General features: G+C 63.5%; 55 protein-coding genes, 1 tRNA gene and 1 pseudogene (1 of these 57 only partly in view). 32 read left to right on the top strand and 25 right to left on the bottom strand.

The genetic code is table 11. From position 1 onward, the window contains the following. The 5 genes from AC19YX_RS18565 to AC19YX_RS18585 form a co-directional block, all read left to right on the top strand. Window positions 1-350: the final stretch of an ABC transporter permease gene (locus tag AC19YX_RS18565; protein ID WP_078472454.1), read on the top strand. Its footprint begins 571 nt before the window's first position; 350 of the gene's 921 nt are visible here — the last part of the coding sequence; its start codon lies beyond the left edge, outside the window; the stop codon is at window positions 348-350. Beyond that, window positions 347-1,156: an ABC transporter permease gene (locus AC19YX_RS18570; RefSeq protein ID WP_078472455.1), complete on the top strand. Its 810-nt coding sequence runs from the start codon at window positions 347-349 to the stop codon at window positions 1,154-1,156. The genes AC19YX_RS18565 and AC19YX_RS18570 overlap by 4 nt, the downstream gene beginning before the upstream one ends. 27 nt (window positions 1,157-1,183) lie before the next feature. Beyond that, the gene (locus AC19YX_RS18575; RefSeq protein WP_500606736.1) at window positions 1,184-2,230 is read left to right on the top strand and encodes an ABC transporter substrate-binding protein; all 1,047 of its coding nucleotides are present in this window, start codon (window positions 1,184-1,186) and stop codon (window positions 2,228-2,230) included. A 61-nt stretch (window positions 2,231-2,291) separates the two neighbouring features. Further along, window positions 2,292-3,749, top strand: coding sequence for an amidase (locus tag AC19YX_RS18580; protein ID WP_500606737.1), 1,458 nt, complete (start codon window positions 2,292-2,294; stop codon window positions 3,747-3,749). An 85-nt stretch (window positions 3,750-3,834) separates the two neighbouring features. Further along, window positions 3,835-3,911: transfer RNA gene (locus AC19YX_RS18585), tRNA-Met, on the top strand. 154 nt (window positions 3,912-4,065) lie between these two features. Here the strand turns inward: AC19YX_RS18585 and AC19YX_RS18590 are convergent. Beyond that, complete coding sequence (locus AC19YX_RS18590) at window positions 4,066-4,857, bottom strand: response regulator transcription factor (protein WP_201127928.1); 792 nt, start codon at window positions 4,855-4,857, stop codon at window positions 4,066-4,068. A 138-nt stretch (window positions 4,858-4,995) separates the two neighbouring features. Here AC19YX_RS18590 and AC19YX_RS18595 point away from each other — a divergent pair, with 138 nt between their 5' ends. Together AC19YX_RS18595 and AC19YX_RS18600 are read left to right on the top strand one after the other, a co-directional pair. After that, window positions 4,996-6,099: a polyamine ABC transporter substrate-binding protein gene (locus tag AC19YX_RS18595; protein ID WP_078472459.1), complete on the top strand. Its 1,104-nt coding sequence runs from the start codon at window positions 4,996-4,998 to the stop codon at window positions 6,097-6,099. A gap of 251 nt (window positions 6,100-6,350) precedes the next feature. Next, window positions 6,351-6,701: a hypothetical protein gene (locus AC19YX_RS18600; protein ID WP_238596188.1), complete on the top strand. Its 351-nt coding sequence runs from the start codon at window positions 6,351-6,353 to the stop codon at window positions 6,699-6,701. 150 nt (window positions 6,702-6,851) lie between these two features. On the opposite strand, the gene AC19YX_RS18605 is transcribed toward AC19YX_RS18600, so the two are convergent. The 3 genes from AC19YX_RS18605 to AC19YX_RS18615 all read right to left on the bottom strand — a co-directional run bounded on the left by AC19YX_RS18605 (window position 6,852) and on the right by AC19YX_RS18615 (window position 10,863). Next, window positions 6,852-9,257: a TonB-dependent siderophore receptor gene (locus tag AC19YX_RS18605; protein ID WP_500606738.1), complete on the bottom strand. Its 2,406-nt coding sequence runs from the start codon at window positions 9,255-9,257 to the stop codon at window positions 6,852-6,854. A 95-nt stretch (window positions 9,258-9,352) separates the two neighbouring features. Beyond that, entirely contained in the window at window positions 9,353-10,336 is a 984-nt protein-coding gene (locus AC19YX_RS18610; protein ID WP_500606739.1) for a FecR family protein, read from the bottom strand. Next, on the bottom strand, window positions 10,333-10,863 hold the full coding sequence (locus AC19YX_RS18615; protein WP_020297670.1) for a sigma-70 family RNA polymerase sigma factor: 531 nt from the start codon (window positions 10,861-10,863) through the stop codon (window positions 10,333-10,335). Before AC19YX_RS18615 ends, AC19YX_RS18610 begins: the two co-directional genes overlap by 4 nt. A gap of 199 nt (window positions 10,864-11,062) precedes the next feature. Here AC19YX_RS18615 and AC19YX_RS18620 point away from each other — a divergent pair, with 199 nt between their 5' ends. Further along, a complete protein-coding gene (locus tag AC19YX_RS18620) occupies window positions 11,063-11,710 on the top strand; it encodes a glutathione S-transferase family protein (protein ID WP_500606740.1) in 648 nt (215 codons plus the stop codon). Here AC19YX_RS18620 and AC19YX_RS18625 read toward each other — a convergent pair. Beyond that, window positions 11,707-13,131 carry an MFS transporter gene (locus AC19YX_RS18625; protein WP_500606741.1) on the bottom strand — a complete coding sequence of 475 codons (1,425 nt, stop codon included), beginning with the start codon at window positions 13,129-13,131 and terminating at the stop codon, window positions 11,707-11,709. The two genes, AC19YX_RS18620 and AC19YX_RS18625, sit on opposite strands and share 4 nt — an antisense overlap. A gap of 141 nt (window positions 13,132-13,272) precedes the next feature. Between AC19YX_RS18625 and AC19YX_RS18630 the strand changes: the two genes are divergently transcribed. Both AC19YX_RS18630 and ggt read left to right on the top strand, forming a co-directional pair. Continuing rightward, the gene (locus AC19YX_RS18630; RefSeq protein ID WP_421548777.1) at window positions 13,273-14,193 is read left to right on the top strand and encodes a LysR family transcriptional regulator; all 921 of its coding nucleotides are present in this window, start codon (window positions 13,273-13,275) and stop codon (window positions 14,191-14,193) included. Window positions 14,194-14,267: 74 nt separating this feature from the next. Then, complete coding sequence (gene ggt, locus AC19YX_RS18635; protein WP_500606742.1) at window positions 14,268-16,103, top strand: gamma-glutamyltransferase; 1,836 nt, start codon at window positions 14,268-14,270, stop codon at window positions 16,101-16,103. An 18-nt stretch (window positions 16,104-16,121) separates the two neighbouring features. Here ggt and AC19YX_RS18640 read toward each other — a convergent pair whose 3' ends face one another. Further along, window positions 16,122-16,541, bottom strand: coding sequence for a hypothetical protein (locus AC19YX_RS18640; RefSeq protein WP_078472466.1), 420 nt, complete (start codon window positions 16,539-16,541; stop codon window positions 16,122-16,124). A 303-nt stretch (window positions 16,542-16,844) separates the two neighbouring features. Next, on the bottom strand, window positions 16,845-17,771 hold the full coding sequence (locus tag AC19YX_RS18645; RefSeq protein ID WP_500606743.1) for a hypothetical protein: 927 nt from the start codon (window positions 17,769-17,771) through the stop codon (window positions 16,845-16,847). A 654-nt stretch (window positions 17,772-18,425) separates the two neighbouring features. On the opposite strand from AC19YX_RS18645, the gene AC19YX_RS18650 reads away from it, so the two are divergent. The 3 genes from AC19YX_RS18650 to AC19YX_RS18660 all read left to right on the top strand — a co-directional run bounded on the left by AC19YX_RS18650 (window position 18,426) and on the right by AC19YX_RS18660 (window position 19,483). Next, window positions 18,426-18,719 carry a DUF3077 domain-containing protein gene (locus AC19YX_RS18650; RefSeq protein ID WP_500606744.1) on the top strand — a complete coding sequence of 98 codons (294 nt, stop codon included), beginning with the start codon at window positions 18,426-18,428 and terminating at the stop codon, window positions 18,717-18,719. Between the two features lie 87 nt (window positions 18,720-18,806). Then, complete coding sequence (locus tag AC19YX_RS18655; RefSeq protein ID WP_500606745.1) at window positions 18,807-19,115, top strand: type II toxin-antitoxin system HigB family toxin; 309 nt, start codon at window positions 18,807-18,809, stop codon at window positions 19,113-19,115. Continuing rightward, window positions 19,112-19,483: a helix-turn-helix domain-containing protein gene (locus AC19YX_RS18660; RefSeq protein WP_078472470.1), complete on the top strand. Its 372-nt coding sequence runs from the start codon at window positions 19,112-19,114 to the stop codon at window positions 19,481-19,483. Before AC19YX_RS18655 ends, AC19YX_RS18660 begins: the two co-directional genes overlap by 4 nt. A gap of 11 nt (window positions 19,484-19,494) precedes the next feature. Here the strand turns inward: AC19YX_RS18660 and AC19YX_RS18665 are convergent, their stop codons facing one another. Next, complete coding sequence (locus AC19YX_RS18665) at window positions 19,495-19,893, bottom strand: winged helix-turn-helix transcriptional regulator (protein ID WP_020297680.1); 399 nt, start codon at window positions 19,891-19,893, stop codon at window positions 19,495-19,497. 121 nt (window positions 19,894-20,014) lie between these two features. On the opposite strand from AC19YX_RS18665, the gene AC19YX_RS18670 reads away from it, so the two are divergent. The 3 genes from AC19YX_RS18670 to AC19YX_RS18680 all read left to right on the top strand — a co-directional run bounded on the left by AC19YX_RS18670 (window position 20,015) and on the right by AC19YX_RS18680 (window position 22,495). Continuing rightward, window positions 20,015-21,016: a zinc-dependent alcohol dehydrogenase family protein gene (locus AC19YX_RS18670; RefSeq protein ID WP_500606746.1), complete on the top strand. Its 1,002-nt coding sequence runs from the start codon at window positions 20,015-20,017 to the stop codon at window positions 21,014-21,016. Between the two features lie 71 nt (window positions 21,017-21,087). Next, the gene (locus AC19YX_RS18675; RefSeq protein WP_078472471.1) at window positions 21,088-21,804 is read left to right on the top strand and encodes a purine nucleoside phosphorylase YfiH/LACC1 family protein; all 717 of its coding nucleotides are present in this window, start codon (window positions 21,088-21,090) and stop codon (window positions 21,802-21,804) included. 118 nt (window positions 21,805-21,922) lie between these two features. Continuing rightward, window positions 21,923-22,495, top strand: a complete 573-nt coding sequence (locus AC19YX_RS18680; RefSeq protein ID WP_201127944.1) for a hypothetical protein — start codon at window positions 21,923-21,925, stop codon at window positions 22,493-22,495. Between the two features lie 18 nt (window positions 22,496-22,513). On the opposite strand, the gene AC19YX_RS18685 is transcribed toward AC19YX_RS18680, so the two are convergent. The 3 genes from AC19YX_RS18685 to AC19YX_RS18695 all read right to left on the bottom strand — a co-directional run bounded on the left by AC19YX_RS18685 (window position 22,514) and on the right by AC19YX_RS18695 (window position 24,126). Continuing rightward, window positions 22,514-22,867 (bottom strand): gamma-glutamylcyclotransferase family protein, encoded by a 354-nt coding sequence (locus AC19YX_RS18685; RefSeq protein WP_421548782.1) that lies wholly within the window; start codon window positions 22,865-22,867, stop codon window positions 22,514-22,516. A gap of 89 nt (window positions 22,868-22,956) precedes the next feature. Beyond that, a complete protein-coding gene (locus tag AC19YX_RS18690) occupies window positions 22,957-23,436 on the bottom strand; it encodes a GNAT family N-acetyltransferase (protein WP_500606747.1) in 480 nt (159 codons plus the stop codon). A gap of 48 nt (window positions 23,437-23,484) precedes the next feature. Continuing rightward, on the bottom strand, window positions 23,485-24,126 hold the full coding sequence (locus AC19YX_RS18695) for a LysE family transporter (RefSeq protein WP_500606748.1): 642 nt from the start codon (window positions 24,124-24,126) through the stop codon (window positions 23,485-23,487). 138 nt (window positions 24,127-24,264) lie between these two features. Between AC19YX_RS18695 and AC19YX_RS18700 the strand changes: the two genes are divergently transcribed. Together AC19YX_RS18700 and AC19YX_RS18705 are read left to right on the top strand one after the other, a co-directional pair. Further along, a complete protein-coding gene (locus AC19YX_RS18700; protein WP_078472476.1) occupies window positions 24,265-25,074 on the top strand; it encodes an AraC family transcriptional regulator in 810 nt (269 codons plus the stop codon). An 80-nt stretch (window positions 25,075-25,154) separates the two neighbouring features. Then, window positions 25,155-25,550, top strand: a complete 396-nt coding sequence (locus AC19YX_RS18705) for a cupin domain-containing protein (RefSeq protein ID WP_201127950.1) — start codon at window positions 25,155-25,157, stop codon at window positions 25,548-25,550. A gap of 9 nt (window positions 25,551-25,559) precedes the next feature. On the opposite strand, the gene AC19YX_RS18710 is transcribed toward AC19YX_RS18705, so the two are convergent. After that, window positions 25,560-26,960, bottom strand: coding sequence for an MFS transporter (locus AC19YX_RS18710; RefSeq protein WP_078472478.1), 1,401 nt, complete (start codon window positions 26,958-26,960; stop codon window positions 25,560-25,562). Window positions 26,961-27,056: 96 nt separating this feature from the next. On the opposite strand from AC19YX_RS18710, the gene AC19YX_RS18715 reads away from it, so the two are divergent. Genes AC19YX_RS18715 through AC19YX_RS18725 form a run of 3 tightly spaced genes read left to right on the top strand, consistent with a single transcriptional unit; the run spans window position 27,057 to window position 28,943 of the window. Further along, a complete protein-coding gene (locus AC19YX_RS18715) occupies window positions 27,057-27,941 on the top strand; it encodes a LysR family transcriptional regulator (RefSeq protein ID WP_078472479.1) in 885 nt (294 codons plus the stop codon). Between the two features lie 37 nt (window positions 27,942-27,978). Then, window positions 27,979-28,371 (top strand): hypothetical protein, encoded by a 393-nt coding sequence (locus AC19YX_RS18720; RefSeq protein WP_201127952.1) that lies wholly within the window; start codon window positions 27,979-27,981, stop codon window positions 28,369-28,371. 23 nt (window positions 28,372-28,394) lie between these two features. Continuing rightward, a complete protein-coding gene (locus AC19YX_RS18725) occupies window positions 28,395-28,943 on the top strand; it encodes a GNAT family N-acetyltransferase (RefSeq protein WP_500606749.1) in 549 nt (182 codons plus the stop codon). Between the two features lie 18 nt (window positions 28,944-28,961). Here AC19YX_RS18725 and AC19YX_RS18730 read toward each other — a convergent pair whose 3' ends face one another. The 3 genes and pseudogenes from AC19YX_RS18730 to AC19YX_RS18740 form a co-directional block, all read right to left on the bottom strand. Beyond that, the gene (locus tag AC19YX_RS18730; RefSeq protein ID WP_078472482.1) at window positions 28,962-29,558 is read right to left on the bottom strand and encodes a flavin reductase family protein; all 597 of its coding nucleotides are present in this window, start codon (window positions 29,556-29,558) and stop codon (window positions 28,962-28,964) included. 132 nt (window positions 29,559-29,690) lie between these two features. Next, on the bottom strand, window positions 29,691-30,122 hold the full coding sequence (locus AC19YX_RS18735) for a methyl-accepting chemotaxis protein (protein ID WP_371106533.1): 432 nt from the start codon (window positions 30,120-30,122) through the stop codon (window positions 29,691-29,693). Between the two features lie 114 nt (window positions 30,123-30,236). Continuing rightward, window positions 30,237-31,055 (bottom strand): annotated as a pseudogene (locus tag AC19YX_RS18740) (PAS domain-containing protein); the annotation flags it as partial. 166 nt (window positions 31,056-31,221) lie between these two features. Here AC19YX_RS18740 and AC19YX_RS18745 point away from each other — a divergent pair. Continuing rightward, a complete protein-coding gene (locus tag AC19YX_RS18745) occupies window positions 31,222-31,731 on the top strand; it encodes a RidA family protein (RefSeq protein WP_500606750.1) in 510 nt (169 codons plus the stop codon). 15 nt (window positions 31,732-31,746) lie between these two features. Here AC19YX_RS18745 and AC19YX_RS18750 read toward each other — a convergent pair whose 3' ends face one another. Next, window positions 31,747-32,079: a DUF2790 domain-containing protein gene (locus AC19YX_RS18750; protein WP_500606751.1), complete on the bottom strand. Its 333-nt coding sequence runs from the start codon at window positions 32,077-32,079 to the stop codon at window positions 31,747-31,749. A gap of 321 nt (window positions 32,080-32,400) precedes the next feature. On the opposite strand from AC19YX_RS18750, the gene AC19YX_RS18755 reads away from it, so the two are divergent. The 3 genes from AC19YX_RS18755 (at window position 32,401) to AC19YX_RS18765 (ending at window position 34,823) form a co-directional block, all read left to right on the top strand. Then, window positions 32,401-33,729, top strand: coding sequence for an OprD family porin (locus AC19YX_RS18755; protein ID WP_201127962.1), 1,329 nt, complete (start codon window positions 32,401-32,403; stop codon window positions 33,727-33,729). 178 nt (window positions 33,730-33,907) lie between these two features. Next, window positions 33,908-34,129, top strand: coding sequence for a hypothetical protein (locus AC19YX_RS18760; protein WP_078472487.1), 222 nt, complete (start codon window positions 33,908-33,910; stop codon window positions 34,127-34,129). A 235-nt stretch (window positions 34,130-34,364) separates the two neighbouring features. Then, window positions 34,365-34,823, top strand: coding sequence for an REP-associated tyrosine transposase (locus AC19YX_RS18765; RefSeq protein ID WP_500606752.1), 459 nt, complete (start codon window positions 34,365-34,367; stop codon window positions 34,821-34,823). A 122-nt stretch (window positions 34,824-34,945) separates the two neighbouring features. Here AC19YX_RS18765 and AC19YX_RS18770 read toward each other — a convergent pair whose 3' ends face one another. The 3 genes from AC19YX_RS18770 to AC19YX_RS18780 form a co-directional block, all read right to left on the bottom strand. Continuing rightward, window positions 34,946-38,092 carry a CusA/CzcA family heavy metal efflux RND transporter gene (locus AC19YX_RS18770; RefSeq protein WP_500606753.1) on the bottom strand — a complete coding sequence of 1,049 codons (3,147 nt, stop codon included), beginning with the start codon at window positions 38,090-38,092 and terminating at the stop codon, window positions 34,946-34,948. A gap of 25 nt (window positions 38,093-38,117) precedes the next feature. After that, window positions 38,118-39,287, bottom strand: a complete 1,170-nt coding sequence (locus AC19YX_RS18775) for an efflux RND transporter periplasmic adaptor subunit (RefSeq protein ID WP_078472490.1) — start codon at window positions 39,285-39,287, stop codon at window positions 38,118-38,120. 135 nt (window positions 39,288-39,422) lie between these two features. Then, window positions 39,423-40,682, bottom strand: a complete 1,260-nt coding sequence (locus tag AC19YX_RS18780; RefSeq protein WP_500606754.1) for a TolC family protein — start codon at window positions 40,680-40,682, stop codon at window positions 39,423-39,425. A 406-nt stretch (window positions 40,683-41,088) separates the two neighbouring features. Here AC19YX_RS18780 and AC19YX_RS18785 point away from each other — a divergent pair, with 406 nt between their 5' ends. Next, window positions 41,089-41,763: a heavy metal response regulator transcription factor gene (locus AC19YX_RS18785; protein WP_078472515.1), complete on the top strand. Its 675-nt coding sequence runs from the start codon at window positions 41,089-41,091 to the stop codon at window positions 41,761-41,763. 15 nt (window positions 41,764-41,778) lie between these two features. Here AC19YX_RS18785 and AC19YX_RS18790 read toward each other — a convergent pair whose 3' ends face one another. Continuing rightward, window positions 41,779-42,678, bottom strand: coding sequence for a cation diffusion facilitator family transporter (locus AC19YX_RS18790; RefSeq protein ID WP_500606755.1), 900 nt, complete (start codon window positions 42,676-42,678; stop codon window positions 41,779-41,781). 261 nt (window positions 42,679-42,939) lie between these two features. On the opposite strand from AC19YX_RS18790, the gene AC19YX_RS18795 reads away from it, so the two are divergent. Continuing rightward, window positions 42,940-44,310, top strand: coding sequence for a GntT/GntP/DsdX family permease (locus tag AC19YX_RS18795; protein WP_078472493.1), 1,371 nt, complete (start codon window positions 42,940-42,942; stop codon window positions 44,308-44,310). 98 nt (window positions 44,311-44,408) lie between these two features. Beyond that, on the top strand, window positions 44,409-44,837 hold the full coding sequence (locus tag AC19YX_RS18800) for a lysozyme inhibitor LprI family protein (protein ID WP_500606756.1): 429 nt from the start codon (window positions 44,409-44,411) through the stop codon (window positions 44,835-44,837). A gap of 18 nt (window positions 44,838-44,855) precedes the next feature. Here the strand turns inward: AC19YX_RS18800 and AC19YX_RS18805 are convergent, their stop codons facing one another. After that, a complete protein-coding gene (locus tag AC19YX_RS18805; RefSeq protein ID WP_500606757.1) occupies window positions 44,856-45,380 on the bottom strand; it encodes a hypothetical protein in 525 nt (174 codons plus the stop codon). Between the two features lie 180 nt (window positions 45,381-45,560). Then, window positions 45,561-46,874, bottom strand: coding sequence for an MFS transporter (locus AC19YX_RS18810; RefSeq protein WP_078472495.1), 1,314 nt, complete (start codon window positions 46,872-46,874; stop codon window positions 45,561-45,563). A 178-nt stretch (window positions 46,875-47,052) separates the two neighbouring features. Between AC19YX_RS18810 and panB the strand changes: the two genes are divergently transcribed. After that, window positions 47,053-47,880 (top strand): 3-methyl-2-oxobutanoate hydroxymethyltransferase, encoded by an 828-nt coding sequence (panB, locus tag AC19YX_RS18815; protein ID WP_020297707.1) that lies wholly within the window; start codon window positions 47,053-47,055, stop codon window positions 47,878-47,880. On the opposite strand, the gene AC19YX_RS18820 is transcribed toward panB, so the two are convergent. Then, window positions 47,856-49,253: an aminotransferase-like domain-containing protein gene (locus AC19YX_RS18820; RefSeq protein ID WP_500606758.1), complete on the bottom strand. Its 1,398-nt coding sequence runs from the start codon at window positions 49,251-49,253 to the stop codon at window positions 47,856-47,858. The genes panB and AC19YX_RS18820 overlap by 25 nt on opposite strands. Before the next feature lie 4 nt (window positions 49,254-49,257). Next, window positions 49,258-49,491, bottom strand: a complete 234-nt coding sequence (locus AC19YX_RS18825) for a Pathogenicity locus (RefSeq protein WP_078472498.1) — start codon at window positions 49,489-49,491, stop codon at window positions 49,258-49,260. Between the two features lie 115 nt (window positions 49,492-49,606). Here AC19YX_RS18825 and AC19YX_RS18830 point away from each other — a divergent pair, with 115 nt between their 5' ends. The 3 genes from AC19YX_RS18830 to AC19YX_RS18840 all read left to right on the top strand — a co-directional run bounded on the left by AC19YX_RS18830 (window position 49,607) and on the right by AC19YX_RS18840 (window position 54,287). Then, window positions 49,607-51,025 carry a TIGR00366 family protein gene (locus tag AC19YX_RS18830; protein WP_201127984.1) on the top strand — a complete coding sequence of 473 codons (1,419 nt, stop codon included), beginning with the start codon at window positions 49,607-49,609 and terminating at the stop codon, window positions 51,023-51,025. A gap of 259 nt (window positions 51,026-51,284) precedes the next feature. Beyond that, on the top strand, window positions 51,285-52,982 hold the full coding sequence (locus AC19YX_RS18835; RefSeq protein WP_500606759.1) for an acid phosphatase: 1,698 nt from the start codon (window positions 51,285-51,287) through the stop codon (window positions 52,980-52,982). 129 nt (window positions 52,983-53,111) lie between these two features. After that, complete coding sequence (locus AC19YX_RS18840; protein WP_500606760.1) at window positions 53,112-54,287, top strand: hypothetical protein; 1,176 nt, start codon at window positions 53,112-53,114, stop codon at window positions 54,285-54,287. A gap of 123 nt (window positions 54,288-54,410) precedes the next feature. Here AC19YX_RS18840 and can read toward each other — a convergent pair whose 3' ends face one another. Next, window positions 54,411-55,055 (bottom strand): carbonate dehydratase, encoded by a 645-nt coding sequence (gene can, locus AC19YX_RS18845; RefSeq protein ID WP_020297713.1) that lies wholly within the window; start codon window positions 55,053-55,055, stop codon window positions 54,411-54,413. Window positions 55,056-55,202: the final 147 nt, after the last annotated feature.

A 55,202-nucleotide genomic window follows, 5' to 3' on the forward strand; every position in this document is an offset into this window, starting at 1 on the left:
ACGCCACCCTGGAAAAAATGGACACGCGCCTGCTGGAGGCTGCCCAGGACCTGTATGCCGGGCGCCTGCGCACCTTGCGCAAGGTGGTGCTGCCGATTGCCAGGCCGGGAATTATCGCCGGTGCAATCCTGACCTTCGTGCCCTGCCTGGGGGCGATGATTGCTCCGGAGCTGTTGGGCGGCGGTACGCGGATGATGCTTGGCAACCTGATCTTCCGTCAGTTCAGCGACGCCCGTAACTGGCCGTTCGGTGCCGCGTTGTCGCTGGTGCTGATGGCGGCGGTGATGCTGGTCCTGACCCTGTATGCCCTGCGCGCTCAGCGCCAGCGCGTTGCCCGGGAGGGTGCATGATGCTGCGTCTATTCAAGCGAAACGGCCTGGGCGTGCAGGACTTCCCCGGCTTTGGCGGCTTCAGTTTCCTGTTCTACCTGTACCTCTACGCGCCGATCGTGGTGCTGGTGGTGTTCTCCTTCAACGCCAACCAGTCGGCCACGGTATGGAGCGGTTTCAGCCTCGACTGGTACCGCGCCGCCTTCGCCAACCAGGCCTTGCGCCAGGCAGCGGGCAACAGCCTGTTGATCGCCGTCTGCGCCAGCAGCATCGCAACCGCGATTGCCACCCTCGCGGCGCTGGGTACCTCGCGCGGCGCCAGGTTCAAGGGCCTGCAACTGTCCATGGGCGCCATCATGCTGCCGTTGGTGCTGCCGGAAATCGTGGTCGGCGTCGCCACCCTGGCGCTGTTTTCCACCATCGGCCTGTCCCTGGGCTACGGCAACCTGATCATCGCCCATACGGTGTTCTGCATCCCGTTCGCCTACCTGCCGATCCGCGCCCGGCTCAATGACATGGACCTGTCTCTGGAACAGGCCGCTGCCGACCTCTATGCCGGCCCCTGGCGCACCTTTCGCAAGGTCACCCTGCCGCTGCTGATGCCGGGGATTTTCTCCGGGCTGATGCTGGCCTTCATCGTCTCGCTGGATAACTTCGTGATCTCGATGATGGTCTCCCAGGCCGGCACCACCACCCTGCCGATCTTTATCTTCGGCCTGTTGCGCATGGGGGTGACCCCCGACGTCAACGCCGTTTCGACCCTGATCCTCGGCGTCTCGGTGCTGTTCGTCAGCCTCTCTTATCTGCTGGGCAAAAAGAAAACCTGAACCTTCCAAGCACTGTGGGGAAATAGCATGAGCAAGTTGATTACAGGCCTCGGCGCCTCGTTGTTACTGACACTGCCACTGACCATGGTCGGCAGCGTTCAGGCTGCGGAGAAACTCAACGTGGTGAGTTGGAGCGGCTACTTTTCGCCGGAGATCCTCGCCAAGTTTCAGAAACAGAGCGGCATTGAAGTCACGGTGGATTCCTACGATTCCAACGAGACGCTGCTGGCCAAGCTCAAGCAAGGCGGCACCGGCTACGACGTGGCGATTCCCTCGCACCAGTTCGTGCCGATCCTGATCAAGGAGCAGTTGCTGGAGCGCTTCGACCCGATCAAGCAGCCCTACTACGCCAGCGTGGTCGACAACCTGCAACGGCCGACCTGGGACCCGGACGGCGCCTACTCGATGCCGTTTATCTGGGGCACCACCAGCGTGGTGCTCGACAGCCAGCGCTACGCGGGCCCGGCCGACAGCTACAAGGTGCTGTATGAGCCGCCGGCCGAGTTGCAGGGGCGGATCAACATGTTCGATTCGGTCAGCGATGTGATCGACATGGCCAGCCTGTACCTGAACATTCCGTTGTGCAGCGAAGACCCCAAGCAGTTGCAACAGGTGCTGGCCCTGCTCAAGGCGCAGAAGCCCTTCGTCAAGACTTACAGCTCCAAGGCCGGCTCCATCCGCGAAAACCTGGCCGCCGGCGAAATCGACATGTCGATGTTCTGGGGCGGCTCGTCGATGCGCGCCCGGGAGATGAAACCGAGCCTGAAGTACCTGTACCCGAAAGAAGGCGTGCTGGCCTGGGTCGACAACATGGTCATCCCCAAGGGCAGCAAGAACCCGGCGAACGCCAGGGCCTTTATCGCCTTCCTCAGCCAGCCTGAGAACGCGGCCATGACTCAGAACTTCCTCAAGCACCAGAGCCCGATCAAGGGCGTCGAACCCTTCCTCGACGCGGGCCTGAAGGATGCCCCCGAACTGCATATTCCCGAGGGCACCAAGGTGGTGTTCAGCCAGACCTGCGGCGAAGGCGCCATTCGCCTGGCCGACCGCCTGTGGACCAACCTGATGCGTTGACCCCCGACCGCCCCGCTGCGGCGGGGCGCTTTCTTCAAGTCGTCTACAAGGCAGCATCACCATGACTTCAAACCCCATCAGCGAACTGGTCCTGCTGCAGGCCCACGAACTCGCCGAACGCATCCGCCTGCGCCAGGTTTCCTGTCGCGAAGTGATGCAGACCTACCTGGCCCATATCGAGCGCTTCAACCCGGCGGTGAATGCGCTGATCAGCCTGCAACCGCCCCAGGCGCTGCTGGCCCAGGCTGACCTGCGTGACGCAGAGCTGGCACGCGGCGAATACCACGGCTGGATGCACGGCCTGCCCCACGCGATCAAGGACCTGTCGCTGACCCACGGTATTCGCACCACCCTGGGCTCACCGCTGTATGAAGATTTTGTGCCGCAGCGCGACGGCATCATGGTCGAGCGGATCAAGGCAGCCGGGGCGATCATCATCGGCAAGAGCAACACCCCGGAATTCGGCCTCGGCTCACAAAGCTACAACGCGCTGTTCGGCGCCACCGGTTGCGCCTACGACCCGAGCAAGACGGCCGGCGGCAGCAGCGGTGGTGCCGCCGCCGCACTGGCAATGCACCTGGTGCCGGTGGCCGACGGCAGCGACATGATGGGCTCGCTGCGCAACCCGGCGGCGTTCAACAATGTTTTCGGCTTTCGCCCGTCCCAGGGCCGGGTGCCGTTCGATGACAGCAGCGATCTGTTCTTCGACCAGCTCGGCTATGAAGGCCCCATGGCCCGCAGCGTGCGTGACGCCGCCCTGCTGTTGTCGGTACAGGCCGGCTTTGATGCCCGGGCGCCGCTGTCCATCGCCGAATCCGGAGCCGCGTTTGCCGAGCCCCTGGAGCGCGACCTGCGGGGCACGCGCCTGGGCTGGCTCGGTGACTTCAACGGCTACCTGCCGATGGAACCAGGCATCCTCGAACTGTGCCAAGCCACCTTCGCCGACTTCGAGGCCGTGGGCTGCAGCGTCGAGGCGGCCCAGGTCGACTTCGCCCCGGAGCAGCTGTGGGACAGCTGGCGCACCCTGCGCCACTGGCTGGTGGCCGGCTCCCTGGGCGCGGCCTACGCCGATCCGCTGAAACGCGCCCAGCTCAAACCCGAAGCCTGCTGGGAGGTGGAAAACGGCCTCAGCCTCAGCGCCAGTCAGGTGTACGCCGCTTCGGTCAGCCGCAGCCACTGGTACCGCGCCATCAGCCAACTGTTCGAGCGCTTCGACTTTCTGCTGCTGCCCAGCGCCCAGGTGTTCCCGTTCGACAAAACCATCCCCTGGCCACGCAGCATCCAGGGCGTGGCCATGGACACCTATCATCGCTGGATGGAAGTGGTCATCCCCGGCACCCTGAGCGGCTGCCCGGTAGCCAATGTGCAGGCCGGCTTCAATGCCGACGGGCTGCCCATGGGCCTGCAAATCATCGGCCGGCACCAGGCCGACTTCGCCGTGCTGCAACTGGCACACGCCTACGAACAGGCCAGCCGCTGGTTCCAGCGCTGCCCTTCGCCACTGCTGAGTCGGGGGTAATTGGATAAACGGTTGATAGCGTAGATAAATTTCTTACAAAAAGGCTTGACGCAATGTCGTTCTCCGCGAATAATGCGCGCCACTTGGCTACATAGCTCAGTTGGTTAGAGCATAGCATTCATAATGCTGGGGTCCGGGGTTCAAGTCCCTGTGTAGCCACCAAGTACTAAAAACGGCTTACCGCAAGGTAGGCCGTTTTTTTATGCCTGGAGAAAAGCCCTCGGCTGCTGAAGACGGTCCTGTAGTTTCCGGCCGCCTCTCTCTGCGCCACCGCATGCCGCAGTGCGAACGACGCCTGCCCTTGGAGGCGCCAGTCTCAACTGAGGGTGTGCCCCTCTTGCTTCGGCATGAAAAAACGCGCGAAGAGTTCGGACTGCGACTTGATATTGAACTTGGCGTAAATATTACGCCGATGAACCTTTATGGTTTCCGTGGACAGGGAAAGCTTGCCGGCTATCTCCTTGCTGGAGAAGCCACTCAGCAACAACTTGAGTACATCCTTTTCCCGCGCCGTTATTTGCGCACCCAACTGAGCAATGGTGTCCGACCACAGAGGGGGCTCGGTGATGTTTTTTTCCAGGCTGTTTTCAAACGACATGCGCTGATACATCAATGCAATTACCCAGGGCTTGATGATTTCAAGTGTCGCGATTTGCTCCTGGGTGAATCGAACGGTACTGCCAAATGAAACACACAATGTTCTATCCGCATCGAGTTGAACATTGTACTGCGCTTCATCGACGGAAATGTATTGCGCAAAGTACTGATGATAATACTCGGTCTCCAGAAAATGCTCCGGCGCAATATCGAGCATATGAAAGAAGCCACTCTGCGGATCTTCACGATTGGCAATATAAAAGGGGTCCAGCAAATAAAGACCTTTTACATAGCGATGGGTAAAGGCGTCCACCTCTTCGGCATCGGCCACTTCAGGCAGGCTAATGACCTGAACTTGCTGATCGCTGAAAATCAATACCACCCAATTATCTATCTTCACATACTCATTCAATACGCGAATAAGCGAGCTCCAGAACTCCGGACGGTCCAGTTGCATGATCAACTTTCCAATCGACCGGTGCCAAACCAGGTCATGAAGGTCGAGTGACATTGTCTACCCCTTTAGGGTTAGGAATTCATGGGTCAGAGGTAAGTATTTGTAGGTATTTACTATTCGACGATGCCGAGTATATTCAGCCCCTAGCTTACGATGGCCATGAGGGCCTATCGAGTTGACAGGGATAGTCATATGAGTAAGTCGCATTTGCGAGCTATTTTTTTAGCCTCGCTTTTCAGTGCCGGAATAAGCACATCCGTCAGTGCGGTAGAGCCCGCCGTACATCTGTACAACTGGTTCGGGTTACTGGCGCCGGAGACCCCCAAGGAGTTCGAGCGGGAGACCGGCACAAGAATCAATATGGATGCCTTTGACAGCGCCGAGATGATGCAGAGCAAGGTTATGGCGGGGCGCACCGGCTATGACGTGGTCGTGGCCACTTCCAATGTCTTGCCGGGCCTGATCGAGGCGGGCGTGCTTCAACCACTGGATCGCAGCCAACTGAGCAATTTGTCCCATATCGATCCAGATATCCTGGCCCTGCTCGCGGCCAATGATCCCGGTAATCGCTACGCGGTGCCCTACTTGTGGGGCACCACCGGTATTGGTTATGACGAACATAAGGTCAAGGCTGCACTGGGCGACAATGCCCCAGTAAATAGCTGGGACTTGATCTTCAAAGAAGAAAACATCAGCAAACTCAAGTCCTGTGGCGTGGCCATGCTCGACTCTCCCAGCGAGATCATTTCGATTGCCTTGAATTACCTTGGGCTCCCGAGCAACAGCAGAAATCCCGAGGATTATCAGAAAGCCCAGGCGCTGCTATTAAAAATCCGTCCTTACATTCTCTATTTCGACTCTTCCAGAATCGATGCCGACTTGGCGGATGGCAATATCTGCGCAGTCGTGGGCTGGGCCAATGGTGCCCTTGCGGCGCAGGCCATCAATGAGAAGTCCAACACGGGGCGCAAGATTGCCTACAGCCTTCCTCGCGAAGGCGCACTGGTCTGGTCGGAAAACCTGGTGCTGCTCAAAGACGCTCCGCACCCCAAGGAAGGCATGGCGTTTATCAATTACATGCTGCGCCCCAATGTTATTGCCAAGACTTCAAATCACACGCTGTACCCTAATGCCAATAAAGACGCCTCTGAGTTTGTTGAGCAGAAGTTGCGAGACAACCCCTGGATCTATCCAGACAAGAATACTATCGCCACACTTATTCCACTTGAGCCGCTGCCATTGAAATTGGAGCGAATTCGCACTCGCGTATGGACCAAGGTCAAGAGCGGCACTTGATCTGGCCTGGTTATTACTGATTGCGCCTCTGCTCCCTCACACGGCGTGAGGGACCAGGGGCTATATAAAAAATCAAAAGACTGCGCGGTGCAGTTAGTCATTGGCAGGCCGAGTACCACACTCGGCACAACTAAGTGACTATCCGCCGCTGTCGCGCGGTGGCCGGCGTTTATAGGCAGCACACGTAATCAGGCAGGGAGCAGCCGAATGACAACGGCGTTGTCACCGAGGTCCCAGGGAAGGAGAAAATCATGTGCCGAGGCGATTGCCAGCGCAACGTGGAGTCGGACGATTACAAAGCGTACAAGGAGATCGAAGAGCAAATCGGTCACTGCTCGCCCGAACAAGCCTGGGCCATGTATTACGTCTCGGCCGGGCTGGTGCGTGAGCACATCGCGCTGGCGGTGATGGAACACATCACCCGGGGCAACAAGGCGCTGCTGCTTGAATTCCCTGAACTGGCCCAGGCTGAAAAAGAGCGAACACGGGTCGAGCTCACCCGAATCAAAAACGTCTTCAGCGCCAAAGAGTCACCCATGGCTGATGAGAAACGCTTTCTGCAAACGGTCCAATCGCTGCACCGACGCCGTTATCAAGGCTGAGCAAGAGCACGTCGATCACCACTTGGCAGCCTCCCGGCAACCAGCCGGACGGGCAACGCCCGTTGTCGACGGGTGCCCGGGATCAACGCTGCGCGAGTCGGAGCGGGCCCGCCCATTATCGTGAACCCGCTGCATCGACGCTGGGTTTGGCTACATCGACCACTTCACAGTCAACATCAGGTTGCGCGGGTCACCGAACAGGTTGGCCCCGGCCGAGTTGCTGATGCTCTGGTAATAGCGCTTATCGAACACGTTGTTCATGTTCGCTTGTACTTTGAGGTTGTCGGTCAGGCGGTAGCTGGTCATCAGGTCGGTGATGCTGTAACCACCCTGCTTGACGTTGAAGCTGGTGTAGGTCCGGCTTTGCGACCTGAAGGCGCCCCCGACGGTCCACCTGTCCAATGCACCAGACAGTTGGTAACTGGTGGCCAGCTTGAACAGGTTGTAGGGGCTGTCGCTGTCGTAGCGATCGCCTTTCTGCGCCTGATCGACGCCCTTCACATACTCGGCCGCCGCGTAGGTGTAGCCGGCGGAGGCCTGCCAGCCCGGCGCCACCGCACCAGACAGCTCGAACTCGATACCCCGGGTGCGGACTTCGCCACTGGCCTCATAACAGGCGTCCTGGCCCTGCAGGCACTGGCTGAAGGCGAGGGATTTGGCCAGGTTTTCCTGATTGAGCTGGAAGATCGCCGCGCTGGCATTGAGTGCGCCGTCGAAGTACTCGGCCTTCAGGCCCGTTTCAAGATTGGTTCCGGTGACCGGCTCGAGAATCCCGCCCGATGAGTCTTCGTACTCTTGCGGATGAAAGATCCGGGTCCAGCTGGCGTACACCGAATAGGTGTCGTTGAGGTCATAAATCAACCCGGCATAGGGCGTCAGCTCACGGGTCGCCTTGTAGGGTTCGCCAAAGGCATAGGTGCCGGACACGGTTTTTATATCGTGCTCGTACCAGTCCAGCCGCGAACCGAGAATCAGCTTCAGGTCATCGCGCAGATTGAAGCGCAGCGCCGCATAGGTGCTGGTCTGATCCACCAGCCCCTTGCGCGACCAGTTGTAGACGATCTGCGGCTTGGGCACCGCCTTGTAGTCAAAATTCAGCGGGTCGACGAGGTAGTTGAAGTTCTCGTCCGGGCCGCCGCCAGGCCCGTCATGGGTGTCTTCGCGGCGATAGCTGGCACCCACCACCAGTTCATGGGTTGCGCCGAACAGGCTGAAGGGCCCGCGGGCATATCCATCGATGCTTTTCTGAGCGTGCTCATAGCTGTAGCGACCGGCGTTGAGATGCAGGGTGTCGGTGGCGTCACGGTAGAAACTGCCTCCGAGCATTTCCAGGTTGCTCTTGAGCCACGTGGTGTTGACCCGCAGCTTCCAGTCGTTATCGAAGCGATGCTCGACTTCGGCGAACAGGCTCTGGTTCTTTTTATCCCAGTAGGTCCAGGTCGGCGTCAGTCGGGAGGAACGGCTCAGGGGCAGGAAACCGCCGTCGACCTGGGTCGGCAAACCATTCCAGTCTGCACCGGGATTGTCCTCGCGGTTGTAGTAGCCGCCCAGGGTCAGGGTGGTGGCTTCGGACAGGTCGAACTCGCTGATGCCGTACAGCAACTGGCGCTTGCTGCTGTAGGAGTCCGTGAAGCTGTTTTTGTCCTGGAAGGCCGCGACCACCCGACCGCGGACAGTCCCGGCCTGGTTGAGCTTGCTGCTGGCGTCGATCTCGGTCCGATAGTTGTCCCAGGAACCGGCCCCGGCGGTGATCGATACCTGCGGCTCGACAGTCGGGCGCTTGCGCACCAGGTTCAAGGTCCCGGAAGGGTTGCCCGAGCCCACCATCAACCCCGAGGCGCCGCGTACCACTTCCACGCGGTCGAACATGGCCAGGGTCGAGGTGCCCAGGGTGTCGCTGTCGTAAGCGATGGGCAGGCCGTCGATCATGATGTTTTCGACGGCGCTGCCGCGGGAGTAGAACTCCGGGCGCTCGCCACCGGTTCGGCGCAGGGTCAGGCCGGGGGTGTTGGTGGAGATGTCCTCCAGGCTCTGCATATTCTGGTCGTCCATGCGCTGGCGAGTGACGACGGTCACTGACTGCGGCGTTTCCCGTGCCGAGGCCTGAAACTTGGTGGCGCTGCTCATGCTGCCCGTGGTGTAGGAACCGGTGTTCTCGGTCACCTCGCCCAAGGCCTGGCCAACCACGCTGGTGGCCCCCAGTTGCAGCGTATCGCCGCTGACTGCGGGCTCCAGAGTCAGGGTGCCATTGGCGGTGACTCGCAGTTGCAGGCTGCTGCCCCGCAGCGCCTGCTGCACCGCGGCTTCGGGGCTGAAATCACCACGCACCGCGGCACCGCTCTTGCCGCGCACCAGGGCCGGGTCGGCGACGATACTGCGAGCACTTTGCCGGGCGACCTGGCGCAGGGTCTGTTCCATCGGGCCGGGCGCGATGTCGTAGTGGGCAATGGCCTCGGCAGCAGTGGCCGCCTGGCTGGCCAGGGCCGTGGCAGCGCCGGTGCACGCCAGGGCGATGGCCGTGGCCAGGGTGGCGGGACGCAAGAATGTCGGACACATGTTCAAGGGGTTCCTCGCTGAAATGAGTGGGCACTTGCTGATATGTCCAGCCAGTTGGAAAAAGCCCTCATCCCATCGAGATTTTTTTGCAGGGGTCACGCAAGGTCGATCAGGGTCAGCGGACCGTATTGGCTGACCGTGATTGGCAGCACCTGCGCCAGCGATTGCAGGGCACGGTCACTGTCGTCCAGGCTGAACACGCCGAAGACCCGCAGACGCGACGCCGCCTCGGATATCCGCAGCAGGCCATAGCGATAGGGCCGCAGCGCCTCGATCACCGAGCCTAGCGATTCATTTTCAACCTCGAGCCGGCCGGTGACCCAGGCATCGGTCTGGTGCTGATTACCCGGCAGGGCCAGCAGCCGGTCGTGGGAAAAACGCAACGCCCCACCCTCGTTTACCAGCGCCTGCTGGCCGACGAGATTGGTCACCCGAACGCTGTGTTGCTGCACGCCGACCAGGCTTTCCTGTTGCAGTTGGCGCACGCTGAAACACGTACCCAGCGCCTGCACCGAGCCCTGGGCCGTCACGACCTGCAATGGCCGCAGCGGGTCGGCCGCCACCTGGATCCGCAACTCGCCCTGATGCAGGCGCAGACGGCGCGCCGTGGCGCTGAAGTCCAGATCCACCGTAGTCCGTGCGTTCAACAGCAACACGCTGCCATCGGGCAGGGTCAGTTGCTTGCGTTCGGCGGTGCCGCTGTAGATATCGCTCACCAGCCCCTGTAACGGCATGCGCCGCTGGAGCGTGATCGAAGTGCCCAGGCCAAGGAGCAGCGCCAACGCAGAGCCATTGCGCAACAGGCGCCGGCGTTCGAGGGAGACACCCGAAGAACGCAACGCCTGGGTCGCGGCGCGCGCACTGCCGGGCAGCGAGCGGTCAGCCTGCACCACCGGCGTGAACGCCGGAGCCAGCGCGCCGTTGAGGGATTCCCAGGCCAGACGATGGCCGGCATCGGCCGCCAGCCAGCCTTCGAACGCTGCTCGGTCACGGGCTTTGGCGCTGCCGGAATCCAGAAGCACCATCCAGTCGATGGCGGCTTTCAGGACTGGCGTCAGTTCAGCATGGGAGCGGCTCATGCCGGGCTCGATCCCATCTGGACCAGGTAGCACTGAGTCACCGCGCGTTTTATCCAGCGCTCGATGCTGGCCACCGATGCCCCCAGCTCAGAGGCAATCTGCTGATGGGTCATGCCTTCCAGACGGTTGAGCAAAAACGCGTGGCGCACCCGGGCCGGCAAACCGTCGAGCATGGCGTCGATGGACTCGAGGGCTTCACGCAACAGCGCCAACTCCTCCTCGGACGGTGAGCAATCTCCCGGCAGGCTGGCCAAGGCCTGCAAGTAGCTGCGCTCCAGCTCGCCGCGCCGCCAGAACGTGCACAGCACCCGCTTGGCGATCACGCACAAAAATGCCCGGGGCTCCTCTATCTGTTCAAGCCTGGAGGACTTCCAACTGCGCACAAACGTGTCGTGCGTCAGGTCTTGCGCATCGGCATGGCAATCCAGGCGCCGGCGCAGCCAGCGTTCAAGCCACTGATGATTCTGCGCATACAGAAGCTGGAAAGGATCTTGGGGAGGAGCGCGAAAGTCGGCCATGCGAATCATGCACTAATGGTAATTGTTCTCATTCTTGTTGTTTGGATGTCAATTTGCAAGGCGCGAGTATCAGCACCCCGCCGATCCACCTCAGTCTGTGCTCAAGCCTTGCGCTGTCACCGCCCCCTGTTCAAGATCGCTGGCGTTCCTGGGCAGGCACTGCTGCCAGGACGGTTCGACATCAATGGGCGCTCAAGGAGAGTTGGCAATGCTTCAAGTATGGGGACGCCGCAGCGCGTTCAATGTGCAGAAAGTCATGTGGCTGATCGGTGAACTGGGCCTGGCCCATGAACACATTCCCGCCGGCGGCAGCTTCGGGATCAAGGAAACACCGGAATTCCTGGCCATGAACCCCCACGGCCGGGTCCCGCTGATCAAGGACGGCGAGACCGTGGTCTGGGAGTCGCACGCGATCCTCAGGTACCTGGCGGCCACTTACGGCGCAACGGCACTCTGGAGCGACAACCCGGAGCAGCGCTCAGTGGCCGATCGCTGGATGGACTGGGCCCAGTGCAGCCTGCAAACCACCTTTATCAACGGGGTGTTCTGGGGCGGGTTTCGGACCCCGCAGGAGCAGCAGGACAGCGTGGCGCTCAAGGCCAGTGTCCAGCGCTGCGCCGAGCATTTTCAGTTGCTCGACCAGGTGTTGAGTCAGCAACCGTTCCTGGGCGGCAACGAGTTCTCCCTGGCGGACATCCCGGCAGGCACAAACCTGTATCGCTACTTCGAGCTGGAGATCGAACGCCCTGTCATCCCCAACGTCGAGGCCTGGTACGCCCGCCTCCAGGAGCGCCCTGCCTACCGCGAACACGTGATGATTCCCTTCGCCGAGATGCGCGGAAAGCTCGACTTCTAACCCCCATAATCGGCACGACTGGCCCCTGGGGAGCGCTGCGACCAGCGCGCAATAACCAGGGCCATGAGCAGTAACCCCGTGGCCACGGCAAAGCTGACCCGCAGGCCGTGGCTCATGGCATCGGGCGCACTCGTACTCAGCTCGGAGGCAGATGACGCCAACGCAAACACCGCACCGATGACGGACGCACCGCTGATCAGCCCGAGGTTGCGCGACAGGCTGAGCAAGCCGGACATCGCGCCGCGCTGATCGGCCTGGACGTCCTGCATCACCGCGGTGTTGTTGGCCGCCTGGAACAGTTGATAACCCGGGGTCAGGATCACCAGCCCGGCCACATACCCGACGACGCCGAACAGCGGTGCCAGCACGCTCAGCGCAACCGCCCCGGCGAGCATGCCGAACAACCCGAGCACCACACCCCGGGGCGCCCCCAGTTGGTCGACGACGCGCCCCGCCGGCACCCCGCTCAGTGCTGAAACCACCGGCCCCATTGCCATCACCGCACCGACCACGGCCAGGTCGAGCCCCAGCCCACGGCTGAGATAAAACGGCCCGACCACCAGCGTCGCCATCATCACCGTCGACACCAGGCCATTCATGAGCAGGCTGGCGCCGAGCAATGGCTCGCGAAACAACGCCAGGCGAATCAACGGTGACGCCACCCGGCCCTGCCCCCAGAGAAACAGCCCGCCGGCGAGTGCCGCCGTAAGCAGCAGCGCGGCATTGCGCCAATCGAAACGGCCGTGCCCGAGGGTTGTCGCCAGGGCATAAGCCGCGAGTGCCAGGGCCAGCAGCAAGGTACCGCTGTAGTCAAAACCGACCGGCCCAGCCTCGGCGCGTGGGCGATCGGCCGGCAGGTAACGGTAGGCCAGGGCCAAGGCCAACAGGCCCAGGGGCAGATTGAGCACAAAGATCGCGCGCCATCCCAGCCAGGCAATCAGCACGCCGCCCAGGGCCGGGCCCAGAGCTGTGCCGATCGCCGACATGCTCCCCAGCAGGCCCATGGCGCTGCCGGTTTGCGCCTTGGGCACGCTGTCGCCCACAAAGGCCATGGCCAGCGCCATCATGATCGCCGCCCCCAGGCCCTGGATCGCCCGCGCACCGAGCAACCACCCCAGGTTCGGCGCCAGGGCGCACCCGAGGGAGGCCAGCGTGAACAGGGCAATGCCCGCCAGCAACAGGCGCCGGCGTCCCATCAGGTCACCAAGGCGGCCGACGCTGACGATCAAGGTGGTGATGGCCAGCAGGTACGCCAGGACAACCCACTGCACCTGCTGGAAAGACGCCTCGAACGCCTGGGCCAGGGCCGGCAGGCCGACATTGGCAATGCTGGTGCCGAGGGAGGACAACAGCATCGACAGTGACAGGCTGGCGAGCACCCCGCGCAGCGCAGGCTCCGGTTGGGCAATGATCGGCTTCACGCTGTGCTCCCTTTTTGAGCGCCGCACAATGCAGCTGGCAACAGGGTATGGCCCGCACTGACAAGGCGGAAGACGCAGCATTTGCACTTCAGGTGTGCACCAGACGCCATACCTCGATCCCGCCTGTGCTAACGTCGCTGCATGTCAAAACCCGACCTCAACCTGCTGTTTACCCTTGATGCCCTGCTCGCCGAAGGCAATGTCACGCGCGCTGCCCAACGCCTGCACCTGAGCCCGTCGGCCATGAGCCGGGCCCTGGCGCGCCTGCGTGAAACCACCGGCGATCCGCTGCTGGTCCGGGCTGGGCGCGGGCTGGTGGCCACACCGAGGGCCCTGGAATTGCGCGAGCAGGTCAGCCGCCTGCTGCAAGAAGCACAAGCCGTGTTGCGCCCCGTCGAACAGCTGGACCTCAAGCGCCTGGTGCGCAGCTTCACCCTGCGCACCAGTGACGGCTTTGTCGAAACCTTCGGCCCAACCTTGATCGCCCGCATCAGCCAGGAGGCACCCGGGGTGCAACTGCGCTTTGTGCACAAGCCCGACAAGGACAGCACGCCCCTGCGCGACGGCACGGTCGACCTGGAGACCGGCGTGGTGGGTCAAACCACTGCGCCCGAACTGCTGACCCAGGCCTTGTTCCGCGACCGTTTTATTGGCGTTGTGCGCCAGGACCATCCCTTGACCCGGGGGGCGATCACCCCGGCGCTGTATGCGGCTGGGCGGCATATCGGCGTCTCGCGGCGTGGTCAGGACAAAGGGCCGCAACAGATCGAGCACGCCCTGCACACCCTTGGCTTGCAGCGCCAGCAGGTGGCCATCGTCGGCGGCTTTGCCAGTGCCCTGGCGCTGACCCGTGGCGACGACCTGATCGCCACCGTGCCTGAACGGCATACCGCCACCCTGCGCACGGGCCTGCACAGTTTTGCCCTGCCGCTGGTTTTGGCGCCGATCACCGTGTCCATGCTCTGGCACCCACGGCTGGACGCCGACCCGGCCCATCGCTGGCTGCGCGCCTGCCTCCGGGAGATCTGCGCAGAGCCCACCGCAACCGACATCCCCGCCTGAACAGCCGGCCGCCCACTGCTGTACATTGCCGCCACGGACGACACATCATTTTCCCAGTGAACGGAGTTCAACGCGTGTTTTCGATCTTCCATCCGCGTCATAGCCGGCTTACCACCCTCTCGCTGATAGCCGCCGCCCTCACCCTCAGTGCCTGCAACAACCCGCCTCCCAGCACCGCCCTGCCCGCGGCCCCGGAAATCGCCTCGGGCTACCGCAGCGACCTGCACACCCGGTATGCCGACCAGCACATGGCCGCCGCCGCCAACCCGCTGGCAGCACACGCCGGGCGCGAGATCTTGCGCCAGGGCGGCTCGGCCATCGACGCGGCAATTGCCATGCAAGCCGTGCTGACCCTGGTGGAACCGCAGTCTTCGGGCATCGGCGGCGGCGCGATGATCGTGCTCTGGGACGGCAAGGCGGTGCGCACCTACGACGGCCGGGAAACCGCACCGGCCGGCGCCAGCGAAAAACTGTTCCTGCAAGCCGACGGTCGCCCCATGCCCTTTCCCAAGGCGCAGATTGGCGGACGTTCGGTGGGCACCCCGGGCGTCTTGCGAGCCCTGGAACTGGCCCATCAACAACACGGCCGTCTGCCCTGGGCCCAATTGTTTGAGCCGGCTATCCGCCTTTCTGAACAGGGCTTCCCGATCTCCCCGCGTCTGCACGGCATGATCGTGGCCGACCCTTATCTGGCGCAGTCGCCGGACATGGCCGGGTACTTCCTCAACAGCGACGGCAGCCCTAAGGCCGTGGGCACTCTGTTGCACAATCCAAGGCTGGCGGCGGTGCTGAAACGCATCGCCAAGGAAGGTCCGAATGCCCTGTACCAGGGCCCGATCGCCGAGGAAATCGTGGCCAAGGTCCAGGGCCACGCCAACCCCGGCAGCCTGTCGCTCGACGATCTGCAAGGCTACCGCGCCAAGGAGCGCGCGCCGCTGTGCAGCGACTACAAACGCTGGCAGGTGTGTGGCATGCCGCCGCCGTCGTCCGGTGGCATCGCCGTGGCGCAGATCCTCGGCACCTTGCAGGCGCTGGAGGCACGTGACCCGCGCTACGCCCTGGCGCCGCTCAAACCGGTGAAAACCAACCTGCCGGCCGGCCTCGAACCGGCGCCGCAAGCGGTGCATCTGATTGCCGAAGCCGAACGCCTGGCCTACGCCGACCGTGGCCTGTACGTGGCGGACAGCGACTTCGTGCCGGTGCCGGTGGCCGGCCTGGTCGCCCCCGGTTATCAGGCCCAACGCGCGGCGCTGATCGGCGAGCGCAGCATGGGCCTGGCCCAGCCAGGCAAGCCGCAGGGGATTGAAGTGGCGTACGCCCCGGACCGTTCTCCGATGCGTATTTCCACCTCGCAAGTGGTGGCGGTGGATGACCAGGGCGGCGCGGTGTCGATGACCACCACCGTGGAAGCCGCCTTCGGTTCGCACCTGATGGTCCAGGGCTTCATGCTCAACAACCAGATGACCGACTTTTCCTTTATCCCCGAAGAAAACGGCCAGCCGGTGGCCAACCGCGTGCAGCCGGGCAAACGTCCGCGCTCGTCCATGGCCCCGACCCTGGTCTTCGATCGCGCCAGCGGTGAACTGCTGGCCACCGTCGGCTCCCCCGGTGGCTCGCAGATCATCGAGTACGTGGCCAAGTCGGTGATTGGCATGCTCGACTGGAACCTCGACCCGCAAGCCGCCATCAACCTGCCCAACTTCGGCAGCCGCAACGGCCCCACCGAACTGGAGCAAGGCCAATTCACACCGGCCCTGAAACAGGCGTTGCAGGCCAAGGGGCACGCAGTGAACGAGATCGACATGACCAGCGGCACCCAGGCCATCGTCCGCGTGCGCGACGCCCAGGGCAAAGCTTCATGGGCCGGCGGAGCCGACCCACGGCGTGAGGGTGAAGCGTTGGGGGATTGAGCCGAAACTGAAAGGGGCCTACTGCGCAGTAGGCCCTTTCATCGCCGAAGCATCACGCACGGCCAGATCGAACACCGCAAGCACCACGGCAATCGATACCCAGGCCGTCGCCCAGCACTTGATGAAGATCCAGGCAAAAGTCAGCGCCGACAGGCCATAGGGCGAGCCCATGACACCGGCGAACATCAGGGTCAGGTACAGTTTTGCGCAGTACAGCAAGGCGAACAGCGTGGCGCCCCAGGAAGCGCAAAACACCAGCGACCCCATTCGCCCCCGCGATTCATTCGACGTCTTGTGCCGACGGACAATAAAAGCCGCCGCCAGGGCTCCAAGCCCGGTGTACACCGCCAGTTCGAACAGGCTGCTTATACCCACCATCAGAATGGCCAAGGCCTCAAGTGCACCAAAGGTGCCCACCAGTTTCATATCCAGACGCATCGTGCGGGCTACTCCATTGCCGTGCGGGAGCGCCGCGCCACCGCGCAAACGCCCCCAAAATACCGGGACCTGTGGGTGTACAGATCACAGCACTCCCATGAATGAGCGGCCAGGGTGAACCTGTGCTCGCGGGTTATCAACCGTTCCTAGGCATTTAAAATCAGCGCAGTTTGAAGGGGTTGGGACGTGCTGCGAACAGCGAGTCGGCCACGAGCTGTTGGGGCGTGCATTGATCTCAACGCCGGGCGCACGGGAGGAACGCAAAGCGTTTCATCATCAATAGCGCCGAAACACACCTGGCCCTCAGCGCGCCCCCAAAACCCTGACGCGCAACACCCGCGCATCCAGCAAACCCAACAGGGTCGCCACGGTGAAAAAAACCACGCCCATGGCCTCGGCCAATTCCGGCAGCAGCGAGCGCTGTATCACCTCGACAAAAGTCCAGGGGAAGTCGGAGAAAGCCAGCACCAGGGTCCGGCACGCAATCACCAGTGCGGCAAACAGGCAGGCCGCCGCCAGGGCGCAGAACAACACCGAGGGCCACAGGGGCTGATCGGCGCAGCGCGGTGCAGAAACCCGCCGAGTGAGGCACACCGCGCCCAGGGTGGCGATACAGGTGGTGAGTACAAGGCCCGTGCGCTCCAGGCCCCACAGCACATTGCCCAGCACCATCAGCGCGGCCAGCACAAAGAACAGCGCGACAAAGTGTTTATCGCGCCTGGACACCCGTCCCAAGCCGGGGAACCAGGCGCTGCGGCGACCGCCGATGGACGCCAGTGAACTGCCGTCGCCGGCGAAATGCAGCGGCACCCGGGGTTTGCTTTCAGGCTCGGCCACCGGGGCGCCCATGACCTGCGGATCGAACCAGGCCAGCGCGCCGCCCACCGTCAGCAGGCTGATGCTCCAGCCCTTGATGAAGGTCCAGCCCAGGTCCAACTGCGGTGCCGGGAAGCGCGCGCCACTGCGGGCGTTGACCACCAGGTCCAGGTAGAGCTTGGCGCTGTACAGAGCCGCAAACAGCGTGGCTGCAACCAGGGCGCACCCCACCACACTCGGCCAGCCAGGCGCCCGCAGGCGGCGGCTTTTGTGGCGAGCAGTGATCAGCGCCGCCAGCAAGGCCCCAAGGCCACTGAACAAGGCAATATCGAACGGGCTATAGACCGGCAACAGCAGCAACGTCAGGGTTTCAATCAGGAAAAAAACCAGCAGCAGCTGGATATCGTGACGCATCGTACAAGCAACTCCTTTTGCCTGGAGGGGCGGTTCAACACCCTTGGAATTAGCCGATATCGCGCAGCGCAAAGGCAAGATGCGCAACAGGGCGCGCATCCTAGCCTTGAGTGGGCGGCGCAGGCAAAAAAGAAATGTGTCATGAGCGATCAACACGCAACACCTGTGGCGAGGGAGCTTGCTCCCGATGGGGCCGCGCAGCGGCCCTAAAAAGCGGACTGCTTCGCACCGGCCCACCGGCGGCCCCATCGGGAGCACGCTCCCTCGCCACAGGGTACTTTTCGCTTGTTCGATCACTGAAGTGTCAGAGCCTTCTCAAACCATTTCCTGCCAAAAACAACATTTCCAACTGCACCGTCACAGAATGTCGCAGCTACGCCGCTGCAGCGCGGCCCTGGGCCATTATTCTCCGTCCGTCGCTGCCCAATCAGCGACCGGGCTTGGCGGCCCGCCCACGAAAGGCGCAACAGCGCCAATAACACGATTGCAGGCGCTTTTTTTGTGCCCGCTTTTCTGTGTCATGGCGGATTGCGCAGGGACCCCTTCGGGGGTGCCGGTTCCTTTCGTGCCGGTCCGCCAACCTTGTGCAATCCGCCACCCTAACCTGCTTGGCGGCAGGCGGTGGAGGTTCCCAACACGAAAGGAGTCGTCACCATGAACCACACCCCAGCTCCGTCCCCTACGCTCACCACCCTCGGCGATATCGCCTTTGCCGACTGGGGCGAACACCCCCACCCGCTGTTTCGGGTCAATGCCGATGTGCCCGCAGCCGATGCCCTGGCGCATGCCTCGGCGCTGCTACATCTGGCAAAACAGTTCTCTCTGGAAGCCGCCTTGGAACCCCAGGTCGACCGCTATGCTTGGGCAGCACATTACTTGGGAGAGATGGCCAGGGCAGCGATGGATGATGTGCACGCTGCGCTAGCGGCGGCGTCTGAACGGCGCTGACCCAAGACGGGCAGAACCCTCTGCCCGTCCATCGCCTACTCTCCCCATTGACTTGTTTAGGTCCCGGGATGGGACTAGGATCCCGCCATGAGAATTATCGCCATCAATCATTTGAAGGCCTTCTGGGAGAAGCACCCCGATTCGGAACAAGCCTTCCTGGCCTGGATTGACGAGGCAAAAACCGCCCACTGGTCCACCCCTGTGCAAATCAAGGAACAGTACCGCAGCGCCAGCATTCTCAAAAGCCGCAGGGTCGTGTTCAACATCAAAGGTAATGACTACCGGCTGGTGGTCGCCGTGGCCTACCGCTTCGGCGCCCTCTACATAAAGTTCGTCGGCACCCATGCGCAGTACGACGCCATCGACGCCGACCGCATTGATATGGAGCAAGCATGAATATTCGCCCTATTCACACCGACCAGGACTACCGCGCGGCGCTGAAAAATGTGTCGCCATTTTTTGATGACGAGCCCACCCCCGGTACCCCTGAAGGCGATTACTTCGACGTGATGGTGACCCTGATCGAGGCCTATGAGGCCAAGCACTTTCCAGTCGACCTGCCGAACCCGATCGAGGCCATCAAGTTCCGCATGGAACAGTCGGGATTGTCGGTGGCCGACCTGGTACCCGCCATCGGCCGTACCAACCGGGTGTACGAAGTGCTCAATGGCAAGCGCGCGCTGACCCTGCCGATGATCTGGAAACTGCACCAGCTGTTCGGTATCCCCGCGCAAAGCCTGATCAAGCCGGTCAAACCGGTGTAATCCCCCCGCGTTCACATGGCCTGTGCAGCCCCCATCCGCTCACGGTTATGCATCAACTCATCCAGCGCATCGGCATTCTCGTCAGCCCACGAATACAGGGCCCTCAAGGGCTCGACAAAGCGCCAGCCCAGGGGCGTGAGGGCGTACTCCACCCGCGGTGGCATGTCCTGCAATACGGTACGGGCCACTGCGCCATCGCGCTCCAGCTCGCGCAAGGTCTGGGTCAGCATTTTCTGGGAGATGCCCGGCATGCTGCGTTGCAACTGGCTGCTGCGCGAGGCTCCGAAGCTCAGGCAGTACAGGACCATCGAGGTCCACTTGGTCGACAGCAGCGTATGAATGCGCCGTGGTGGGCAGGTTTCTTCGACGATCAGGGGACCGGCTACAGGAACGTAAGTGAGATCGCTCATGGTGACTTCCGCAGGTCTTGGGCACTAAAAAGTGCCTGATTTACAGTCAGGCACCGGCGACCAATAATTCTACCCATCCACGGCGGCGATCACCGCCCCGTCATTGATTCGAGGTTTGACCATGTCCCTGCCCACCACCATGCGCGCCTTGGTGCTGCACGATTACGCCAGCGGCCGCTTCAGCGAAAGCCAGGTGCCGCTGCCCCAGGCCGGTCCCGGCGAAGTCCTGGTGCGGGTAGTCGCCAGCGGGGTCAACCCGATCGACTACAAGATCCGCACCGGCAACGCGCCGTACGCCATGCCGGAACTGCCGGCGATCATCGGCACCGACCTGGCGGGCGTGGTCGAAGCCGTGGGGGCCGGCGTCAGCCAATTCGTTGTCGGCGATGAAGTCTATGGCCTCACCGGCGGTGTTCGTGGCCTGCAAGGCTCGTTGGCCGAATACGCCGCGGTGGACGCCCGCTTGCTGGCCCATAAGCCAAGCACCCTCAGCCTGCGAGAAGCGGCGGCCATGCCCCTGGTGTTCCTCACGGCCTGGGAAGGGCTGGTGGACCGGGCCAAGGTCGGCGCCGGGCACAAGGTGCTGGTGCATGGCGGTGCCGGTGGCGTAGGCCATGCAGCGGTGCAGATTGCCCGCTCCCTGGGGGCCGAGGTGTTCGCCACCGTGTCGGCCGGTAAAAAGCACATTGTCGAAGGCTACGGCGCGACCACCATCGACTACCGCACCCAGGGCGTCGCCGATTACGTGACGGCCCACACCGCAGGGGCCGGGTTCGATGTGATCTACGACACCGTCGGCGGTGCCAGCCTGGATGACTCGTTTGCCGCCATCGCCCACTACGGCCATATCGCCAGTTGCGCCGCCTTTGGCCAGCATGGGCTGGCAGTGGGTTCGCTGCGCTGCATGACCCTGTCCGGGGTATTTGTCCTGCTGCCCATGCTCAGCGGCAACGGCCGCGCCCATCACGGTGACATCCTCAAGGCGGCGGCGCAGATGGTCGAGCAAGGCCATTTCAAACCGCTGCTGGATGCCCGGCGCTATACCCTAACCGAGGCCCACGCCGCCCACGATGCCGTCGAGCAAGGCACGGCCGTGGGCAAGGTGGTGATCGATATCGCCTGACAGCTCCCGCCACGACAGGCTGGATCCCGCTATGCTCTGCCTCCTCTTTGTATGGAACAGAGCAACCGGCCATGAGTTTTCCCGCAGCCATCCTGAGCCAACTGCCGGGCATCGAACATGACTTCGCCGCAGTCGATGCCCCGCGACCCGCGTCGTTGTTCTTCTGCGCCCAGGCTCACACCGCCACGGTGATTGAAATCGACGAGAGACAGCCCGCCGGAGTGATCGAGGCCGACGCGGTCTTCACTCGCAGCCGGCGCCCCATTGCGGTGATTACCGCCGACTGCCTGCCGCTCCTGGTCGCCTCCGCCGACGGCGCACTGGTGGCGGCCATTCATGGCGGCTGGCAGGGTTTGCAGCGCGGCATCATCGGCCATACGTTACAGCGCCTTGAAGCAGAGGGCGTTTCACGCCAGCAGTTGAGGATTGCCATCGGCCCCGCGATCAAGCCGTGCTGCTATGAAGTGAGCCCCGGGTTTATCGCCACTCTGGAAGCGACCCAGGGGCATCTTTGGCAAGGCACACAACCGCCCTGGTTCGACGCTCAACCCCAGCCGCAACGGGCTCCAGCCATAGCACCGCCACCACCGACGCAGGCGGGCAGCCTGTGGTTTGACCTGAACCGCTACGCCCTCCTGCAACTGCACGCCGAAGGCGTCGCGTCGGAGCAAGTCGCCGTCAGCCCATCGTGCACTTATTGCTCCACCCAAGCCCTGGCCAGCTACCGCCGTCGAAACCATCGTGGGGAAGCCAAGGCCTTTCAGTATTCATGGATCCAGCGAGCCTGATACCCAAGGTTCAACTTCGCACCACCGAACAGAGGGTGACCCGTCGCAATAGCGCCTGTGCTTCGCGCGACGGCTGCGCTAACGTTGCACATTTTCCAGATCACCACAGGGAGTGAACGTGTCCGATAACCTTTATTCACCGCCACAGGCGCCGCTGCTGCACACCCCAGTGCAGGAGCAACAAGCTTTTTACGTGGTGTCACGGGGCAAGTTCCTGACCCTGTTCGTACTGACGTTTGGCCTGTACCAGTTGTTTTGGGCCTATCAGAACTGGCGCCAGTTCAAACAGGCCACCCAGCAGCCGATGTGGCCCATGGCGCGGGCGTTTTTTGCGATTTTCTGGACCCACGCCCTGTACCGCGAGGCCGATGCCTGGATCAAGCAAAACGGGCGCAGCCACCCTTGGCGGCATGCAGAACTGGCGACCTGGTTTGTATTGCTGGCGATTGCGAGCAAGGTGCTCGATGCCATGGTCAGAAAGAACATCGGCGCGCCGCTGCTCGACATCATCAACCTGGCGCTGATTCCGCTGCAGGCCGTGGTGACCTTCGAAGGCCAGCGCGGGCTGAATGTCGCCGGCGGCGACCCGCAAGGCCAGAGCAACGCACGCTTCACGCCCATCAACTACGTTTTTATCGTGATCGGCGTGGTGCTCTGGCTATTGGTGGCGGTGGGCCTGCTGGTCACCTAGCAGACCCACTGCCGGGCCTTACGCGCTGACGTAGACCCAGGCTTGAATCCCGGACTGCAACGCCACGCTGACGCGTTTGTAGTCCGCCACTTCGTAGCTGTCCGCGGCGGCCAGCTCCTGCGGGGTGATTTGAAACACGGTGCCCGGGATCGGCGCACTGGCCGCGCTGCCCGGACGCAGGATCGGGTGATGGGTCTTGCCGCTGGCAGCCAGCACTTGCGGGTCGGTGATTTCCACCCAGGCCTGGTCATAGCCCAGCATGGCGTCGGCGCTGCCGTTCAACTCGCGGCCGAAGTTGGCGATCTGTACGGCTTTGTCTTGCAGGGTGCCATAGGAAAACAAGTGAACCGTTGCTTCTGTTGCCACGCTCATCGGTACCTCCTGAATAGATAACACTGTGCCTCAAGGGCGTTTTTCCAACCCGGGCGCGGGGCACTGCTGACCCGCGCCCGTTACCGGATTCAAGCCGAGGCGTAACGCAGGTGGATCAAGGCGACGCGCTCGTCCAGCTTGTTTTTGCGGGCTTCAATGGCGAACGGCACAAAGCCCAGTTTCGGGTACAGCAGCAGTCCGGCGACGTTGCTGTTGAAGCACGACAGAGTGACCTCGGCGGCCTGGTGTCGACTGCGGGCGATCTCAATCATGTGCAGGATCAGCGCTGCACCGACACCGGTTCCGCGGGCCTCGGGGTCGACGATGACGTTTCCTATGGTGCAGGTGCCCTGCGCTTCCCAGAGGTAGAAGTTGGCGAAACCCACGACCTGGCCATCGCGCTCGATCACTGTTGAATCACTGCGCTTGGCGATGGACTCGCGCAACTGCTCGTGGGTCAGCGGCCAATGGGCGGCCGGGAAGAAAAAGAACAGGTCCTGCTCGGTTTGGGCAAAGCTGCAAACCCGTGGAATATCCCGTTCTTCTGCCGCGCGGAAGGTGAAGCTCATGCTCTGTCTCCTGACATCAAGGTCCTGCCATTACGCCAACTCGCTGCCTCAGCGGCTGGTCACCAAATGGGCGCCGAACAGCATGTAGCAACTGCCGGCAAAACGTTCCAGCCACTTGCGTGAGCGGCCATACGCCCCGGCCACGCGGCTGCTGGCAAAAAACAGCGCCACGCTGCAATACCAGCAGAACGACAGCGACGCCATGGTCAGCACCGCCAGGGCCAGCAGCTGCGGTGGCAGTGTCGCCGGCATCGAGGTGGCAAAAATAGTGGCGACAAACAGCGCCGACTTGGGGTTGGTCATGTTGCCCAAAAAGCCCAGGCGGTAGGCCGAGAACAGGCTGCGCGTCGGCTCGTGCGGCAGGCCATTGGCGTCGACCGCGACGGCCGGTTTACGGCGAAACTGCTTGAGCCCCAGGTAGATCAGGTAGCAGCCGCCAGCGATCTTGAACGCCAGGTACAGAGCCGGCGCCGCGGTGAACAGCGACTTGATCCCCAAACCGCCCGCCAGGCCCCAGAGCACGGTGCCGCTGGCCACGCCCAGGGCGGCGAACAGGCCGTGGCGCCTGGAGCAACTGGCCGCAAGCTGCGCCGTGGTGAAGAAGTTTGGCCCCGGGGTGATGACCGCAACGGTCCAGAGCAACGCCAGCGACAGCAAGGGAGCCGCGTAGATCAGGTGTGGGAGCTGCATGAGCCAACCGCCATGACAGGAGAAGGGAGAGCACGTTCTACTCCACTCCGGGGCAGTGGATCAACCGGTATGCCGGCTGACAGCGCTGGCGCCTTGGGTTAACGTGCGTTCCTTGCCCCTGCTACCAAGACCGCTCCAATGGCCAAGCCAACGCCCCCGACCGACTGGGTTCACCGCGCTCCCCCTGCCCAGGGGCTGGAGCGCATCGAGGCGTTTTTTTCGGGCCATGGCTACGACCCTCATCGGCATGACACCTACGCCATCGGCCGGACCCTGGCCGGTGTCCAGAGTTTTCAGTATCGCGGCGGTTGGCGGCACAGCCTGCCAGGCGCCACCATGGTCCTGCACCCCGACGAGCTGCATGACGGCGAAGCCGGGACCCAGGAAGGTTTTCAGTACCGGATGCTGTATGTCGAGCCGGCGCTGATCCAGCAGATCCTCGGCGGCCAGCCGCTGCCCTTCATCAAGGACGGCCTGTCCAGCGACCCGCGGCTGGCCGCCGCCACCGACACCTTGCTGCGCAGCATGCACAGCCCCCTCGACCCGCTGGAACAGCAAGACGCGCTGTACGACCTGGCCCAGGCGCTGAATGCGGTGTCCGGCGTGCCGCTGCAACGTCAGCGCTTCGATTACCTGGCGGCGGAACGTGCCCGCGAACTGATCCACGGTGCCCTCGAGCGCAGCGTCACCCTCGACGAGCTGGCCGAGCACAGCGGCCGCGATCGCTGGAGCCTGTCGCGGGACTTTCGCCTGTTGTTCGGCACCAGCCCCTACCGCTACCTGACCATGCGCCGCCTGGATCTGGTGCGCGCCCTGTTGATGCAGGGCCAGTCGCTGGTCAGCGCGGCGCTGATGGCCGGCTTCACCGACCAGAGCCACATGACCCGCCAGTTCAGCAAGACCTACGGCCTGCCCCCGGCCCGCTGGCTGAAAATGCACGGCCGCTGAGCCACGCACAATCGTACAAGAAGCGCAAAAGACCGCTGGCTACTCTGGGCGCTCAAGAATCAATTGCCCGGAACCCCGCCATGACCACGACCACCAATCAAATCTCGACCCTGCCCTACCAAAGCCTGAACTTCGCGCAGAAGCACAGCCTGTTCAGCGAACACTGGCAAGCCAAGGTCATCGCCGAAATGAACGACTACCAGTTCAAGCTGGTAAAGCTGCTGGGGGATTTCATCTGGCACGACCACCTGGACACCGACGAGACCTTCATCGTCCTCGAAGGCCAGTTGCGGATCGACTTTCCCGATGGCCAGGTGTTCGTCAACCCGGGGGAGATGTTTGTCGTGCCCAAGGGCCTCAAGCACAAGCCGTTTGCCGAGCACGAAGTGAAACTGCTGCTGATCGAACCCAAGGGCGTGCGCAATACCGGCCATGAAGGCGGCGAACGCACCGCCGCCAATGACGTGTGGATCTAAGCCCCGCGCTCAGTTGCCTTGCGCTGCACCCACGGGCGCAGGCGCTGGCTGCGGACTCAATGCCAGCAGCGCGCCCAACAATGCCAGCAGCGCACTGACCCCCACCGCCAGTTGCAGGCCGTAGGCCAGGCCGCCGTCGACGCTGACGGTGTTGGCCAGGGACACCAGCAACGCCAGGCCCAGGGCGCCGCCGATCTGCTGGCTGGTGGAGGCCATGCCCGCCGCCACGCCCTGTTCGCCGGCGGCAATCCCCTGCCCGGCCGAGACCCACATTGCGGTCCAGGTCATGCCCTGGCCGATGCTCAGCACGATCACCCCGGGCAACAGGCTCCAGTAACCAGCCCCCGTGGGCAGCGCCAGGTACACCAGGCCGATGCCCAGGGCGCCAGCCAGCAACCCGCTGACCAACGTACTGCGCAGGCCGAACCGCAGCAGCGAGCGCTCGGCCAGCCAGATGCCAAAGGTGCAGACCAGGGTCGAGGGCAAGAACGCCAGGCCGCTGTTCAATACGCTGTAGCCATAGACCTGTTGGAAATACAGGGTCAGGAAGTAGTACTGCACGCCAAAACTGCTCATGAACAACGCGGTCTGGACCATGGCCATGCACAGCGAGCGGTGCCTGAGCAGGCGCAACGGCATCAGCGGATCGCGGCCCCGGTGCTCGATCCAGGCGAACAGCCCGAGCAAGGCCAGGGCCAGCCCGAGACAGCCCAGGGTGGCCGGCGCCGTCCAGCCCCACTCCGGCCCCTGGACGATGGCGAACACCAGCAGGGTGCCACCCAGGGTCACGCTCAGCGCGCCGGGCAAATCGAACTGCCGCCCACGGGCGCGTCGCCCATCGGCCGGGATCCAGCGCCGGGCCAGCAAGGCGCAGGCGCCCGCCAGGGGCACGTTGACCAGAAATACCGCTTCCCAGCCCCACCACTGCGTGAGTACACCGCCGAGCAGCGCCCCCAGGGCCAGCCCCGCAGCCGACGCCGCGCTCCACACGGCAAAGGCCCGGTTGCGCGCCGGGCCTTCGGCGTAGTGGCTGTTGATCAGCGCCAGGGTTGCCGGGAACAGCATCGCCCCGCCCACGCCCTGCACCGCCCGCGCCAGCACCAGCAACAGCGCGCTGCCGCCCAGGCCGCCCGCCAGGGACGCCAGGGCATACAGCGCCTGGCCGATGATGTAGAAACGGCGCTTGCCCAGCAGGTCCGATGCACGCCCACCCAGCAGCAGGAAGCCGCCAAACGCCACGCTGTAGGCACTGACCACCCACTGCAACTGCTGCGCGGAAAACCCCAGCTCCTGGCCAATCTCCGGCAAGGCGATAAATACGATGGTGGCGTCCAGGGCGATGATCAGTTGCGCCGTGGCCAGCAGCAACAGCATCCAGCCCGAAGGCTTGGCCGCAGGAGAAGCGGGCATGGGGGAAATCCTTGTGTGGAAAAAGCGGCGGCCAGTGTCATTGATGCGCGTTAAATGATAAATACGCTGCACACGCTTTCAGTAATGACTTAAATCATGGATCTCAATGCCGTTCGCCTGCTGGTGCGGGTCGCCGAAACCCGCAGTTTCACCCGTGCCGCCGGCGACCTGGGGCTGACCCAGTCCGGGCTGTCCCGGGCTATTTCGCGCCTTGAGCAGCAACTGGGGGTGCGCCTGTTGCAGCGCAATACCCGCAGCGTAAGCCTGACCCCCGATGGCCAGGTGCTGGTGGAGCGCGCCGCGCCGCTGCTGGCGGAACTGGCCCACACCGAACACCTGCTGCTGGACCGCCGCGACTCGCCCACCGGGCTGCTGAAAATCAGCACCCCATCGCTGTTCGGGCGCAAGGTGGTGATGCCGCTGATCGGCCAGCTCACCGCGCGTCACCCCGAGCTGTGCATCGAGGCGGTGATGACCGACCGCCTGGTGGACATCATCGACGAGGGGTTCGATGCGGTATTGCGCACCGGCGAGATCCAGGACCAACGCCTGATCGCCCGCCCGTTGCCGGCCCTGCACTGGGTCACCGTGGCCGCGCCGGACTACCTCGCGCGCCACGGCACCCCGCAGACCCTGGAACAATTGCAGCAGCACAACTGCCTGAGCGTGCGTAACCTGCGCAGCGGGCGGCTGGTGGATTGGCAGTTCATGCAAGGCGGCAAGCTGCGTGAGGTCAGCGTGCCCAGTCGCTTGATCTTCGACATCGGCGATGCCCTGGTGGAAGGCGTGCTGGGCGGCTTCGGCATTGCCCAGGTCATGAGCTTTGCGGTCGACGACGCCTTGGCCGACGGTCGCCTGGTGCCGATCCTCGAAGGGTTTTCCGGGTGCAGCCGCAGCCTGTCGCTGGTCTATCCACCCTCGCGCCAGTGCGCGCCCAAGCTGCAGGCCTTTGCCCGGGCCCTGGGCCTCGCGGCCTGCTGAAACCTCGCTGCACTGTTATTCAACCAAGGAGAGTTCAATGGTCCGCGCCACCCTGATTGCCACCGATGGCCCTTACCTGGAAGCGTGCCTGGAGGTGCAAGGTCAGCGCTTTATCGTCATGGATGAGTTCAGCGTCAGCGCCGAGACCATGCCCCAGGTCGGCGACCGCTTCGACTTCGAGTTCTCGGCCGAGCTGGACGAAAACCAGTCATGGGCGCAGATATTTTCCCCCGAGCACCCGCAGCGCCAGGGCCTGGAGCACCTCGATGGCTGGCGTTACCAGGCCTACGGCCGGATCGTCAGCGTCGCCCCGGTGGTGGTCGACTGTGCGGTGCTGCAGGTCGAAGATGTGGTGCGCTCCAGCGACCCGGCACTGATCGGCGAATACGTGGCGTTCACCATCACCCGGCTGGGCGGCTATCTCGCGTGAATCCCCCTCGACAAGGACCTTGCGTGAACAACTTTCCCACCCGCGAAACCCCGCGCCTGCTGCTACGCGAACTGACGCCGCAAGACGCGCCAAGGCTGCTGGAAATGTATGGCGACGCCCAGGCGATGCAATGGCTGGGCAGCGACCCGCTTAACGAGTTGGCCCAGGCCCAGGCGCTGATCGAGACCTTCGCCACCTGGCGCCAGCAAGCCACGCCCGGCACCCGCTGGGGCATCGAATGCCGGCAGGACGGTCAGTTGCTCGGCGACTGCGGTTTGTTCAAATGGAGCCGCGAGTACCGCAGCTGCTTTGTGGCCTTCGCCCTGGCCCCCGACGCCAGGGGCCGGGGGGTCATGGGCGAAACCTTGCGGACTGTCCTGGCCTGGGGCTTTGCACAGATGCAGTTGAACCGCGTGCAAGCCCTGGTGCACCCGCAGAACCAGGCGAGCCTGCAACTGCTGGAGCGCCTGGGGTTCGAGCAGGAAGGCCGATTGCGCGAGGCGGGGTACTGGGCGGGCCGGCATCATGACCTGCTGCAACTGTCGCTGCTGCGCCGCGAGTTCAGGCCCTGATCACGGCCTGGAGCGGGCTCACGGCTTCAGCAACTGGCCGTCGAGCGGCGCGCCAATGGTCAGGAAATGGCCACCGGCCACGTGGTGCAAGGTGCGCAGCGCATCATGCCCTTCGAAGTGCCAGCGGCCGTCGCTGAACACCCGCGAGTCAGCCTGGGCGGCAATCACCTCGGCCAGGAACAGGTCGTATTGCTGATGGTTGTGCGGCTCGGGCAACAGCCGGCATTCGAGCCAGGCCACGCACCCTTCCAGCAGCGGCGCCTCGACCTGTTCACCGGCAAAGGTCTGTAGCCCGTAGGCCTGGAATTTATCGCCACCGCCCTGTTGCAGCTCCAGGCCCGAGGTGGAGCCGACGGTCTGCACGATATCGGCCTGGGCCGCGCAGGGCACGTTGAGCACGAAGGTGCCTGCGGCTTCCAGCAGTTGGCGGGTCCAGGTGGACTTGTCGAGCACCACCGCGACTTTCGGCGGCTCGAAATCCAGGGGCATGGCCCAGGCGGCGGCCATGATGTTGCGCTGCCCGTCGTGGGCGGCACTGACCAGTACGGTGGGGCCATGGTTGAGCAGGCGATAGGCCTTGGACAACGGCACCGGACGACGCTGGGATGGGCTCATGCTGGCTCCTTGGGCAAAAGCGCGATTGTAGCGGGATCTGTAATCGGCCTGGGCCAGCCCCCGGGCCCAGGCGATAAAAAACCCGCGTCGGTGCAGGACCGTACGCGGGTTGGATGGGGCCTGGGCCCGGGCTTAGGTGGAGAGTTGGTTGGCGAACTGCCCGACCGCGCTCACGACTTTTTGCGCGCCGTCCTGAATCTCGACAATCACCGTACCGGCTTCGGCAGCCAGGGCCAGCCCTTGTTCGGCCTGGCTTTGACCTTCGGCCATCAAGGCTACTGCATCGCGGGCCATGTCCTGGTTCTGACGCACCACGGCAACGATTTCTTCGGTGGCCTTGCTGGTGCGCGACGCCAGTTGCCGGACCTCGTCCGCCACCACCGCAAAGCCACGCCCCTGCTCACCGGCCCGCGCCGCTTCGATGGCTGCGTTGAGCGCCAGCAGGTTGGTCTGCTCGGCAATCCCGCTGATGGTCTTGACGATGGTGCCGATCACCAGCGACTGCTCATTCAGTGCCTCGATCCCGTCGCCGGCCTGCTGCATGTGCTTGGCCAGGTCGCGCATCACGTTCACTGCCTCGGTCACCACCGTGGTGCCACGCTGGGCACTATTGTCGGTTTGCAGCGAGGTGCTGTAGGCGATGTTGGCGGCTTCGGCGACGGCTATTTCCTGATTGACCTGATCGGTGATCACGGTGGCGAACTTCACCACCTTGTACAGCTTGTTGTTGGCGTCGAGCACCGGGTTGTAGGAGGCCTCGAGCCACACCACGCGACCATGGCTGTCGATCCGCTTGAAGCGCTCGGCAACGAACTCGCCATTGTTCAAGCGCTTCCAGAACGCCTGGTACGCGGCGCTGTTGTACTCCTCCGGCTCACAGAACATGCGGTGATGCTTGCCCTGGATCTGCGCCAGGGTGTAGCCCATGCCCTTGAGGAAGCGCTCGTTGGCCGTCAGCACGTGGCCATTGAGGTCGAACTCGATCACCGCGGTGGAGCGCACCAGGGCGCCGATCAGGTTTTCGTGCTCGCGCGAGGCCTCGATGGTGCGGGTCAGGTCGCTGCAGTAAATCGCGAAATACTTGATCCGCCCGGCCGCGTCACGAATCGGCTGCGAGATGGAGCGCAGCCAGGCTTCCTGGCCATTGCCGCGCAACAGGCGCACCGCGCCAGCGAAGTGTTCGCCACGGGTCAACGACACCTTGAAGCGTTTGTGAAACTCATCGCTTCGAACATGCTCAGGCACCAGGTCTTCCAGGGCCCGGCCGAGCAGATCGCCACTCTTGTAGAGCATCTCCTGAGCGAAGTTGTGGTTGACCGAGTGAATCCGTCCATCGGCATCCAGGGTGAGAACCATCATCTCGCTTTCGAGGCTTTCCTTGACTTGCTGCAGGCTCGAGAGTTCTTCGCGAAGAGCCGACAGCTCTTGCTTCAAGCGTTTGTTGAACATGGGATGCACCGATGGACTGAAATAAGTGGCAGTTCTGAGCCTAACCATCGGCGCTGAAAGTTTTTTCTGAAGAGCTATAGAGATTTGTCTGACAAAAATACTTTCAAGCGGCGAACCGGCCACACTCTGGAGCCCGGACAGGCCTCTTGCCTGGTATCAGGCAGAGGTTATAGTCGTGCCCGGCACAATCCACGCTGATCGACGGAGTTGAGTAATGGATGATTCACGCAAGGCGCTTTTCGACCAGGCTGCAGCCCAGGTCGGCCACAGTTTCGCAGGGGAGATGCGGATTGGCGGCAACTATGTCTCCACCGTGCAACATGGCGACGAGGTGTACGTCAGTGGCCAGATTCCGCGCATCGACAACACGGTGATGGTGGTCGGCCGGGTTGGTGCCGAGGTCTCCCTGGAGCAGGGACGGCACGCGGCACGGATCTGCACCCTGCGCGCGCTGGCCATTCTCCAGCAAACCCTGGGTGACCTGCAGCGCATCAAGAAGGTATTGCGCATCAACGTCTATGTGCAGAGCGCCGCCGACTTCACCCAACAGAGCGAAGTCGCCGACGCGGCGTCCGACCTGCTGTACTCAGTGTTCGCCGAGGCTGGGGTGCACACCCGCACCTCCCTGGGGGTGTACCAGCTGCCGAAAAATGCATCGGTGGAAGTGGACATGATCGTCGCCCTCGAACCGGCCCTGGCGCCCCACGAAACCACCGAAGATTGAGGCCCGCGCGCGGGGTTAGCTGCCGTTGTTGCGGCACTGGCCCTGCACTTGATATTCGATGGTCCGCAGTTGCCCGGCGGAATCCTCGTAGGTCATGCGCGAGGGCACCAGGCCACAGGACTTGAGCGGCGGGGTCATGCTGACCACCCGGGAAATATCCAGGTTCATGCCATATCGATAGAGCTCGACCTTCGGCACCAACTTGCCCTGCTGTGTGGCGTAGCGCTCCATGGCTTGCTGGTTTGCGTCCATCGCGCGCTGGAACGTGCGCTCACCGCCGCCCTCGGCCCACGCCACGGATGACAGGCCCAATACCCACGCGGCGATCACTGACTGGATTGCTTTCACGATTGTTTCCTCGTCTGGATGACGCTGGCGAGGATATCCAGCCGACCCTGTCAGGGTGATCTCGGCCTCCTTACATTTCTGTCATCCAGCTCCGCCCTCCAGCACCGGCCCCGAAAACAGCGCGGTTCTGCCAAGCGCACGGGCCGTGCTGCCTGCCGTTCTTGCAAAATTGTAATCCACCCGTCACTCCGGGGTTATCTGCCGTTTGCAACTATCCGCGCTGGCTCCCCGTGCGGCTTTTGGCGCGGCCGCGAGCAGACCAATAAGAACGTCTCTGACGATAAAAAAGTTGATAGCTGCCACCCTTCAGGAGCGAAATTCATGCGTACTCAAACCCGCTTGTCGTTGTCCGTTTTCTGCGCGGCACTGGGGCTTGGCCCGGTGTCGGTCAATGCGGCCGACGACAAGCCCGAAGGCTTTATCGAAGGCAGCAGCCTCAACGTGCTGGCCCGTAACTTCTACTTCAATCGCGATGACCGCAAAGGCCAGTCCAGCCCCACCGGCAACGGTTACTCCGAGGCCTGGGCCCAGGGGCTGATCGGCCGTTTCGAATCCGGCTTTACCCAGGGCACGGTAGGTCTTGGCCTGGATGCATTTGCCATGTACGGCTTCAAGCTCGATTCGGGAGCCGGACGCAGCGGCGGGGGCGGCTCGTTCGGTGTGCTGCCGGTCGACAGCGACAATCGCCCGGCTGACGATTACGCCAAGGTCGGTGGCGCGGCAAAAATGCGCCTGCTGGACACGGTGGTCAGGGTGGGCGACGTGTTCCCGAAAACCCCGGTGGTGCACTACGGAGATTCGCGGCTGCTGCCCGAGAGCTTTCGCGGCGCCACCTTTGAAAACACCAGCCTCGAGGGCCTGACCCTGCAAGGCGGACGACTGCACGCCATGAGCCAGCCCGACAGCAGCGGCATGCGCGATGGCTTCGCGACCTTCTACGCGGGCAAGGTCGATTCGCCGTGGGTCGGTTATTTCGGCGGCGATTACCAGCTCAACCCCAACCTCAGTTTCAGCCTCTACAGCAGCCGCCTGAAAGACGCCTGGGACCAGCACTACTTCGGTACCGCGGCGAACTATCCCCTCACCGAGAACCTGGCGCTGTTCGCCGGTTTCAACTACTACAAGGCGGTCGACGAGGGCAAAAAACGGCTCGGCGAATTCGACAACAACATCTGGAGTGCCAAGGTCGGCGCAACCTATGGCGCCCATACCCTGGCCCTGTCCCACCAGCGCAACAATGGCGATGACGACTTCGACTACCTGCGCCAGTCGGACTCGATTTTCCTCGACAACTCGATCCAGTACAGCGACTTCAACTCGCCCAAGGAACGTTCGTGGATGGTGCGCTACGACCTCGACATGCAGACCTTCGGCATTCCCGGCCTGTCGTTCATGACCCGCTACGGCAAAGGCACCGGCGCCGACTACAGCAACGCCAATTCGGTGTACATGCGTCGCGATGCGGCGGGCGACCCGCTGACCGACCAGCGCCGCTGGGAGCGCGATATCGAAGCCAAGTACGTGGTGCAGGAAGGCAGCCTCAAGGACCTGTCGCTGCGCATCCGCCAGGCGACGATTCGCTCCAGCCGCTTTGAGTCCGACCTCGAGGAATTTCGCCTGATTGTCGAGTACCCGCTGGCGATTCTCTAAGCCTTGCGCCGGGCAGGTTCGGTGCCTGCCCGACGTTAAAACTTCTTCACAGACTCACACCTTTCAGAACTGTAATATCGGCCTCACCTTCTCGTTAGGTTGTGCTCCATATACTCCAGAACAGGTTCAAGCCCGCAGCCTTCCCGCTGCCGGCAGGGCCCTTTACAGGAGTCATAGCATGCAGCCTGCCCAACTGTTTTTGATCGGCCTTCTGGCCACGATCACCACCGCCGCACTGGCCGCTGATGGCAGCGAACGCTCCCAGCTGGCACGGGACAGTTTCCTGCTCGGACAGGAACAGATCCACGGCGACAACAACCAGCAAGTCGCCGCCAGTGGCAGCGAAGACAGACCCGAACCCAGCGCCCCGAAGCCCTCCGCGGCTGACGAAAAAATCTGACGCAGGTTCCCCAGAGCACATTCATCTCTGAAGCGTTTTTGGATGCTCCTTTGGAAAGAGATGAATTTTTAACGCCCCATCAGGGGCGTTTTTTTTTGCCCTCATCTTCCCCGGTTCCTGTAGTCGCTACCGCCAGGCTCGACGACAGGACATATCTGCTTATCGGTTACTTCTGTTAACCGGAGGTCTCGGAACTAGGGCGAAGGTTCATGCACCCGCTCTCGAGGGCAAGGGAGTGTTTTTCCGAACCAAGGGGCATCACCTGCTCAAGGGGCGCCACGCACAAATCGGCCAGCTCTATTCCGTAACGGCCATGACAGAGCAGCGAAACCCCATATTCCGCGACGTCCACCTGGGGCACCTGGTGGTCGACCAACTGCGCAGCCAGGACCAAGTCGGGCCTACACATTCCCTGGCCTGGGTGATCATGCCCGACCCCATTCATGGGTTGTTCGAGTTGCAGGCGCGCTCGCTTGGTGTGGTGATGTGCCAGCTCACATCCAGAAGCAGCTTGAGCCTTAATCCAACACCCCACAGCCACGGCCGCGTCTGGCAAAAGGGTTACCACAAACGCGCCGTACGCCAGGACGAAGACCTTAAAACCATCGTCCGCTACATCACCTTCAACCCCGTGCGTGCGGGGCTGGCACGACGGGTCGGCGAATCCCCCCTATGGGATGCCGCCTGGCTCTAACACCATCGCTGTTAACACTGCCCCGGATAAGCGCCGTGGAGTGCCAGGTGTAACCACAGCGTTTTTGAGGGCCAGCGTCCGAACGCGGCCCGAGCCTTCGGCAGCGGCTACAGCGGCTGCGGTCATGTGGTTGGCTGTTCTTCCTTGCGGTGCGCCCAGTGGTAGAGGGCGGGCAGAACCAGGAGGGTGAGGATGGTCGAGGAGAGGATGCCGCCAATGACCACGGTGGCCAGGGGGCGCTGGACTTCGGCGCCGGTGCCGGTGGCCAGGGCCATGGGGATGAAACCCAGGGACGCCACCAGCGCGGTCATCAGGACCGGGCGCAGGCGGGTCAGTGCGCCTTCGTTGATCGCCAGCGCCAGGGGCCTTCCCTGCTCACGCAGGTTGCGGATAAACGCAATCATCACCAGGCCGTTGAGCACCGCCACGCCGGACAAGGCAATAAAGCCCACCCCGGCCGAGATCGACAGCGGAATGTCCCGCAACCACAGCGCCATGATCCCGCCCGTAAGGGCAAAGGGAATGCCGGTGAACACCAGCAGGCCGTCCTTGAGGTTGTTGAACATCATGAACAGCAAGCCGAACACCAGCAGCAGCGCCACCGGCACCACCACTTGCAGGCGCTGGGTGGCTTCCTGCAGTTGTTCGAACTGCCCACCCCAACTGGTCCAGTAGCCGGCGGGGACTTTCACTTCTGCGGCAATCCGCAGCGTGGCCTCGTCGACAAAGGAGCCGATATCACGCCCACGCACGTTAGCGCTGACGATCACCAGACGCTTGCCATTTTCGCGGCTGACCTGGTTCGGGCCCAGCACCAGGTCCAGGCTGGCCACCTCCGACAGCGCGACGAAGCCGATCTGCCCGGAATCACTGCCCGCCCGGGCCGGGGTCGGGATCAGCAGCCGCGACAGCCCGTCGATGTCGGTGCGCAAGGCATCCGAGAGGCGCACCACCATGTCGAAGCGCCGATCGCCTTCGTACAGCGTGCCGGCCTGGCGCCCGCCCACGGCCACGGCAATGGTGTCCTGCACGTCGCCGACATTGAGGCCGAAACGCGCAGCCTTGTCGCGATCGATATTGATGGTCAGCACCGGCAGGCCGGTGGTCTGCTCGACCTTGACCTCCGAGGCGCCATCGAGCTTCTGCAAGGTCTCGGCGATCTCGGCGGCAGTGCTGTTGAGCACCGCCATGTCATCGCCAAAGACCTTGACCGCGACATCGCTGCGCACCCCGGAAATCAGCTCGTTGAAACGCAGCTGAATCGGTTGCGACAGCTCATAGGCACTGCCCGGCACAATTGCGCTGGCACGCTGGATATCCGCGATCAGGGTTTCCCGCGACTTGCCCGGGTCCGGCCATTGCGCCTTGGGCTTGAGCATCAGGTAACTGTCGGAGATGTTCGGTGGCATCGGGTCGGAGGCGATTTCCGCCGTGCCGGTACGGGCGAACACCCGCTCGATTTCCGGCACCTGGGCCATCAGGGTCTGCTCCAGGCGCTGCTGCATCTCCACCGATTGCGTGAGGCTGGTGCCCGGTACGCGCAAGGCTTGCTGAGCGAAGTCGCCTTCGCTGAGGCTGGGGATAAACTCACTGCCCATGCGGCTCGCCACCAGCCCGGACCCAACCAGAGTCAGCAAGGCCAGGGCAAACGCCAGGGAGCGGTGGCCCATGACCCAATCGAGCACCGGTGCGTAAGCCCGGCGCGCGCTGCGCATGACCAGGTTTTCTTCTTCCTTGACCTTGCCGGTGACAAACAGGGCAATGGCCGCCGGAACGAAGGTCACCGAGAGAATCATCGCCCCCAGCAGCGCAATCACCACGGTGAAAGCCATGGGGTGGAACATTTTTCCGGCGACCCCGGTCAGGGCGAAAATCGGCAGGTACACCACCATGATGATCAACTGGCCGAAAATCAGCGCCCGCCGCGCCTCCTTGGCCGCGGCGAACACTTCATGCAGGCGTTCGGAGCGGGTGAGCATACGGCCGTGATGGCGCTGGGCATGGGCCAGACGGCGAATGGAGTTCTCGACGATGACCACCGCTCCGTCGACGATAATCCCGAAATCCAGGGCCCCCAGGCTCATCAGGTTGGCACTGACCCGGTTGCTGAACATCCCGGTAAAGGTGAACAGCATCGCCAGCGGGATCACCATCGCGGTAATCAATGCCGCGCGAATATTGCCCAGGAACAGGAACAGAATCACGATCACCAGCAACGCGCCTTCGAAGAGGTTTTTCTTCACCGTGGCGATGGCTTTTTCCACCAGGTTGGTGCGGTCGTACACGGTGACCGCCACCACCCCTGCGGGCAACGAACGATTGATCTCTTCAAGTTTTTTCGCCACGGCCAGGGACACGCTGCGGCTGTTTTCGCCGATCAGCATAAACACCGTGCCCAGCACCACCTCGCGCCCATTCTCGGTGGCGGCACCGGTGCGCAACTCGCGCCCGATCTGGACCTGAGCCACATTGCTCACGCGGATCGGCGTGCCGTCGCTGCTGCTGATCACGATGTTGGCAATGTCGTCGATCGAGGCCAGTTGGCCCGGGGCGCGAATCAGCAACTGTTCGCCGCTGCGCTCGATGTAACCGGCGCCGACGTTGGCGTTATTGCGCTCCAGTGCCGTCACCAGATCGTTCAGGGTCAGGCGGTAGGCGGCCAGGCGCTTGGGGTCGGGGGCGATCTGGTATTCCTTGGCAAAGCCGCCGATGGTGTTGATCTCGGCCACCCCCGGCACGTTGCGCAATTGCGGTTTGATGATCCAGTCCTGGATCACCCGCAGGTCGGTCGGCGTGTACGCTGTCCCGTCGTCCTTGAGCGCGCCCTCCTTGGCCTCCACGGTCCACAGGAAGATTTCCCCAAGCCCGGTGGAGATCGGCCCCATCAGCGCCTCGACGCCCGCCGGCAATTGCTCGCGCGCCACCTGCAGGCGCTCGTTGACCAGTTGCCGGGCGAAGAACAGGTCGGTGCCGTCCTTGAAGATCACCGTCACCTGGGACAACCCCGAGCGCGACAGCGAGCGGGTCTGTTGCAACCCGGGCAGGCCGGCCATGGCGGTCTCGATGGGAAAGGTGATGCGCTGCTCGGTTTCCAGCGGTGAGAACCCGGCCGCCGCCGAGTTGATCTGCACCTGCACGTTGGTGATGTCCGGCACCGCGTCGATCGGCAGTTTCTGATAACTGGCGATGCCCACCCCGGCCATCAGCAGCACCGCCAGCAACACGATGATGCGCTGCTCGATGGCGAATTGAATGATGCGTTCAAACATGTGAAATCACTCTATGAGGGGCCATTCAATGGCTGTGTTCGGCCGAGCCTTTGCCCAGTTCGGACTTGAGGGTGAAGCTGCCGTTGCTGGCCACCTGGGCGCCGGCCGCCAGGCCCTGCTTGATTTCAACCACGCCGTCCTGGCTGGCTCCGGTCACGACCGCCTGAGCCATGAAGCCGTGGTCGACCCGCACGAACACCGAGGGTTGCCCTTCCACGGTCTGAATCGCCGCCTGGGGCACCGTGACCGCCGCCTCATAGCTGTCGGTGGCCACCTGCACCGCGACAAACAGGCCCGGGCGCCAAGTGTCCTGAGGGTTGGCGACGCTGACCCGGACCGTGGCGGTACGGCTCTGCTCGCCGAGCAGGCTGCCGACATAGGCCACCTGGCCCTGCACCTGGGTCCCCAATTCACTGGAACTGACGGTCACCGCCTGGCCGACCCGAACCTTGTCCAGGTCCTTGGGAAACACGCCAAACGTGACCCAGACCCGGGACAGGTCGGACAGGGTGAAAGCGGCGCTGGACTCATTGACCACCTCCCCCAGGCTCAGGTGTTTTTCCACCACCACGGCGTCGAACGGCGCGCGCATTTCATAGCGGTTGCCGCCCACCAACTGGGCGCTGCCGCTCAGAGCGTTCATCTTCTGCCGCGCATTGGCCTGGGCAATCTCGGCCTCTTGCAGTGCCTGGCGGGCCAACAGGTAATCCTGCTCGGCGGCAATCTGCTCGACCCACAATTGGCGCTCGCGCTGGAAAGTGGTGCGGGCCAGTTGCACCCGGCGCTCGGCGGCGGCCAGCTCACTGCGCTGATCGGAGATCTGCTGGCTGGCGATCACTGCCAACAGGTCGCCGCGCTTGACCGCCTGGCCCAGGTTGACCTGCACCGACTCCACCACGCCGGCAGCTCGCGGCACCATGTGCGAGGTGCGGTCCTCGTCGAAGCGCACCTCGCCCGGCAGCGCCAGCAAGGTACTGAGGCGGCGCGGCTGGGCCTCGGCCAGCTCGATGCCGGCGGCTTGAATCTGCTGCGCGCTGAGTTCGAGCAGCCCCTCTTCCTCGGCATGCTCTTCAGGCGCGGGTTCGACATTGGCCGCTGGGGCCTGGCCCTCGGCCCGTTGCTGCAACAGCAGCCCGGCCAGGCCCAGCGCTGCGACCAGGCCGAAGGCGATGGCAATGCTTCGTTTGTTGTTCATGGGTGCTCCTGAAAAAACGCTGTGCCGCCGGCGAACAACGCTGCGGCGCCTAAGGTTTGCAGTGATGGAAAACGACTGGCGGCGCTGCTCCAGGAATTGCGCCAGGGATTGCGCACGCTCAGCGGCAATGGGTTGTCAGCGGCTGCGGTCAAGCAGCGTCAGGTCGCCGTAGATGCGTTCGATGCGCACCCAGGCCTCGGTGGTTTGCGCCAGCGCCATCAGGTATTGGCGGCGGGCCTCGATCAGGGTGCGCTGGGCATCGAGGACTTCGAGGAAGTTGAACTTGCCCATCTGAAAGCCGCGGGTGGCGCTGTCCACGGCGTTTTGCGCGGCGGGCAGAATCACCCGGTTGAACGACTGCACCTCGTTCTCGGCCGTGGCCCACTGGTCCAGGGCATCGCGGGTTTCACCGCGCAGGCGCAGCTCGGCGGCGTTGCGCAGATCCCGGGCCTGGTCGGCACGGCGCGCGGCCGACAGCACATTGCCCTGGTTGCGGTTGAACAACGGAATCGGCATCGACAGCCCCACCAGGTTGACCCGCTCGCGAGCGCTGGCGTCGTACTGGCTGCCCAGGCTGATATCCAGGTCGGGAATGCGCTGGGACTTTTCCAGGCCCAGGGCCGCTTCCCCCTGCACGATCGCCATCTCGGCCAGGCGCAATTCGACCGTTTGCTCCAGCCGAGCCAGCAACGCAGTGGCGGCCGGCACGCTCGGCAGCAACTGGGATGGGGCCTGAACCGCGCTGAACCCTACAGTGGATGCACCACTGACCGTGGCCAGGCGCCGATAGGCGTTGCCCTGATCCATGTGCGCGCGGTTGGACTCCAGGCGCATCTGCGACAGCTGCACCTGCGCCCGTGCCGCTTCCACCGGCGAAGCCTTGCCCGCGGTCACCCGGCCCTGGGCCACGTTCAGGCCGCGCTCGGCCAGGGCCAGGGAACGTTCGGCCAACTGGCTGCGCTCCTGGGCACGCAAGGCTGCATAAAAAGCCTCGATCACCTCAGCGCGCAGCAGATTGCGCCGCCGTTCCAGCTCCAGGTCCACCGCGTCCTGGCCACGGCTGGCGACTTCGACCCGTGCCCCGCGCTTGCCTCCCAGTTCCAGGGTCTGGCTGAGCTTGATGGCCGTGGTGCGCGAATCGCGGCGAGTGTCTTCGGCATCCAGCGCCAGCACCGGGTTGGGGATAAGTCCGGCCTGTTGTCGAGCGCCCTGGGCAATCTCGACGTCCCAGCGCGCCGCGGCCAGCTCCGGGTTGTTGGCGACGGCGGTCTGCAGGGCCTGGTCCAGGCTCAATGCCTCGGCGGCCCGGGCCTGTTCAAGCGCCACGCTGGCCAATAACAGGGCGCCAGACAGGGCCACCAGGCGCCGCAGGGAAATTCTCATGGTGATGGGCATAACCGATTCAGGCCTGTGCACAAGCAGTGTTGCCGCAACGGTTGAAACAGCAGAGACCGGCCAATCATCCAAGGCATTCGCACCGGCCTGCTGAGTCAACACTGCGCCCCGCTCAATCATTAAAAGGGAGGGTATTGAATGCCGGCCAAATGTAGCGTCGGGTACTTATCAACAGGGTGGCGCAAAGATTACAAATCCGTTAGCCAAGGCTCTGGCTCAAGGTTCTGTATTAGTATCCGGTCCCTCAAACAGCGCCGGATCGACGCCTTCCCTGCGGTGTATTTCGCATCCGGAAATACCTCGGCGGCCGATGCTTGATCCCCCACCAAAACCACAACGACCTGGGGTAGGCCGGCATCACGTGTTCGAGTCGCAACTGCCTTTCAACTCCGAGATCTCACTCCGCATGCGCATCCTGGTTATCGAAGACGAACCCAAAACTGCCGATTACCTGCATCAAGGGCTGTCCGAAAGCGGCTATGTCGTGGACTGCGCCAGCAATGGCGCGGACGGTCTGCACCTCACCCTGCAGCACGCCTATGACCTGGTGATTCTCGACGTCAACCTGCCGCTGCTGGATGGCTGGGGCGTGCTGCAACGCATACGCGAAAGCAGCCCCACGCGGATCATGATGCTCACCGCCCTGGGGCGCCTGGCCGACAAGATCAAAGGCCTGGACCTGGGCGCCGATGATTACCTGGTCAAGCCGTTCGAGTTCCCCGAACTGCTGGCCCGGGTCCGCACCTTGATGCGCCGCAGTGAACAGCCACCGGTCCCGGATGTGTTGCGAGTGGCCGACCTGGAGCTGGACCAGGGCCGCCACCGGGCCTTTCGCGGCAAGCAGCGCATCGACCTGACCACCAAGGAGTTCGCCCTGCTGCACCTGCTGATGCGCCAGAGCGGCGTGGTGCTGTCGCGCACGCAGATCATCTCGTTTGTCTGGGACATGAATTTCGATTGCGACACCAACGTGGTCGAGGTGTCGATCCGCCGCCTGCGGGCGAAGATCGACGACCCGTTCGACAGCAAGCTGATCCACACCCTGCGCGGTGTCGGGTACGTGCTTGAGGAACGTGAGTGAGCGACTGTCGGGCGCCTACTCGGGCCCATGGTCGTGCTGATGAAAGCCGCTCTGCTCGACCTGGATGGTCACGTGGGAAATGGCAAAGCGCTCCTGCACCCACTCCGTGACTTCGGCCAGCACCTGTTGTTCGGTGCGCTGCGAGAGATCCACCACCAGGTGCGCACTGAGCACGTTCTTGCCGCTGGTGAGGGCCCAGATGTGCAGATCATGCACGTCACTGACCCCGCCCACGGCGCGAATGCCCTGCTCCACCTGATCGATATCGATGCCGTCGGGCACGCCCTGCAGCAGCACGTTCATGCTCTCCCTGAGCAGGGTCCAGGTGCGCGGCAAGACCCAGAAACCGATGCCAGCCGCTACCAGTGAGTCGACCCAGCCCCAGCCGGTGTAGAGGATCACCAAGGCCGCGACAATCACCCCGAGGGAGCCGAGCATGTCGCTCCAGACCTCCAGATACGCCCCTTTGACGTTCAGGCTCTGCTCGCTGGAAGACGCCAGCAGGCGCATCGAAATCAGGTTCACCACCAGCCCCAGTACCGCGATCAGCAGCATGCCGATGGACTGGATCTCGGCCGGCGACCGCAACCGCTGCCAGGCCTCGAACAGGATGTAGAACGCCACCACGAACAGCAGGATGGCGTTGAAGGCCGCCGCCAGAATCTCGAAGCGTGCATAACCGAAGGTGCGCTTGCGGTCGGCGGCGCGCTTGGCAACCTGGATCGCCACCAGGGAAATCGCCAGCGCCAGGGTGTCGGTCAACATGTGCGCGGCATCCGACAGCAGCGCCAGGCTGCCAGTGACAAAAGCACCAATGACCTCGGCCAGCATGAAGCTGGCGGTCAGCCCCAGGGCCATCCACAACGAGCGCTCGTGCCCTGCGCGTACTGGTCCGTGACTGTGCCCGGCCCCCATGGCGTTACCTCGTATTCCGCGAAATCGACGGCCTGATGATAGTTCGATTCGCGGCGCCTACCTGCCTGTCTGACGCAATCCTCATCCTGGCGTCATCCTGCGGTTATCCGGCTTGCTGCCGGGTGATGGCCGGAATCGTTAGCTGGCTAACAAATGCACCAAAACTGGGCAAAACCCATCGGGTCGGGGCGCGTCCGGTATGCTTCAAATCTACGAAACAAAACGTAACAATTAAACCTGGTCCGATAAGGAGCCCCCGCCTTGGATGTATCGACTGCTGCCTGGATGGTCCATGACACCCGCCTGATTCTCTGCTGCCTGCTGGCAATCGCCACCATCATCGTGTTGATCAGCGCGACCAAGCTGCCGCCTTTTCTGTCGATCCTGATCGGCACCTTCATCGCCGGGGTTGGCGCCGGCCTGCCGCCGGAAGAGGTGGCCAAGGCCTTCAGCAAGGGGGCCGGGGCCATTCTGGGCGAAGCCGGGATCATCATTGCCCTGGGCTCGATGCTCGGCGCCCTGATGGCCGAGTCCGGCGCCGCCGACCGGATCGCCTCTACCTTGCTCGGGCTGGGCAAGGGCCGCTCGCTGCCGTGGGTAATGGCCCTGGTGGCGATGGTCATCGGCCTGCCGCTGTTCTTTGAAGTGGGCCTGGTGATGATGGTGCCGATCATCTTCGTCATGGCTCGCCGCTCGGGGCAGCCGCTGTTGAAAATCGCCATCCCGGCCCTCGCCGGCATGACCACCCTGCACGCGCTGATGCCGCCCCACCCCGGCCCGCTGATTGCCGTCAGTGCCTTGCACGCCGACCTGGGCCTGACCATGTTGCTGGGGTTTTGCATCGCCATTCCTGCGGTGATCCTGGCCGGGCCGATCTATGGCAACTGGCTGTCCCGGCGCATGCACGTGGAGGAGCCGGCTGAGCTTGGCGCCCTGTTCAGCGCCCCGCCCAAGGCCCCGCGCCAGCCGAGCTTCGGCGTGTCGCTGCTGATTATCCTGCTGCCGGTGCTGCTGATGCTCGGCAGTACCCTGGCCAAGGTGGCAATGCCCCCTGAAAGCTCGGTTGCCCTGAGCCTGAAGTTTCTCGGTGAGCCCCTGGTGGCCCTGGGCATTGCGGTCATGGCAGCGGTGATCTGCCTGGGCTGGGCCAACGGCATGCCCCGTGAGGAAGTCGGCGGCACCCTGCGCAAAAGCCTGGCGCCGATTGCCGTGCTGCTGCTGACCATCGGCGCCGGCGGCGGCCTCAAGCAGACCCTGCTGGACGCCGGCGTCAGCCAGACCATCAGCAAGGTCGCCGAAGGCGCCCATATGCCGTACCTGCTCCTGGCCTGGCTGATTGCCGTGGCACTGCGCCAGGCCACCGGCTCGGCTACCGTGGCCACCACCACGACCGCCGGGATTCTTGCGCCGATGATGGCTGGCCTGGCCGCCACCCAAAGCTCGCTGGTGGCCCTGGCGATTGGCGCCGGCTCGGTGTTCTTCTGCCACGTTAACGATGCCGGGTTCTGGATGGTGCGCGAGTATTTCGGCCTGCAACTCAAGCAGACGCTGTGGGTCTGGTCGGTGTTGCAGAGCATTGTTTCGCTGGTCGGCCTGATCGGCACCCTGCTGTTCTGGTACGGCTTGCAGTAGCAGAGGCAAACCGCGGCATGCTGTGGCGCGCCAGGCGCCTGCCTGGCGGTGGCAGGCGCTGTAGAATGCCGGCTCTTTTATCCGCGCAAGGGCATGCCATGCTGCACCCGCTCCGGCTTTCACGGTTCTCCATCGCTCTGTTTACCCTACTGCTCGGCGTGGCATCGGCGGCCCTGGCAGATGACCTCGATTGTTCGCGGATCACCCTCGGCGCTCAGGTCGAGCGCTGTGCGCAGCTCGACAAGGATCGCGCCGATGCAGCCCTCAACGCCAGCTATCAGGCGCTGCTCGGGCGCCTGCAACACCAGTATCAGAGCCACCCGCTGCTGGAGCAGGATTACCTCGGCAAACTGAAAAATGCCCAACGGGCCTGGATCAAATACCGGGACACCAGTTGCGTGGTCGAGGCGTTTGAAGTGCAACCGGGAACGCCGGCCCACACCACCCTGATCAATACCTGCGTCAGCCGCCTGAGCCGTGAACGGGCGCGGGACCTGGACCGCTGGTTGCCGGAGTGCTGCAGCTGAGGTCGCGACCCGTCCCGGTCATTCGCCCTCGACCCGCAAGGGCCTGCGGCCGCGCCGTCCCCAGGCATACGCACCCAGGCTGGCCAAGGTGACGGCCCATGCGCCGTACAGCATGCTCAACGACGATTCATATTCGCGGCGACTGTCCCGGCAACTGCTGGCCGAGGTACACCGCGCGCGACACAGGGCCTCGCCCTCGCGACTGCAACTGAGCAGGTAGTGGCGCAGATGGCTGACGGTCAGCGTCTGGCCCTTGAACCGCGCCGGGTCCGCGTTCAATTGGCTGATACCGCGCGCAATCGTCAGTGCCAGCACCTCACCGCCTTCGGCTTCCTCAAGCAGGATCCGTCCGGGCCCCACCTCCAACACCCTAGCGCTGAAGGTCTCGACGCTGGCGCCCTCCAGGTCGTAGTCCGGTGCGCTCTGGGTCCACAGTTCGATACCGGCAAACACCAGGCCCAGCACGAACGACACCAGAGCCATCTGCAACAGCGGCTCCAGCGTGGAAAAGTCTCTCAAGGAACACAGCGTCGATCGACTCAAGACAGCCCCCGAAAAGCCCGTGCAGGCCACGGGTTCCGGGGAGATTAGCGGGTAAATCGCCCAGGACTGAAGGCAATTTTGCAGCGCCGTGGCAGGTAAAAACAGCAAGCCCTCGGCGAAGGCTCTAGCACGGGCCAGTCTCGAAATACGTCGATTCCGGGATGTCCCGCTTCGCCAGGATCAGCAGCCGGACGGCAGTGCCGAGCGTGTCTCACTGGGCAGGCGCGAACCGAAATACCCGGCGCTGACCACGCCCACCGCGCCCATCACCACGCAATAGATCACACACACCCATGGGCTCCAGGGCATCAGCGCGATCAACAGCAACGGCGTGGTGCTGGCCCAAAGGGCGTAGGCGATGTTGTAGGTAAAGGAGATGCCCGACACGCGGATCCGCGCCGGAAACAGGCTGACCATCACCGATGGCACCGCGCCGACCACGCCGCACCCGAGCCCGGCCACCGCGTAGGCCAGGCCGACCCACTGGCTGCCGCCGATCAGGCTGGCATACAGCAGGCCAATGCCCAGGGGCAGCAACAGGCTGTAGAGCATCACCGTGCGCCAGGCACCGATGCGGTCGACGATCAGCCCGGCCAGCACGCAGCCGATATTCAGGAACACGATGCCCAGGCTGCTCAGGGCGAAGGTATGGCTGGCGGTCATGCCGAAGGTTTTCTGCATCATGGTCGGCGTGATGACCACAAACACCACCACCGCCGAAGTCAGGACACAGGTCAGGATCAAGGCCGGCAACATCGCCAGGCGATGCTCGCGCAACACGGTGCGCAGCGGCAGCTCGGCGTCGGTTTCGCGGCGTGCCTGCATGGCCATGAACACCGGGGTTTCACTCAGCCAGCGGCGCAACCAGACGCCGATCACCCCGAAGAGCCCGCCCAGGAGGAACGGATAGCGCCAGGCCTGATCGAGAATCTCGGCCGGGGTGAACAGTTGGGCGAGCAGGGTCGCGGTCAGCGCGCCGATCAGGTAACCGAAGGTCAACCCGGCCTGCAAGAAGCCCAGGGCATAACCGCGATGGCCAGGCGGCGCGTGCTCGGCGACAAACACCCAGGCACTGGGCACTTCGCCGCCCACCGCGGCGCCTTGCAGCACCCGCAGCACCAACAACAGCAGCGGCGCGAAATAACCGATCTGTGCGTAGGTCGGCATGATGCCGATCAGCAGGCACGGCAGGGCCATCATCAGGATGCTCAGACTGAAGACCTTCTTGCGCCCCAGCCGATCGGCGAAGTGCGCCATCAGGATCCCGCCCAGCGGCCGCGCCAGGTAGCCGGTGACAAAGATCCCGAAGCTTTGCAGCAGACGCAGCCACTCAGGCATTTCCGGCGGGAAGAACAACTGGCTCAGGGTCAGGGCGAAGAACACGAAAATAATGAAATCGTAGATTTCCAGCGCGCCACCCAGGGCCGCGAGGCCCAGGGTTTTATAGTCGGACCGGGAAAACGGCGCCGGTCGCGTCTCTGGAGGCAAAGGCATAGCAGTCACTCTGTAGGGGGGACAGAAACCAAGGCGCCAATGGTCTACGCAAAAACAGCCCGGAACAACCCGAACCCGTAACTGGGTCTATTTTTAGCCAGTTTCTGTGCATTGAATCCCCTTGAGCAGCAGCAATAATCGGCAACTTTCCAAACCGCAGCAGAACAGGAAAGCCGCCATGAGCATCCATACCCGCACCCGCCGCCTGACCGTACCGCAACTGGTGGCGATGAAAGGCCGGCAGAAAATCGTCTCCCTGACCGCCTACACCAGCCACATGGCCCGGTTGATGGACCCGTTCGTCGACTTCGTGCTGATCGGCGACTCCACGGCCATGGTCGGCTACGGTCGCACTTCGACCCTGGACATGAGTCTTGAGGAAATCATCGCCCACAGCCGCGCCGTGGTCGCCAGCACCCGCCTGGCCTGTGTAATCGCCGACATGCCGTTTGGCAGTTATCAAGAGTCGCCGCAACAGGCCTACCGCAACTGCGCCCAGGTGCTGGCGCGCACCGGCTGCGACGCGATCAAGCTCGAAGGCGGCAAGGCCCTCGCGCCGACCGTGGAGTTTCTGGTGCAACGGGGCATTCCGGTGATGGCCCACATCGGCCTGATGCCGCAGTACGTCAACGCCATGGGCGGGTTCAAGGCTCAGGGCATGAGTGAAGCCACGGCCCGGGCGATCGAAGAAGACGCCCGTGCCCACCTCGCCGCGGGCGCTTTCAGCCTGCTGCTGGAAGGGGTGGCGGAACCGGTGGCCCGGCGCATCAGCGAGTTCTCGGCCATGCCAACCATCGGCATCGGCGCCTCCCCCGCCTGCGACGGCCAGGTGCTGGTCACCGAGGACCTGCTGGGCCTGGGCGGCGAGCAGGTGCCGCGCTTCGTCAAGCAATACGCCGACGCCGCCGCGCTGATCAGCCAGGCCTGCGAGCGCTTTGCCGCCGAAGTGCGCGATGGGCAGTTTCCCGAAGCGCGGCACTGCTATGGGGTCGAACAGGGTTCCTGATCGATGGCCTGGGCCAGGGCCTGAATGGCGCCGGGGATATCCTGGCGCCAGTCGAGGGTGTAGCTCAGGCGCAGGTGATGCCGCCACAGGCCTTGTTGGCTGAACATTGGCCCGGGGGAAATGACCAGGCCCTGGGCCAACAGGCGCTGGTACACCTGCAACATCTCCACCGGGCGCAGGGCCTCGACCCATAACGTCGCGCCACCGGCCGCCGGCTGTACCCGCAATTGCTGGGCGGCGTGCTCCTGAAGCAGACACTGCATCTGGCCCATGCGCTCGCGCAACAGCACCCGCAGTTTCAGCAAATGCTGGTCGACCCGCCCGGAGCTGAACAGCCGGGCCAGGGCCTGCTGACGCAGCGGCGACAGGCGAAAGGCACGCTCTAGAAACTGCCGATGCAGGCGCTGGCCATGGCCTCGGGTCAGGACGTAGCTGAACGGAGCCTCGGCGCCGATCTGCTTGTCGCACGTGGCAAACACCAATAGCCGCTCGGGGTTGGCGTAGTCACGAAAGCGCGCAGGGGCCGGGCTGAAACAAAACTCGCCATAGCTGTCGTTCTCGAACAGCCAGATGCCCCGCTCGTCCAGCCAGCGGCACAGCCGCTGTTTGTCGGCCGCCGGCATCAGGCTGCCGTGGGGCACGCTGAAGGTCGATGACAGCACCACCAGGCGCACCGGCTCACGTTGCAGGAGGTCTTGCAGCTGCTGTTGATCGAAACGCCCGGTGCGGTCGAGGGGCAGTTCGATGACCCGGATATTGGCGGCGCGCAGTTGGCGCAGCATCGCCCAGGAACAGGGCGACTCCACCAGCGCCACGCTGCCCGTCAGCTCCAGGGCATGCAGCGCCAGCTCCAGCAGGCTGCGCAGGTCCGGTCCCAGGTACACCTGTTCGGCCTGCCAATAGTCCGTGGTAGAGCGGGTATAGCGCTCGGCCAGGACGCTGCGCAGTTCGGGTTCGCCAAAGGGCTGGAACGGTGGCGCCTGGGAGCGCGGGTATTGTCGGGTCAGCTCGCGCTCGGTCATCAGTAGCGGATTTTCCAGGGACAGCAATATGGCCGGCGCATCGCTGCACAGCGCCAACATGCCGGGCTGGCGCGCCTGGGCATAGACACTGTCGATCAAGCTCGGCCCATCCACCGGCAGTTGCGACGGCGCCAGCGGCACCCGGAAATAGCCCTGTTTGGGCCGGGACTGGATGCGCCCCTGGTCTTCAAGCAAGGCGTAGGCATGCTTGATGGTCGAGATCGAGACCTTCAGCCGCAGCGCCAGGGCCCGCAGCGAGGGCAGGCGCTGCTCGGCCTCGCTGGCATTGTCGATCCACTCAACCAGGTAGCGGTACACCGCCTGATAGGCGAAGGGGGTTTCGCGGCTCACCGGCTCAGGCGTCCCTGGCCATGGCGATGGCGGCCTGGATCGCCGCGCGGGCCTGGGGGCTGTTTTTCCAGCAACTGGAGCCCACCAGCGACGCGGCCTGGGTGACGATCTCCAGGGCATCGGCCGCCGCCAACTGCGCCAGGGAGGTGAAGCCCAATTGTTCCAGGCGCGAAACCACGGTGGCTCCGACACCCTTGACCTTGAGCAGGGCCTGACGTTCTTCAGCGGGAAATGACATGTCCTTCAATCCTTTGCAGTGGTTCCCAATTGCCGCATTCTTGCACAGTTATCGGACGCCTCCTGCCCTGGCGCCCGACCTCCTGATTAAACATAAAAACACTTGAGGTATTTCCGTGTCCGCAGACATCGAAGACAGCCGCTCCGCCCGCTTTGCCCTGCGCTGTTCAAGCTGGGCCGAACGCTGGTTCCCCGACTCCTGGGTGTTCGCCGCGCTGGCGGTGATCATCGTCGCCCTCGCCACCCTGGCCATGGGCGCCAAGCCCACCGACGCCGCCATGGCGTTTGGCGACGGGTTCTGGAGCCTGATCCCGTTCACCATGCAGATGGCCTTTGTGGTGATCGGCGGCTATGTGGTCGCCAGTTCGCCACCGGCGGTGAAACTGATCGACAAACTGGCGCGCATCCCGAAAAACGGCCGTTCGGCCGTGGCCTGGGTAGCGCTGATCTCAATGGTCGCCTCCTTGCTCAACTGGGGCCTGTCCCTGGTATTCGGCGGCTTGCTGGTACGAGCCCTGGCCCGGCGCACCGACCTGCGCATGGATTACCGCGCCGCCGGTGCCGCCGCCTACCTGGGGCTGGGTGCCGTCTGGGCCCTGGGGCTGTCGTCGTCGGCCGCGCAATTGCAGGCCAACCCGGGCAGCCTGCCGCCGTCGATCCTGTCGATCACCGGGGTGATTCCCTTCACCCAGACCATCTTTCTCTGGCAGTCCGGCGTGTTGCTGCTGGCATTGATCGTGGTTTCGCTGGTCATCGCCTACGCCACCGCTCCCGGCCCGAATTCGGCCCGTGATGCCCAGGCCTGCGGCGTCGACCCCAGCTTCAGCATGCCGGCACCGCAACCGCGCACCCGCCCCGGGGAATGGCTGGAATACAGCCCGCTGCTGACCATTGCCCTGGTGGTCCTGGCGGGTGGCTGGCTGTTCCATGAGTTCTCGACCAAACCGGCGATCACCGCGATTTCCGGGCTCAATACCTACAACTTTCTGTTCCTGATGCTCGGCGCCCTGCTGCACTGGCGCCCGCGCAGCTTCCTCGATGCCGTGGCGCGCGCGGTGCCGACCACCACCGGGGTGCTGATCCAGTTCCCGCTGTACGGTTCGATTGCGGCCTTGATGACGGTGGTCAAGGGTGTCGACGGCCAGACGCTGGCCCACCATATCTCGACCTTTTTCGTGCAGATCGCCTCCCACGATACGTACGCGCTGCTGATGGGCGTGTACTCGGCGGTGCTGGGGTTCTTTATTCCCTCGGGCGGTGGCAAGTGGATCATCGAGGCGCCTTATGTGATGCAGGTGGCCAATGACCTGCAATACCACCTGGGCTGGGCAGTGCAAATCTACAACGCCGCCGAAGCGCTGCCGAACCTGATCAACCCCTTCTATATGCTGCCGCTATTGGGCGTGCTCGGGCTCAAGGCCCGGGACCTGATCGGCTTTTCCTTTGTGCAATTGCTGGTGCACGCGCCGTTGGTCCTGGTGCTGCTCTGGGCCTTGGGCACCACCCTGGCCTATACGCCACCGGTATTGCCCTGACCGCTTGGCGAGCGGGCGACGACGGCAGAGGCGCCGTCGCAGCCGGCTCGCCGAACATCCACCCCAGGACGGGCCCCGCTTACCGTCCTGTGCTTGGCTGGGCGACCGCAGCATTTGGCTTACAGTTATTTCGGACTTTTCCCCGCCAACTACAGCTTCATCCTAGATCCGCTTTGTAGTCTTTCCGTCATATTGGGTTGCTACCGTTCGACCGAAATATTTTGTAACCAATTGACTAAAAGACCTGCAGGGAACTGGCATGAGTGACGAAAAAGACCATGACGACGCGCAACCCGCGGCGCCCGAACAGTTGACTGACACCAGCCGCCGCCGCTTTCTTGGCGGCGTTGCCGTTCTGGGGGTAGGCGCCACCTTGAGCGCCTGCGGCGGGCCCGGTGAACCGGGTAAACCCCAGGAGCACCCACTCTCGCCGGCCGAGCTGGACCAGGCCCTGCGCGAGCAGGTGAAGAACGTGGTGGTGATCTACGCCGAAAACCGCAGCTTCAATAACCTGTTCGCCGACTTCCCCGGGCTGGAGCAGCCGTTGTCCTCCCTGAAGCCGGGCGATTACCAGCAGCGCGACCGCGACGGCAGCCTGCTGCAGACCTTGCCGCCGATCTGGGGCGGCATCCTGCAGGTCGGCCCGCAACACCTCGATGGGGTGACCTACCCGATCGAAACCCAGTTCCAGCAGGACCTGCCCAACGCTCCGTTCGCCCTCAAGGGCCCGAGTGGCGAGGACCTGCCCCTGGGCCTGGTGACCCGCGACCTGTGGCACGTGTTCTATCAGAACCAGATGCAGATCAACGATGGCAAAAATGACGGCTTTGTCGCCTGGGCCGACTCCGGCGCCCTGACCATGGGCCATTACCCGCAAAGCCGCTATTCCCTGCGGCTGTGGGATGTGGCGCGGGAATTCGTGCTGTGTGACAACTTCTTCCAGGGGGCTTTCGGTGGCTCGTTCCTCAACCACCAGTACCTGATCAGCGCCGCCGTGCCCGTCTACCCGGACGCGGCCAATTCGGTGGCCAAGTCGCAGATCGCCACCCTGAAAAGCGACAACCCGCAAGACACCCGGCTCAAGCCCCTGGAAAAATCCCCGGCCAGTGCCATGACCGGCCCGCCGCAGTTCGGCCCCAGCGCCCTGACCCCGGATGGCTACGCGGTCAACACCATGGCCCCGCCCTACTGGCCGACCTGGATCCGCGACCCCGAGCGCCCGGACTACGCCAAGGCCGACCTGCCCAGCGTGCTGGTGCCCCAGACCCACGAACACATCGGCGACAAGCTGTCGAAAAAGAACGTCGACTGGGCCTGGTACGGCGGTGCCTGGCAAGCAACCCTGGACCAGTTCAAGGACTCGACCGGCCTGCCGAAGATTCCCAACTTCCAGTACCACCATCAACCCTTCAACTACTTCAAGCGCCAGGGGCCGGAAAACCCCGAAGAGCGCAACAGGCGCCTGCGCGACGGCGGCCTGGGCGATGAATCGGGGAGCAACAGGTTCCTGGCCGACGCCGAAGCCGGAAAGCTGCCGGCCGTGAGCTTCTACAAGCCCCAGGGCAACCTCAATATGCACGCCGGTTACGCCGACGTGGCCTCCGGCGACCGACATATCGACCGGGTGCTCAAGGTGCTGCGCGAAAGCCCGCAGTGGTCAAACATGGTGGTGGTGGTCACGGTCGACGAAAACGGCGGCTGGTGGGACCACGTGGCGCCGCCCAAGGGCGACCGTTGGGGCCCGGGAACGCGGATCCCGGCCCTGGTGGTGTCGCCCTTTGCCCGCAAAGGCACGGTGGACCACACCATTTACGACACTGCCTCGATCCTGCGCCTGATCACCCGGGTGTTCCAGTTGGAGCCCCTGGACGGCATCAAGCAACGTGACGCCGCCATGGTCGCGCGCGGGCAAAAGCCCCTGGGCGACTTGAGCAACGCCCTGCAATTCAAGCGCTGACCCTCACCGGCGCCGCGCAATCGGCGCCGCTGATGAAGTTATTCCTACCCGGCTCCCGTTCACCCGCTAGTGTTCCCCTGTGGATATTCACCCCGCACAAGCGGGGTTCTCGCCGACAAGGAGCCAAGCATGAATAAACTCACCGGACTGTCCCTGGGCCTCGCCGCCCTGATCCAGGGCGCACCGGCCCTGGCCGCTGATGTGGAGGTGCCCCTGGGCAGCCCCCAGCGCGTGACCCAACTCTTCGCCTATCCCAATAATTGCAACGTGATCTGCTTCCGCAACTGGACCCTGGAACAGACAGTCGAGCATTACCTGACCCAAAGCGTGCAACGCGACGGCTACAGCACCGCCCGGGTCAAGGTCAGTGGCGATCAACAGCAGTTGCACGCAACCATCAGCGGCGTGCCCCAAGGCTACGGCAAACCGTTGACGGCCCTGCTGGATGCCGGCGACCTGGCCTACAAGGGCGCCAGCCAGCTCAATGCTGACGGTAAGTGGGCCTACAGCTGGTACCTGTTCCTGCCCCTGGGCATCGCCCTGGAACAGCGCAAAAGCGTCGAGTTGCTGCACTTCCCGCCGGACTATTCCCTGACCCGTGCTCAGGATTACCTGGAATCAGCCACCACCGACCGCTGGGCGACCCTGCTGACCGCCAATGGCATCGCCGCCGAGCAGACACCGGGCTATCAGACCATTGTCGACATCGCGCCCATCGCTGCGCCCTCCAGCGCCGGCAAGGACCTGGAAGGCGTCTATGACTACTTCAAGGACTACCAGACCAGCATGGTCAAGCAGGTCAGCCAGAGCGCCGACGGCAAGGCCTTGCCCATGGTGGCCTTCGGCGCACCGGTGCGGAACTGGATCAAGCAGCAATACGGCGCCAGCGTCGGGGTACTGGGCCTGGGGCAGATCAGCCCCAACCCGGGGGTGAACGTGCCGGTGCTGGGCTCCAACCACCCCAGCTACATCTGGTACGCGGCGGACCCGGCCAACTACGACAACGATCAGGCCAAGGCCGATGCCGCAGGCTTGAAGGTGATGGGGCAGGATTTGAGCGCCGCGTGCTGGCAGGCGGGCATGGGCAGCACGCCGGGCAGCGACCCGAGCGCGCAATTGCAGCGCTGCACCCAGACCTGGCAGGTGACCGACAAGGCCAAGACCTGCGAGCTGTTCTACACCTCGGTCCGCGACCTGACCCCGCCACAGGCCCAGGCCAAATGCGCAACCGCGCCCATCAAGACCCAGCTGCAACAGCTCAAAGCCCCGGCGCCCGCGCCGAGCACCGAAGTGCCACACCTGTAACCCAAAACCTGTAGCCGCTGCCGCAGGCTGCGCTGGCCATCCCAGACACCGCATTTCTTCAGATGAGAATGCGGCGTGTGCAAGGGCCAGCGCAGCCTTCGGCAGCGGCTACGCGGTTTCGGGTCAGATGGCGCCGACCGGACGCAGGCGGTATTGCGGCGGCAGTTGCTCGAAGCCGCTGATGGTTGCGTTCAGGCTCTTCCAGCGACCGTCCTTGATGCCGTAGATGCAACCGTGAATCGACAGGCTCTGCCCACGATGCCAGGCGTTCTGCACGATGCTGGTATGGCCGACATTGGCCACCTGCTGGATCACGTTCAGTTCGCACAGGCGGTCAACCTGCTCTTCCTCGGTCGGCAACTGCCCCAGGGCTTCGCGGTGCTCGTAATACAGGTCGCGGATCGAACGCAGCCAGCCGTCGATCAGGCCCAACTGACGATCCTGCATCGAGGCACGCACGCCGCCGCAGCCGTAATGGCCGGTGACCAGGATGTGTTTGACCTTGAGTACATCCACCGCGTACTGGATCACCGACAGGCAATTGAGGTCGGTGTGCAGCACCACGTTCGCCACGTTGCGGTGCACGAACAGGTCGCCAGGCAACATGCCGACGATCTCGTTGGCCGGCACCCGGGCGTCGGAACAACCGATCCACAGGTACTCCGGGGTCTGCTGGCGCGCCAGCTTGGAGAAGAAGTCCGGGTCTTCCTGCTTGATCGCCTCGGCCCAACGCTCGTTGTTATCAATCAGATCTTGTAGTTCGTTCATGCTGTGAAGCCTCAAGAATGATGCGCTGGTATGACAGACGACCGCCTGTCGAGGTCACGTGTGTTGCGTAGATACCGGCTATCCCTCGCAGTGGAATCTTGAGCGGCGGCGCAGGTCCACCCCTTAAGCCCCAACAGTATGAGGATA

It is taken from the genome of Pseudomonas sp. MF09150 (genome assembly GCF_059862355.1).

What these genes read in the sequence shown, in the direction of transcription:
- AC19YX_RS18570 (WP_078472455.1), top strand. Translation starts at nt 347, where the DNA reads ATGATGCTGCGTCTATTCAAGCGAAACGGCCTGGGCGTGCAGGACTTC.
- AC19YX_RS18575 (WP_500606736.1), top strand. Translation starts at nt 1,184, where the DNA reads ATGAGCAAGTTGATTACAGGCCTCGGCGCCTCGTTGTTACTGACACTG.
- AC19YX_RS18580 (WP_500606737.1), top strand. Translation starts at nt 2,292, where the DNA reads ATGACTTCAAACCCCATCAGCGAACTGGTCCTGCTGCAGGCCCACGAA.
- AC19YX_RS18590 (WP_201127928.1), bottom strand. Translation starts at nt 4,857, where the DNA reads ATGTCACTCGACCTTCATGACCTGGTTTGGCACCGGTCGATTGGAAAG.
- AC19YX_RS18595 (WP_078472459.1), top strand. Translation starts at nt 4,996, where the DNA reads ATGAGTAAGTCGCATTTGCGAGCTATTTTTTTAGCCTCGCTTTTCAGT.
- AC19YX_RS18600 (WP_238596188.1), top strand. Translation starts at nt 6,351, where the DNA reads ATGTGCCGAGGCGATTGCCAGCGCAACGTGGAGTCGGACGATTACAAA.
- AC19YX_RS18605 (WP_500606738.1), bottom strand. Translation starts at nt 9,257, where the DNA reads ATGTGTCCGACATTCTTGCGTCCCGCCACCCTGGCCACGGCCATCGCC.
- AC19YX_RS18610 (WP_500606739.1), bottom strand. Translation starts at nt 10,336, where the DNA reads ATGAGCCGCTCCCATGCTGAACTGACGCCAGTCCTGAAAGCCGCCATC.
- AC19YX_RS18615 (WP_020297670.1), bottom strand. Translation starts at nt 10,863, where the DNA reads ATGATTCGCATGGCCGACTTTCGCGCTCCTCCCCAAGATCCTTTCCAG.
- AC19YX_RS18620 (WP_500606740.1), top strand. Translation starts at nt 11,063, where the DNA reads ATGCTTCAAGTATGGGGACGCCGCAGCGCGTTCAATGTGCAGAAAGTC.
- AC19YX_RS18630 (WP_421548777.1), top strand. Translation starts at nt 13,273, where the DNA reads ATGTCAAAACCCGACCTCAACCTGCTGTTTACCCTTGATGCCCTGCTC.
- AC19YX_RS18640 (WP_078472466.1), bottom strand. Translation starts at nt 16,541, where the DNA reads ATGCGTCTGGATATGAAACTGGTGGGCACCTTTGGTGCACTTGAGGCC.
- AC19YX_RS18645 (WP_500606743.1), bottom strand. Translation starts at nt 17,771, where the DNA reads ATGCGTCACGATATCCAGCTGCTGCTGGTTTTTTTCCTGATTGAAACC.
- AC19YX_RS18650 (WP_500606744.1), top strand. Translation starts at nt 18,426, where the DNA reads ATGAACCACACCCCAGCTCCGTCCCCTACGCTCACCACCCTCGGCGAT.
- AC19YX_RS18655 (WP_500606745.1), top strand. Translation starts at nt 18,807, where the DNA reads ATGAGAATTATCGCCATCAATCATTTGAAGGCCTTCTGGGAGAAGCAC.
- AC19YX_RS18660 (WP_078472470.1), top strand. Translation starts at nt 19,112, where the DNA reads ATGAATATTCGCCCTATTCACACCGACCAGGACTACCGCGCGGCGCTG.
- AC19YX_RS18665 (WP_020297680.1), bottom strand. Translation starts at nt 19,893, where the DNA reads ATGAGCGATCTCACTTACGTTCCTGTAGCCGGTCCCCTGATCGTCGAA.
- AC19YX_RS18670 (WP_500606746.1), top strand. Translation starts at nt 20,015, where the DNA reads ATGTCCCTGCCCACCACCATGCGCGCCTTGGTGCTGCACGATTACGCC.
- AC19YX_RS18675 (WP_078472471.1), top strand. Translation starts at nt 21,088, where the DNA reads ATGAGTTTTCCCGCAGCCATCCTGAGCCAACTGCCGGGCATCGAACAT.
- AC19YX_RS18685 (WP_421548782.1), bottom strand. Translation starts at nt 22,867, where the DNA reads ATGAGCGTGGCAACAGAAGCAACGGTTCACTTGTTTTCCTATGGCACC.
- AC19YX_RS18690 (WP_500606747.1), bottom strand. Translation starts at nt 23,436, where the DNA reads ATGAGCTTCACCTTCCGCGCGGCAGAAGAACGGGATATTCCACGGGTT.
- AC19YX_RS18695 (WP_500606748.1), bottom strand. Translation starts at nt 24,126, where the DNA reads ATGCAGCTCCCACACCTGATCTACGCGGCTCCCTTGCTGTCGCTGGCG.
- AC19YX_RS18700 (WP_078472476.1), top strand. Translation starts at nt 24,265, where the DNA reads ATGGCCAAGCCAACGCCCCCGACCGACTGGGTTCACCGCGCTCCCCCT.
- AC19YX_RS18705 (WP_201127950.1), top strand. Translation starts at nt 25,155, where the DNA reads ATGACCACGACCACCAATCAAATCTCGACCCTGCCCTACCAAAGCCTG.
- AC19YX_RS18710 (WP_078472478.1), bottom strand. Translation starts at nt 26,960, where the DNA reads ATGCCCGCTTCTCCTGCGGCCAAGCCTTCGGGCTGGATGCTGTTGCTG.
- AC19YX_RS18715 (WP_078472479.1), top strand. Translation starts at nt 27,057, where the DNA reads ATGGATCTCAATGCCGTTCGCCTGCTGGTGCGGGTCGCCGAAACCCGC.
- AC19YX_RS18720 (WP_201127952.1), top strand. Translation starts at nt 27,979, where the DNA reads ATGGTCCGCGCCACCCTGATTGCCACCGATGGCCCTTACCTGGAAGCG.
- AC19YX_RS18730 (WP_078472482.1), bottom strand. Translation starts at nt 29,558, where the DNA reads ATGAGCCCATCCCAGCGTCGTCCGGTGCCGTTGTCCAAGGCCTATCGC.
- AC19YX_RS18735 (WP_371106533.1), bottom strand. Translation starts at nt 30,122, where the DNA reads ATGCGCGACCTGGCCAAGCACATGCAGCAGGCCGGCGACGGGATCGAG.
- AC19YX_RS18745 (WP_500606750.1), top strand. Translation starts at nt 31,222, where the DNA reads ATGGATGATTCACGCAAGGCGCTTTTCGACCAGGCTGCAGCCCAGGTC.
- AC19YX_RS18755 (WP_201127962.1), top strand. Translation starts at nt 32,401, where the DNA reads ATGCGTACTCAAACCCGCTTGTCGTTGTCCGTTTTCTGCGCGGCACTG.
- AC19YX_RS18760 (WP_078472487.1), top strand. Translation starts at nt 33,908, where the DNA reads ATGCAGCCTGCCCAACTGTTTTTGATCGGCCTTCTGGCCACGATCACC.
- AC19YX_RS18770 (WP_500606753.1), bottom strand. Translation starts at nt 38,092, where the DNA reads ATGTTTGAACGCATCATTCAATTCGCCATCGAGCAGCGCATCATCGTG.
- AC19YX_RS18775 (WP_078472490.1), bottom strand. Translation starts at nt 39,287, where the DNA reads ATGAACAACAAACGAAGCATTGCCATCGCCTTCGGCCTGGTCGCAGCG.
- AC19YX_RS18780 (WP_500606754.1), bottom strand. Translation starts at nt 40,682, where the DNA reads ATGCCCATCACCATGAGAATTTCCCTGCGGCGCCTGGTGGCCCTGTCT.
- AC19YX_RS18785 (WP_078472515.1), top strand. Translation starts at nt 41,089, where the DNA reads ATGCGCATCCTGGTTATCGAAGACGAACCCAAAACTGCCGATTACCTG.
- AC19YX_RS18790 (WP_500606755.1), bottom strand. Translation starts at nt 42,678, where the DNA reads ATGGGGGCCGGGCACAGTCACGGACCAGTACGCGCAGGGCACGAGCGC.
- AC19YX_RS18800 (WP_500606756.1), top strand. Translation starts at nt 44,409, where the DNA reads ATGCTGCACCCGCTCCGGCTTTCACGGTTCTCCATCGCTCTGTTTACC.
- AC19YX_RS18810 (WP_078472495.1), bottom strand. Translation starts at nt 46,874, where the DNA reads ATGCCTTTGCCTCCAGAGACGCGACCGGCGCCGTTTTCCCGGTCCGAC.
- panB (WP_020297707.1), top strand. Translation starts at nt 47,053, where the DNA reads ATGAGCATCCATACCCGCACCCGCCGCCTGACCGTACCGCAACTGGTG.
- AC19YX_RS18825 (WP_078472498.1), bottom strand. Translation starts at nt 49,491, where the DNA reads ATGTCATTTCCCGCTGAAGAACGTCAGGCCCTGCTCAAGGTCAAGGGT.
- AC19YX_RS18835 (WP_500606759.1), top strand. Translation starts at nt 51,285, where the DNA reads ATGAGTGACGAAAAAGACCATGACGACGCGCAACCCGCGGCGCCCGAA.
- AC19YX_RS18840 (WP_500606760.1), top strand. Translation starts at nt 53,112, where the DNA reads ATGAATAAACTCACCGGACTGTCCCTGGGCCTCGCCGCCCTGATCCAG.
- can (WP_020297713.1), bottom strand. Translation starts at nt 55,055, where the DNA reads ATGAACGAACTACAAGATCTGATTGATAACAACGAGCGTTGGGCCGAG.